The organism is Brotaphodocola sp. (assembly GCF_983179755.1).
On the sequence record NZ_CFAHBC010000014.1, the window covers coordinates 1 to 57,671 of the forward strand.

Sequence of the window (57,671 nt, forward strand, 5' to 3'; positions counted from 1 at the left end):
GGCGGATTCCGGACTTGCACCGGTTAGAAACGTGCGCCGCCGGGCGCACTCACAACAAAAAGCCCCCGCAAGCGGAATTTCCACCTGCGGGGTTCTTTTTGGGATTTCATCATCAAATTTTCAGTTCATTCTCAAGCAATCTTATGATAGACAAAGCATTTGTCCCATCACTCTCTAAATCTGCTTACTGCTCTACGCTCTTAGCGATTTCCTGGATCGTGTTGAAGATCTCTTCATCGTTCTTTTCAGAATCTGCTGCGTTTAAGTAGTACGGCATCATATCTACGTTTGCAACTGCTTCCTGTGCCTTCGGATCGTCAAGGATCTGCTGAACGAGGTTCTCATACCAGGTGATGATCTCATCGGAGGTATCCTTCGGGAAGTAGAAGGAGAAGTCACAGTCCGGATATACCAGATCGATACCCTGCTCTTTCAGAGTTGGAATGTCCTTGATCAGGTCATAACGCTCTTCGGTCGGAGCACCGATGCAGGTGAACTGTCCAGCGGTCAGATAATCCTTACAGTTGATGTATGCACCCGGCATCAGGTCTACCTGACCGGAAAGCATTGCAGCGATCTTATCGGAGTTAGAACCTACATCTACCAGATCCAGATCGATACCTGCCTCTTTCTCAAATGCAAGTAACTCATAGTAGGTGTATGCACCAACCTCGGTACAAGCCTTCATCTGTCCCGGTGCTGCCTTTGCTGCCTCAATGAACTCGTCCAGATTCTTGTACTTCTCAGAGTTTACATACAACTGCTGTGCCGGGTCCTTTGCGAAGGTCGGTCCCAGCTTAAATGCGGTGTAGTTGTAATCCGTTACACCTGCGATGTTTGCAACGTTTACAAGGTTATGACCATACAGGAAGGTCGTGCCATCCGGCTCTGCGGAAAGCACCTGGTTTGCTGCTACGGAACCTGCTGCACCGTTTGCGTTTACAACGATGAAATCAACACCGGTCAGCTCTTTTGCGTACTGAGCAAATACACGAGCGGAAAGGTCAGTGTTACCACCTGCACCTGCCGGTACAACGATGGATACGGTAGAAGCCGGCTTCCAATCGCTTGTAGCGGTGGATGCATCTGCCTTGCTCTCGCCACCTTCAGTCTTGGTCTCGGTTGCAGTATCAGCCTTCTGTTCTGCTGTCGTTGCAGTCGTGCTGTCAGCTCCGCCGCTACATCCTGCTAAACCCATTACCATTGCTCCTGCCAGTACCGTTGCCAAAAATCTCTTTTTCATAGTTGTATCTCCTTTTCCCTTTATTTTTTATATAGTTTTGTATTGCTGCTCTAAGTTTCTTAACCCGTTTTTACTTTTTACCTAATCACCTATTTTTTTAGCCCAATGCTTTTTTCTTTGCGTAGAAGGCCTTCAGCTCCTTAAATACAGACCAAACCAGAACTCCTACTGCTACAAAGAAGAATGCATCAAAAATCGGTCTTGTGAAGAATGCTCCAAAGGACTTGTACTGCATGATACCACGGCGCAGGTAAGTCTCAAGCATGCTACCGATCAGGAAGCACAGAACGAACGGAGTCGTCGGCAGTTTGAACTTGTGGAAGAGGTATCCAACCACACCGAAGATCAGGATCGACTGTACATCGAAGATACGGTTATTCGTTGCATAAGCACCTACGCAGCATAGAACCAGAATCAGCGGAAGCAGGATGTGCTTCGGAACTTTCAGTACCTGTACGAAGCCCTTGATACAGGTCCACTCTACAACCAGCATGATCAGTGTACAAATGATACATGCAGCGAAGATTCCGTATACGACATCACCGTTCTTTACGAACAGCAGAGGACCTGCGGACAGACCGTGAATCAGGAAACCACCAAGCATCATTGCGGTTACGCCATCACCCGGGATACCAAGTACCAGAAGCGGGATCATGGCTCCACCGATTGTTGCGTTGTTTGCAGACTCAGTTGCTACGATACCATCCGGGCATCCTTTTCCGAACTCTTCCGGATGCTTGGACATGTTCTTAGCAGTTACATAGGAGAGCATTCCGGAAGTAGAACCACCGATTCCAGGAAGGATACCGATTCCGGTTCCGATCAGTGCAGAACGAAGGAAGTTCGGAAGGTGATAAACAAACTCTTTCATGCTGAATCCAAATCCCTTTACCTTGTTGATCGGGATCGTCTCAAGTTTTCCGTTACCCATTGCCTCAGCGGTGATCAGGATATCGGAGATTGCAAAGATACCGATCAGAGTAGGAAGGGTATCAAAACCTGCCATCAGGTTTGGGTTTCCAAAGGTGAAACGTGCGGTTCCATCGATTGGAGCCATACCGATCAGGGTAAACATCAGACCGAGCATACCAGCTAAAAGACCGCGAATCATGTTTCCGGAAGAAAGGATTGCTACCATCGTCAGAGCGAAGAAGCAGATACCAAAGTTCTCAGCCGGAGTAAATTTCAGTGCCACATCTGCCAGAAGCGGTGCACAGAAGGTAAGTACCAGGAAGGAGAAAATGGAACCCAGTGCAGAGAACACAATTCCAAGTCCCAAAGCCTTCATTGCCTCACCCTTTTTCGCCATCGGATATCCATCAAATGTTGTTGCGATGGAAGATGCCGTACCAGGCATGTTCAGCAGAATTGCGGAAATCAGTCCACCGGAGATACCTCCGATGTACACAGCTACCAGAGTGTTCATACCGAGGGACGGTGTCATCGAGAAGGTCAACGGCAACATCAGTGCCACTGCCATCGAAGCGGACAGTCCCGGAATCGAACCAAATACAATACCGATTGCTACGCCGGCGATCATCAACAGAATGGATGCCGGGTGCATAATGCTCACAAACGCATTTCCCAAAAGTCCTAATGCCTGCATCTCTTTCGCCTCCTACAAATTAATTGAGAAAATTCCTGCCGGCAGAACGATCTTAAATCCATAACGGAACAGGAAGAATACCACAAGGGTAAACACCACATCGATCACTGCAAGTAGAATTGCCTGCTTCTTTCCTCTCTCGTCGTCCGGGGAAAGAACCATCATCTGGCAAAACAGGAATACCAGGGTGGAAAGAATGAAACCAACCGGCTTCATCACAAACACATAGACCAGCATCAGAATCACGCTCTCAAGCACACGCTTGTAATCGCAGTCCTCTATGTCATCTGCCTTGATCTCCGCGTTATGCATCTTAAAGTTCTTGATGCTTAAGAACGTGAGCGCTGCTGCAAGTGCAAAGGTGATTACTCCGATTACCATCGGCATAAATTCCGGTCCAACCTCCATAACCTTTGACTTCGGGAGCATCTGCGCCATCACCATCATGACTGCGGACAGTGCCATGAAAAAGATACCGACTACAATGTCTCCATACTTTTTGAAAAACATCTCTGTTCCTCCTTTCTCAGTGCCATCACTCGACTCCTCCTTTGTTAATGTCTTCATGATCTCTCTCTTTGTTTATGAATTATTTATATCAAATTCACAGAAAGATTTCCAATATTTATTCTTTATTCACAGAATAAGCAAAGCTAATTTCACAATAGACCTTTTTGTTTTCACTGGATATATGAGAGTTTTGTTGAAATGGATACAAAACGATTGGAATTGAGATTTAAAGATGATATAATGAGTGTTAACGAGGGGGAACCAGTTTACTTGTTCATCCCGAGTGGCGATCACGATAGCTGCGAAGTAGCGTCAAGTACCGAAGTACGAATCGTGATCTAATAACTATCAGCAAGCAAACCACCTGTATCAGCAGACAGGCGAGTGCGAGAGCGCGTGTTTGCAAGCCTACAAGCAAACAGTTAGAGGGAAAATACAAATCAACATTTCAGATACTTTTAAGTCCAGCCAAGGTACACGGTAACACTTCTTACGTGTCAAAAATAAAAAAGGTAGGTATAATACGGATATGGATGTGAAATATTTGAATTACATTCTGGCGATTGCCAAACACAAGAATATGACGATTGCTGCTGAAGAATTGTTCGTCTCTCAATCCTCTCTCAGCCAGTATCTTTCCAGACTGGAGCAGGAACTTGGTACTCCTCTTTTTTACCGGACGAAGACAGAGCTCGTTCCCACACCAGCAGGGGAGCTTTACATCGATTCTGCAAAAAAGGTTGTAGCCATTCAGAAAGAGCTTTACCATAATATCGCCGCGCTGAATCACCGCGGAAATATCCGAATTGGAGTGACTTCCAACTTTGGAATGCGTATGTTATCAGAACTGATTCCAGACTATAAGAAAACATATCCAGACGTGTCAATCGAGATCTCAGAGCTCGGACTTCCTGCGCTCAAAAAGATGATCATGGAGGAATCTCTCGATCTTGGAATCGCCGCCGTTCCGAATCTCGCACCGTTTGCCGATCAGGCAAAGGTACTCCGCAAAGAGCTGATTCTGTTCGCAGTTCCGTCCTCTCATCCCTATGCGAAGGAACATCCAAACGATACGTTGACTCCGCAAGAGTTAGCAAGGGCATTCTCGAACGAGAACTTTTTGAATTCCAAACGTGGTTCTTCCCTGCGAATCGTCGCAGATCAGATCCTGAGCGAAGCGAACTTCACGCCTCACGCCTTCTGCGAGACGAACAACATCGCCGCAACCCGCAATATGATCGCTCACGGGAATGGGGTCGCCTTTATCGCAGAATCCTGTGCAGTCGACCGCGACCGGATCACCTACTATTCGTTCAATCCGCCGCTTTTCCGGCTCAATGCACTCTTCAACCGCAAGAACTGGAAACCCAGCGAGGCAGAACAGGTATTTTATCAGCTTCTGCTCCACTATTTTGATTCCATCACAGAGTCTCCTTATCTCGCGGAGTCTCACACAGTATCAAACTAGAAATGTCAAACCCAAAATGAGCGGATCTGAAATCTGATTGTAAACGTTTTTTCAAAAAACAATTTAAGTTTGAGATTTCTTCGTATCCGAAAGAGAAAATTTCCGCAAAAATTTTCTCTTTCTTCAACGTTGTATAAAAATACATTTCCCCCTGAGCATTCTACAAACGGAACAAACCTGAAAAATCCGATTTGCGAACGCTCAATTTTCCCTCTTACTGTATCCTGTAAGATGTCTTTATTTTACCACTTCTCTGTCGCTTTCACAAGCGGGATACCGGTATTTCTTGCATAAAAATGCATACAAAACGGACATCTTCAGGCATTTTCGCTCAAATAAAATCTCCGCCACCCGTCTCCTCCAAAAAGCGCAGACAGTCCAGAATTCCCGCCATGTAAGTCCAGTTCAATTCACACTCATATGCTGACGTGATCTTCTCAATCATCTCATCGATGCAATGTCTCTGGTCAAGCTCCAATCTCAGTTGCGCATAGTGATCGCTCGCCTTAGCAGCCTCCTCCATCTCCTCTCTGAGTTTCGGCTGTAACAGAACAAACTCTGCCCTTGCCCGCTCCCGAAATCTCTGCATAACCGGATACATTCTCCTGCCTATTTCGCCACTGTGCTCTCTCTTCATCGCATATCCTCCTTTTCTTTCCATAAGAAGAGATGTCACATACAGAAAGTTATCTGTCTCTTCTCCTTGGAATTTCTACTTCCTGTATGCTATAACGCGGTGAGTTCCTCGTTTAAAATCTGTGAAATCTCGATCATTCCTGCATTTCTGCTCAAAGGATCTCTTCTTTTATAATCAAACAATCGATAAGTTCCATTGCTCAAACGCTCCAAATGTGCCATTCTTGCCATCTGTCTCGAATCATATCCCTCATAATGCTTCAAATAATGCGGACTTTGCTCTTCCTTTCGGAAAAATCTTCTCGTCTCCTCCTTCCACTCTCCAGGATCGGGAGCAAACGATGGACGACTCTTGATGTTCTCTCTCAGATAAAGATCACACATCAGGAGATCCCGAAATATCTCCCGCTTCTTCGGAAACAGCTCTGTCAACAATTCCCACAAAATCTCATAGCGCGCCATTCGGCTGTGGTTTACCTCAAACAGATGATTCTTCTCATAATAATCTGCGAGCACTTCAAACATCTCATACGGTGAATCATACGCTTTCTCGAGTTCTCCGAGTGTCAAACAGAACTGGCGACTGTTGTAGTAGACTTCGACCATCTCCTCAATCTGCTTTAACACAAGCACGTCTCTATACGGAAGCCAGCGTGTTGACAGAACCTCATACGGCGGAGCGGAGGCATACTGAAGACCACACTCCTGCGTCATCTTCTCCATACAGGAACCCTTCAGCACCTTCAGGAATCCAAGCTGAAGCTGTTCTGGCTCCATCCGGTAGACATCATCAAATGAATGACGGAAACTTTCCAAATTCTCCCACGGCAATCCCGCAATCAGATCAAGGTGCTGGTGAATCCGTCCCCAGCTGTTGATTCTCGCCGTCATCTCCCGAATCTGATCAATGTCCGTCTTTCTGTGAATCGCCTCAAGCGTTCTCTCGTTTGTCGACTGAACTCCGATCTCAAGCTGAACAAGTCCCGGGCGCATCGTTGACAAGAGCTCAAGTTCCTCATCATCGAGAAGATCCGCTGCTATCTCAAAATGAAAGTTCGTGATCCCATTGTCCTGATCCCGGATAAACCGCCAGATCTCCATCGCATGATCTTTCCGACAGTTGAACGTTCGATCCACAAACTTGACCTGTGGAACCTTTGCCTCAAGAAACCACGCCAGCTCCTTCTTCACAAGGTCAAGTCCGCGAAACCGCACTCTCTTGTCAATCGAAGACAAACAGTATGCACAGGAAAACGGGCAACCGCGACTGCTCTCATAATAAATGATGCGATGCTCCAACTCTTTTGTGTCCACACACTCATAGGGAAACGGAATCTGGCTCATATCCATATAAGGGCGGATTCCCGTCTCTATCACGCCTGTACCGTCCGGACTCCGGTATGCCAAACCGACAATCTCCTTCCAGTTTTTAGGATCTCCGCCCGCTCTCACACAGTTTTCAAGCAACTGTGCAAACGTCTCTTCCCCCTCTCCTTTCATCACGAGATCCACCACTGGATTCTCTTGTAGTGTCTTGCTCACATCATAGGAAACCTCCGGACCACCCATCCAGATCTGCACATCCGGGAGAACCTTCTTCACATCCGCCAAAAGTTCTCTCACATAGGCAATATTCCAGATATAGCAGGAAAATCCGATAATGTCTGGCTTTCTTCGGTAAAGATCCTGCAAAATCTGCCCGATCGGCTGGTTGATCGTGTATTCCGCCAGCTCAATCTGTACCATTCGATCTGAAAGCTCCTCACGATTTGAGTCACCAAACTGTTCCCTAAGAATCTTCTCCCCGTATGCTTTCAAACTGTAAATTCCAAGATTAGAATGAATGTATTTGGCATTGATCGCCGTCAAAAGAATTTTCATCGCTCGTTCTTCTCACTTTTCCCTATAAACTCTATTTTATCGTTATCGATCTTCACGAACATTTGTTCTGTTTTTATTATAATCGATTTTTCAGATTTATACAAGAGGAAGATCATCAAAATCATACAAATTTACCGTTCATGCATTATCCGAAGAGGTTACTGTTCACGCATTGCGCAAACAGCAACGGATTTTGTCGATGCTTCGCATTCCAAATCGGCAAAATCTGCTACCACCACTGTATCATACGGCATTTTCAGTTCAGAAAATGCCTACCCGTGTACAGTAACCCGAAGAGTCATTACAAATTTTCCCGCAAAATCTCTATCCTTGACAATCTGAATCTTCAGTGATAGAATAAATCTACCGCTGAGATACTGCGGACCAGTCAGGGCTTGTACTGGTTTCGACGGGGATCATGCAGCTGGTGAAGCTATCCGCATGCGATGCGTTAAATGGCAAAATTAAAATTAAACGCTGAAGATAATTTAGCATACGCAGCCTAAGTGCTGCTGTCAGCCTTAGTGCACTCACACATTAAGAATCTGGCATCGACTATGTGAGAAACGACATACATTAAGCTTTGCGTGTATGGGCGTATCATGAAGCTACTAAAGCCACAAGGGTGCCTGTTTTCGTGTGGCGGAGGGAATGTCAAATAACCGGCTATGATAGTAGAAGAACAGGGAATTGATTTTCGGACAGGGGTTCGATTCCCCTCAGGTCCATTTATCTTGGACAGAATGATTTTATGAAATAACGATACTGTATGTGAGTAACACAAGGTACAGTATCGTTATTTTTTTGAGAAACCATCAGTAAATTAACTCAAAGCAAGCGCTGGACAAGCTGATAAACGACACAAAAAACAAGTCAAAAAATCAGATGAAAACTCTCACGCAAACCATCCTTCCCCGCATTGCACTGTATCAGGTTCTCGCAAAAGAAGACCTATCAGAGGAGCATATATACAGCTATATGCGAACTTATATGCTTGAGATTGTCGCGAGACAAAAACATTCCATCATGATAAAAATGGAACTCATCCCCGGATTTTACTGGCTTTACAGCACGATTGCCCTGAAAATTATGCGAAAAAGTGATCTGCATGAAAGCAAATTGAATCACGGCAGAGATTTCTTTGATTTTACGATCACAAAATGCCTCTGGCACACGGCCTGCGTCGAAAACAGCTGTGCAAACCTGTGCCCTCTGTTCTGTGATGTCGACAACGTGACCTACGGCAATTTAAAAAAGCTGGGATTTTCGCGGACAAAAACCTTAGGCTATGGTGGAGATTGCTGTGATTTTCATTTTTTCCGGAAATAACTTTTCCTCGAAGTCGACAACCAAAAACAAAAAGAACAATTTCCTATAAAATAAAAAAGAATGTGCCCTGGCACATTCTCGCGCCGAGGCGCGGTTGCTTCGGCAACCATCTTCCCCTGCGCCGAGTGCGCATCCTCGCGGAGCGTTTTTGTATGATAGGACGCAATTTCCTATCATACAAAAACGCAGGCAGAAACCCATCTCGGATCTCTGCCTGCTCTTCTCTCTGAAACTTTTTGTGAAATTGTTTTTCCTCAAAATTCGTCTCACATCATCGTCTCAAATTAAATTCTGATTATTCTTACTGAATTTTGCGAATCCAGCCTTCCGGAGCTTCGATTCTACCCATCTGGATACCAGTCAGGGTGTCATACAGCTTCTGGATAACCGGTCCCATCTTCTCCATTCCACTCGGGAAGCAGATCTCCTCGCCGTGGTTCACGATCTTGCCAACCGGAGAGATCACTGCTGCGGTACCGCACAGACCACACTCTGCGAAGTCCTTCAGTTCCTCCAACTTAACCGGACGCTCAGTTGCCTTCAAACCAAGGTAGTGCTCTGCTACATAGAGCAGGGAACGTCTGGTGATAGACGGCAGAATGGAATTAGACTTCGGGGTGACAACCTCGCCATCCTTTGTTACAAACAGGAAGTTTGCACCACCGGTCTCCTCAACGTAGGTTCTGGTTGCCGGATCAAGGAACATGTTCTCATCGAATCCGTTTGCATGAGCAGTTACATTTGCATGCAGACTCATTGCGTAGTTCAGACCAGCCTTTACATGACCGGTTCCGCAAGGTGCAGCACGGTCGAAATCACTTACACACAGAGTTAACGGCTTTGCACCGCCCTTGAAGTACGGTCCAACCGGAGTTACCAGAATACGGAACTGATACTCGCTAGACGGCTTTACACCAATAACCGGGCCTGATGCGAACATGTATGGACGAACGTAAAGAGTCGCACCACTGCCATACGGCGGAACCCAATCTGCATTTGCCTTTACAACCTCATCAAGTGCCTCAAGGAAACGCTCCTTCGGGAATACCGGCATCTCCAGACGGCTTGCAGAATCCATCATACGCTCTGCGTTTAAGTCCGGGCGGAAAGTAACAATGCTTCCATCCTCGGTGGTGTAAGCCTTCAGACCCTCAAAACACTCTTGGCAATACTGAAGAATGCCTGCACACTCATTGATTACGACATTCGGATCGGAAGTCAGACCACCCTCGTCCCACTTTCCATCCTTATAATTTGCTACGTAACGTTTGTCGGTAACATGATATGCAAAACCGATATTACCCCAGTCAAGATCTTTCTTAGCCATAAATCTTTCCTCCATTCGGTATCCGCATCTTACCGAAAAATCTCTGAAAATACGAAACGATACCCAAAGCACGCTCCGCACCATTCCCCGGCAGACACACATTCTTTTTTCATAGCGGTTCAGTCAGTCTACAAGCTTACTGAACCGCTACCCTTTTCTTTTTTAATTCAGCCCAATTTTATTTTCTGTCTGAACGATAAAGTTATTATAGCCCCATTATCCGTCAAAATCAATGCCTCTTTTTCGTTTTTGACATATCTGTCTTCTATGTCAGATATAACCGCCATGATCGCATAACTCAAAGTGAATGTCCCCGCCTCTATATGATATATGGGTATCGCAAATTTTCTCAGTAGGGGAGACAATCCCCTTCTGAGTTATACGCTCCACAAAAATGCAAAGCGCCAGTGGCGCTTCCGTTGACTGAACCCGGAGTGCGAACGAGTTTGCAAAAATTCCTTAGCGCAACTTCTGCTTATAATCCCTCTCAACCTCTCGGCGCATATCCTTCTTTGCCATATCATCGCGCTTGTCATAGAGTTTCTTTCCTCGCGCAAGACCGATCTCGACTTTTACCAAACTTCCCTTAAAGTAAACCTGGAGCGGGACGAGCGTATATCCCTTCTCCTTGATCTTGGACTCGAGTTTCAAGATTTCCTTGCGGTGCATCAGAAGTTTTCTCGCGCGGAGCGGGTCTTTATTGAAAATATTTCCCTTCTCATACGGATTGACATGCATGCCGTAGACATAGACCTCGCCGTGGTTGTCGATGCGGACAAACGCCTCCTTAATGCTACATTTTCCCATGCGAATCGACTTGACCTCCGTGCCAAACAGCTCGATTCCGCACTCATATTTCTCATCGATAAAATAATCGTGATATGCTTTTTTGTTATTCGCAATCAGTTTAAATGCCTCTTTGCTACCCATTTTTTCTCACTCCTCCTCGCTTATTTTTCTTCCATGCTCATTTCCATACAACTTATTTCCGCATACCCATATTCGGAATCGTTCCGAATCTCTGCTTACTATTCCTCGCTCACTATCTCAACCAAACTATTCTGTCTACATTTCTGTCTATCTCTTGTCTACTCTTCTGTCTGTTTACTCAAAATATGGCAGAAAATCCACAGTTCTCGTCAGTTTATCCGTTCCAGATACCGTGACCTTAACCTTCTGTCCAAGGCGATAGATCCGTCCGCTCCGCTCTCCGCGAAGCTCCATCTTCTCCTCACTGAACAGATAGTAATCCCCATAGAGATCGCTGACGCGCACAAGTCCCTCGACTGTATTCGGAAGCTCCACATAGAATCCCCAGTTCGTCACACCGGAAATCACGCCCTCGTAAATCTGTCCGACCCGCTTCGACATATACTCGCACTTCTTCATCTTCACGACCTCGCGCTCCGCCTCATCCGCACGGCGCTCCGTCTGAGAACACTGGATCGACACCTCGGTCAGAATGCTGTCATAATGGCTGATCCGCTTGCCGGTCAAATTTCCGTGAAGATTCTCTTTGATAATCCGGTGAATCTGGAGATCCGGGTAACGGCGAATCGGGGACGTAAAGTGCGTATAGTAGCGCGCTGCAAGTCCAAAATGACCACCGCAGATCGGCATATACTTTGCCTGCTTCATCGAGCGCAGTGTCAGACGGCTGATCAGAGCCTCCTCCTCGGTTCCTTCGATTTTTGTCAGAAGTTTCTGGATCTCCTTCGGGTGAACCTCCCCGTTCTGCAAATGCAAAGAATAACCGAAATTGTTGATGAAAATACCAAGTCGCTTCATCTTCTCCGGATCTGGATTGTCATGGGTACGATACAAAAACGGAATTTCCTGCCAGTAGTAATCCTCCGCAATCGTCTCATTCGCCATCAACATGAAATCCTCAATAATCTTTGTTGCAGAATTGCGCTCATACGGTTTGATCTCCGTCGGGTGTCCTTTTTCATCGAGCAGAATCTTCGTCTCCGGGAAATCAAAATCGATCGATCCGCGCTGGGAACGCTTGTCGCGCAGAATGTCCGCGAGCTCCTTCATGCAGTCAAACATCTCCACAAAACCGTCGTACTCCGCCATCACAGCCGGATCGCGGTCGGTGATAATCGCATTGACCGCGGTGTAAGTCATTCGTCTGTCGACACGGATCAGCGTCTCTGCAACCTCATGGCTGAGTACTTTTCCGTGCGGATCAATATCCATGATACAACTCAGCGCAAGACGATCGACTCCCTGATTCAGCGAGCAGATTCCATTGGAGAGCTTGTGCGGAAGCATCGGCACAACACGATCCACGAGGTAGACACTCGTTCCGCGCTTCAATGCCTCACGGTCAAGCGGGCTTCCCTCTCTGACATAGTGGCTGACATCCGCAATGTGAACACCAAGACGATATCCGAAGTCCTCTCTGCTGATCGTGATCGCGTCATCGAGATCTTTTGCGTCCTCGCCGTCGATCGTGACAGTCTGCCAGTCTCGGATGTCTTTTCTTCCGACTTTCTCCGCCTCCTGCACCTCATCCGGGATGTGCTCAATCTGCTCCATAACTTCCTGCGGGTACTCATCCGGAATTCCGTATGCCTTGACGATTGAGAGAATGTCAGTGCCCGGATCATTTACATGACCGATAATCTCAACGATCTCTCCCTCCGGCTTCTTTCTCTCTCCGCCGTAATCAGTGAGCTTGACAATGACCTTGTGACCGGTCACTGCTCCCATATCCTTTCCCTGCGGGATAAAGACATCCTCCCCGATCTTCTGGTTATCCGGAATCACAAATCCAAAATTCTTGCTCTTCTGATAATATCCCACAAGTGTCTGATTTGCGCGCTCAAGCACCTTCACAACCGTCCCCTCGGCCCTGCGTCCTCCGCGCGCCGGCTCTGCAACAATCTGAACCCGGTCGCCATGCATCGCGTCTTTTACCTTGTCATACGGGATGTAAATATCATCCGGGCGACCCTCAACTGTGACAAAACCGAAGCCTTTCGCGGTTCCGGAAAACGTACCAGTAAGGAATTCTGCTGACGGAATCTTATATTTTCCGCGCTTTGTCAAAATGACCTTTCCGTCCTGCTCAAGCGATTCCATGACCTCGCGCAGTTCGTCTCTCTGATCCCTCGAAAGATTCAGAAGCATCGCAAGTTCCTTGAGCTTCATGGGCACATACGTCGGATCATTTAACAGTGCCAGCATCGTCTCTTTTCTCTGATTCAATAATTCTTCTGTCATAAATTCCAGTTTATTTCCTTTCTCCAAAAATTTTTGAAAAACGTTATTTGAAAAAAGCACCCTTGTTTCCACAAGAGTGCTTCACCTGTCACAGTTCCTGCGTTGCACAAACTGTAACGGATTTTGCCGATGCTTCGCATTCCAAATCGGCAAAATCTGCTTCCAACATTGTATCATACGGAATTTTCAGTTCAGAAAATTCCTAGCATATACAATAATCTTCATTTCTTATAAAATATTCAGGACAAGGGATAACAGCATAAACAGAACTGCGGCAGCTGTTGTCGCTTTCTCCAGGTTTCCTTCCATGGAACGGCCCTTGTTACGGCCCCAGTAGGTATCTGCCATACCACCGATTGCTCCAAGACCCTGGCTCTTTCCCTCCTGCATCAGAACGACTACGGTCAGAAACAGGCATATAAGAACGAAAATTACGCACAAAATTGTCTTCAGCATCCAAAAACACCTCCTAATTCCCAAACTAATAAAGAATCTCTCTTGCGGGATTCTTGTATTTTCCCATAAAACAAAGATATTTTATCACAGGTCTGCCTAAAACACAAGGGAAATCGATGTTGATACAACATGCGAACAGCAACGAATTGCAATCACGCATTACGCCATTGTGCGGTACTCCTGCTTCCAGCGCTTGATTAACTTCATTTCGCCCTTCTCTCTCTGCGCCTGCTCCTGTGCAAAGAGCGTGTCGAGCTGTCTGACCTGAACCGAATTCTCTGCACGTTTTCTTGCGCTCTCCATCTCCCGCTCCCAGCCATTTTTCAGCTCCGGCGTCGCCAAAGCCTTAAATCTCTCACCGAGTCTCAAATCCGGGTCGAGCCTTGTCAGATAGTAAATCTTGCGCAAAATCTCCGGATTGCCATCAGCTGAATATGCGCGCTTATACGCCTCAAATGCCTTGTCATAGCGAAACATTCTCGCATAGCAGGAGCCAATGTTATTTCCGACACGTGAACGGAAGGATTCATTGACAACCTCGTCCGCCGGGAGTTCCAAAAGTTCCTGATAAATCTTGACCGCACGCCCGTACTGGCGCATCGAAAACAGCTCATCTGCCTTCATTCTGCGGTATTCTGCCGGATGTTTTCCGCGCAAATCCGTGATCTGCTGACGGTAATGCGCGACTTCCTGTGCCGTGTAATAATCGCTCTCCTGAAGAATCATCGGCAGAATCTCATCCGGATTCTCCCCACTCTTCATCCACTGGTCAATCTTGAGCGCGAGAAAGCCCTGTCCGAGTTCCTCCCGCATGAAATCAAGCAGGGATTCCCTGACAAAACCGTCGAGCACAAGCAGTGGATAATGGTAAATCACATAGGCCAGCTCCTGAGTGGAGGAGAGGCGCAGTCCCAGTTCCTCGGCATAGTAAGGATGGGTGACATGTTCCTGTCTACATAACAATAAACTCATATCATAACCTCTTGTCTGATCTGTACCCCGGAGGACGGGAAAAGTTCTCCGAGTCCCTGATCCTTTAAGATGACTTCCATCGTCTGTTCATCCGGAAACGAAATCTGCACCCGCACCTTCGTCGTCCGTTCTTCCCGCTTCGGAAATCCTTCCAGAAAAATCGAGACAGTCTTCCGGTTCGTCACATCCTGCGGAGTCACCACAAGATCAACGGTATTCTGATGGTCCGGAATCACATCCACGCTCGCGATACGGCTGTGCCAGCGGTCTCCGGCTGACGCAAGCACGACCGAAGTTTCCTGTCCCTTGCGGATGACATTCATCGAGATCGTCGTCTTCAAGCGTCCCTCACAGATCATCGTGTACGGGAACAATGTTTTCTCCTGATTCATGTCCTTTGCACAGTAGGATGCTCCTCTCGCAAACAGAGCCGTCTCCATATAGACTCTGCGTTTCATGCAGACCATATTCATGAATTCCGGCGCCCAATCGCGCTTTAAAAATCCCTTTCCTGCAAGAAAGATTGCAGAATACGCTTTTTTCTGCATCATCCGCTCTCCGCACGAGCAGACAATCTTGTCCGCCAGACGCTTTCCTGAGGCAGTCGCGAGAATATCAAGACGAAAACTCTCCTCGAGCTCCTCGTAATCTGCCATGACAATCGTCTGATTCGTCGTCTTCTGCACTTTCATCTCATAATAGCGGAATCCCTCATCGGAGAGGTCAAACATTCCTGTCGTCCCCATCCAGATCTCGCGCTTCTGGCTGACCATGTAGTACAGAAAACTCTCGGCATGGCTGATCATGTCGATCCGCTCTGCGGGAATTCCAAGCCGGTCTGCACACGATTCGAGAATCTCAAGCATCTTGGAATCGTATCGGCGCACAGCAACGACAATGCGGTCAACCGTCTCCTTCTTCGTCTCCGCCCGGATCATTTTCAAAATCTCCTCGAGAAAATGTCCGAGAATTTCTTTTCCCGTATAACGGACATCTCCGACTGTCGAAGACTCTCCCTTTAATGCACGGCTCACGAGCTTGTCGAGAATCACGCCGTCGCCATTTAAGGTGTGCGTATAGGCATCTTCTCCGACATACCAGCTATCCGCCGTTCTGTTCTTGCAGATCACGGACGGAAGCGACCAGATCTTTTCCTCATCCGCACAGCTGACCTGCGTATATTCATCGCATAAATCGATGCCAACAATCAGTCCGTCCATACAACCCTTATCCTTTCTCTCACTTTTACAGTCACAGTTCGCAGTCGCCTGTTTTTCTATTGCGCCCATTACATCAGCCCAAACAACTCTTCCATGACTGCACTATCCGTGAGATATTTTTTCATCTTATCTTTCAGTGTGCCCTCTTCCTTCAGAGACAGGCAAAGTCCCATCTCATTGAGGGAGGCAAAACGATTTCCCGCTGAACTTGTCATCTCAATGTCGCAGGAAATGCTTCCCTCGTCCACGAGAACACGCTTTCCATCTTTCCGGTCGTAAACCTGATACTCCAAAAGCTCTCCCTCAAACAGAACTTTCTGGTGCACATAGATTCCCGGATATACCTTTCGCAGCTCCTCCGGCGCATACTGTTCCTCATCCGGAAGCACTCTCGCCATCAGCTCCGGTCGGCTGTCCCGATCGCCGTGATACTCGACAATCACTTTGTCCATAATTCCATCCGGCATCGGCATCAGGCGTCCGAGATCATGGAACCATGCAAAGACTCTTCCCTCTGAAATCAAAAGATCGACAATTTTTCTCGCAAGCTCCTTCTGCTCCTCACTCAGGGTCTTCATGCTCGCATAGTGACGACAGAGCGCCAGCAGGTAGATTGTCGGAACCCGGCTCTTATCCTCCGCCTTGTTCATCACGCGCTCAAGATAGTCAAAAACACGTCCCGAACCAATCTTCTCGTGCAGGAAATAGTCCACCGACTTCGTCGTAAAGTAGGCGCGCACGACAAGCTCACTCGTTGCCTTGCCATCCACATACCAGTCGAAGACCTGATCGAGACGGTCAGTTTCCCCGCTGAACATCATCTGGGCGAGCAGACGCTCCGGCAGATCGTAGAGTGCAATATGGTCGCGGACGCTCTGGCTGAGCACCTTAAACATCTGCTTCGTCGAGCCGTTAAAGTACTCACAGAGATAGTCGAGAACGGCATCGTCGTAACGTCCCTCTGAGAACAGCTTGCAAGCGAGCAATACCAGACGGTCATCGCGTCCCGAGATCTCCTTCAAAATCATGCCGGAACAGAGCTTTAAGAGTCGCGCACTGCGAACACTCTCCCAACCGTAAGTGCACATGATGTCAAATGCATCCCGGTAATAACCCTGCCACGTCAGAATCTCACAGATCTGTCCGCGCTCCGCATTGTTCATTTTCGTCAAATCAAGGCGGGCGAGATACTCCACATCATCCGGAAGCTCCCCGGCATCGCTCTCGATCATGCGCTGATCGTACTCGAGAATTCTTGAGAGCACTCTGCGACGAAACAGCAGGTTAAATCTCATCTCCTCGGATGCCTCTCTGAGACGGATCAGCTGTCCGTCATCGAAAATGCCATTCTCAACGATCAACCTGCACTCCTGAAGGCGAAGCATCGGATGCTCCGGGAATACCTCATAACAGCGGGCTTCGAGCTCCCTCTCCTCCTTGTGCGCCATCGCCGGAAGTTTCTTGAACGGAAGGTTTGCATAGCGATTTCCGTACTCATCCTGAAACAGCAGAACCGGATTCTCGGAAAACAGCGGAACATACGCTGTCCCATCTTTGATTGGAAATGCATCCTGTCCCTCGGTCTCGCCACTGCACACAACAACGTAGCGGATCGACGGATTATTAATCTGAATCCGATAAGAGCGAAGGACAGACGGAAGCACTCTTGCGACCTTCTCGTCGATCATCTCCTTGTAGAGCATGTGCTCGTACAAAACGGCAATCCGGCTGTTGATCCGCGACTTGAGAAGCTGATCCATCGCGAACTTTTCCATATCGCGCTCATACTTTTTGTAAAGCTCGGATTCCGGATTCATGTAACGCAAAATATTCACATACAGCGAAGCTCTGCTGTCCTCATCTAAACTCTTCTCGTAAGAGAAATAGAGAAGCACCTCTCTCGGAAGCAGGTAGGCGTAATCCTCCGGAAGCGAATAGAGGTAATACTCATAAAGCCTGGTCAGGCTGACTCCCTCCTTGAGTGCTCTCTGATACCATGAAAAATAGCGCTTATCCCGACAGTCACTGCGAATCAGGACTCCACAGAGCGCGGAGAGCAGCTCCTTATTCTCATATTTCTCATAAAGCGCCCTGAGCATCCGGTAGTGAAGAACACGGTGCGGTCTCACAGTCACGGAGAGCTGAGCAATCCGCTTTGCAAGCTCCTCACTGATCAGCCCACGCCTTGCTCCAAAGCTCATCACCTGCATCTCAAACTCATCGAGACGGCGAAGCAATTTCACATCCTCCTCAAAAATTTTGAGTGCCTGCACATACATCCACGGGCTTGTACATCCCTGCGCAAACAGTGTGTGCATCTCATCGAGAGTTCCCGCCGGGTTCATTGCCTGATCCGGATCAATCAGGAGCTGAATCAGGTAGAGGTATCCTCTCGCCATCGCCTTCTTCTCGATCGATTCATTCTGTCTGACAAGACGAAGCAGTCCCTCTCTCTGTCCCGGTTTCTGCTGAATCCGGTAGAGCAGGTACTGAAAATACGAATACATCACCCGATCGTCCATGCGCTGACTGTTGACCTGTGCACGGCAGGACTCGAGAAGTGCCATCGCATGCTCTCTCTCCCCGCTCACCACATAGAGTTCTGCAAGACAGAGTGCATTTCTCGCATTCTCCCCTTCGGTCTCTCTCTGAACTTCGAGTTCCTGTTTCAGCTTCCCGGCAAGTGCCTGACGACGTTTTCCGGAGACTGTCTCATACTCCAGTCTCATCTTCAGATAACGAGAGATCGATTTCTTACGCCCTTTTTGTCTCGGTTCTGCGCTCTCGTCCTCTCCGACTGCCTCGATCGGAACATCGAACTGCTGGCGGATTGTTCGCACATGGATCACACCGAGATTCTTCCCGCGGTGAAGTCGTCCCGGATTGATTGCAAACGAGACCATACAGCTCTGATCCTTGAAATCCTTTCGCTCAAAGCTCTTTCTCGGAAGCTCTAAAAAATCTCCCTCCGCCATGACCTCGATCGAGACAGCACCCCAGGTACCTGCCTTAATCTCAAGAAGATCCATACGGATGTCGGAAAGTCCCTCATAGCGTCTCGCCCTCGTGTCCACACTCAGGCTGACCGGCTTTTTTGCGCCCTGAACAACAAGGAACTCCTCAAGCTGATTCTGACGGTTTGGTCGCCCCTTAAGACCGTCATAGAGCGCACGCACACGCAGATCCTGCATAAATGGTGCCTCTGCAAAATCCTGGTACTCAAACAGTCTCAGTGCAAGCTCCTGATCCCGGTGAACGAGCTCCGCCAAATCCCCTGCCGTCTGAAGCCCGTCAAGAACTTTTCCCGACACACCGATATCTACGGAGAAAGAAAAAGGCACCTTTCTCTCTCCCCCATTGGTTACAAGATAAAAAGCACCCGAAATCACATCATCCTTTGACAGGTTTCTTCCATCAATCTCATAAGTGATGTGATTGCGATTGCCTCCAAATGCTTCCTTATGAATCCGGACGCGGGGATTGGAAGAATATACCAGTCCCTTGATAAAACGTCCCTGAAGATCCGTCACATACAGTTCTTTTTTCGTCAGCTCTCCAGCCTGTATCGCTTCTTCCACGGACTCCGGAACAACATTCACCTGTAATACATCTGTATCTACAATTCCCCGCGCCAGACGGTTAATTTTCTCTCTCATCGTATCTCCCGCAAACTCCGGAGTTTTATGCCGTCTCCTGACTTTTCTCTTTTAAGTCTTCCAAAATCTTTTAAAGATCTTTCAGGGATATTTCAGAAATTTCGACAAACTCCTACATTAATCTTCCCTATATTATCATATTTTTACTTGATTTAAAAGGATTAAATTGTTATGATTAAGAAATTAAGAAAAAAGAAAAAATCTAGGCAGGCATACAAATACTGCTTTACGGAAAGAGGCTAATCATGATGTTATCGGAACCGATGACTTTATACAAACTTATGAATCTCTACATGCTCCGGCAGGTCAGCTTTCCACTGACAAACGCACAGCTGACTGACTTTTTTTTACAGCATGAATACACCAGTTATTTTACGCTCCAGCAGGCACTCAAGGAGCTTCAGGAGTCCGGACTTGTTCGCACAGAGTCCACGCACAACACGACCCGCTACATGATCACGAAAGAGGGCGAGGAGACGTTAAGTTTTTTTGGAAAGAACATTTCCCCGGCGATCGTCGAGGATATGGATCACTACCTGAAAGAGAACCGTCTGCGCATGAGAAATGAGGTCGGCGTTGTCTCCGACTACTTTAAGTCCACGAGTCAGGACTACACCGTCCACTGCGAAGTGCGTGAGGGCAAAAGCACGCTGATTGATTTAAGCATCTCTGTGCCGGACCGCGAGCAGGCGGAGGATATGTGTGCGCGATGGAAGGACAAGAGCCAGACGATCTACGCCTATATCATGAAAACGCTGATGGGAAGCGGAGAAGACTCGGAAAATTAAGATACGATTGATTTTTCAAAATTCAGGGGACAGCCATCTTAACTGTCCCCTGTTTCTGTTTCTTGCAGTTTCTTTTTTTATTTTGCTTCGGTTCAGATTTCCTATTCTTATCTCTTACTCTTCGTAACCGTTCGGGTTGTTCTTCTGCCAACGCCAGGAATCCTCGCACATCTCCTTGATTCCGTTCTTTGCCTTCCAGCCAAGCTCACGCTCTGCCTTGCTCGGATCACAGTAGCATGCCGGAACATCTCCTGCACGGCGATCCTTGAAGACATAGTTGACTTTGAGGTTGTTTGCTTCCTCAAATGCATGAATCACATCGAGTACGCTGTATCCAACGCCGGTTCCGAGGTTGTAAATCCAGACACCGCCCTGCTCCTTGCTCATCTTGTCGAGAGCCTTCACATGACCGTCTGCAAGGTCTACAACATGGATGTAGTCACGAACACAGGTGCCATCCGGGGTGTTGTAATCGTTTCCGAATACGCCGAGGCACTCGAGCTTTCCTACTGCAACCTGGGTTACATATGGAAGCAGGTTGTTCGGGATTCCCTTCGGATTCTCGCCGATACGTCCGGACTTGTGTGCTCCGATCGGGTTGAAGTAACGAAGAAGCATAACCTTCCACTCCGGATCTGCGGTGTGAAGATCGGTCAAAATCTGCTCAAGCATACCCTTCGTGCGTCCGTAAGGATTCGTAATCTCACCCTTCGGGCACTCCTCGGTGATCGGGATGAATGCCGGATCTCCGTATACGGTTGCGGAAGAACTGAACACGATATTCTTCACTCCGTGACGGCGCATCACATCACACAGGATCAGGGTTCCGGTGATATTGTTGTGATAATACTCCAATGGCTTGTATACAGACTCACCAACTGCCTTCAGACCTGCAAAATGAATGACTGCATCAATCTTCTCATTCTGGAAGATGTGCTCAAGTGCCGGCTCGTCCAGAAGATCTGCCTCATAGAATGTTACCGGCTTTCCGGTAATCTCCTCCACACGCTTTAATGACTCCTTGCAGGAATTGCACAGGTTGTCAACCACTACCACCTCGTAGCCCGCATTCAACAGTTCCACACAGGTATGACTTCCAATATATCCGGCTCCGCCTGTTACCAAAATAGTAGCCATAATGTCCTCCTCTTTGCTGTTCTCAAAAATACTGAGATTTCATGAGATTAATAATAACTCTGTTTTTTATTATAAATGGAGAATCCAAGAAAAACAATGATATTTTCTTCTGAATTCGTTCAACTTTTATCGAAGTTTTTCTATTTCTTCTTTCTTCACGTTTTCTGCGCAAAATTTGAGGAGGAATTCCTTCCCCCTCGATTTACAAATCAATCTAATTTTACCTGTTCTCATCTGATTTTATCTGGCAGAAATTTTTTCTGCGCACAGAAAAGCCCGCATTTTCAGCACCGCCTTCTTCTCGATTCTCGATACATAGGAGCGAGAAATTCCCAAGTGCTTTGCAATCTCCCTCTGCGTCCACGCCCGTTTTCCCAAGAGACCATATCGCATACTGATGACCGTCTTCTCCTGCTCGCTCAAGCAGGTCTCAAATGCTTCATAAAGCTCCCTGACGTCCTGATCAAGAATGATCTCTTCCAGGAAATCCTTGTTTTCCGCCTGCACCACGTCCACAAGCGAGATTGCCTCCCCATCTTTATCAAGACCAATCGGCTCGAACAGCGAGACCTCCCGGCTGTACTTCTTTCCCGCGCGCAAGAGCATAAGGATCTCGTTCTCAATGCACTTTGCCGAGTATGTCGCCAGTTTCGAACCCCGCTCCGGATGAAACGTATTCACCGCCTTGATCAGACCGATCGTCCCCACCGACAGAAGATCCTCCGTCTCATAGTCTGTACTCTGATATTTTTTAACCACATGAGCCACAAGTCTCAAATTTCGTTCAATCAGGATATTGCGTGCCTCCCGATCTCCCTCTCTCAAGCGTTTCAGGCAGGCACGTTCTTCTTCAGGTGTCAAAGGCTTTGGAAATGTCTGCACAGAAAAAGCCACCCTGAAGCTTACTCATGATAATGTATGCTTCGGTGGCTTTTCCAGTGCATCTTCGGCTTTTCCGAATTTGCGGTTTACTTTTATATTTTTATGTTTTTTCCAATCTTATATTCGAGTCTATAAAAGACAACCGACAACAGTGAACTACCCCGGCTTAAATCGAATATTCCCTGAGAACCAGCTCTGTAATTCCAGGGTTCTCCCCCTAGGTCACTCCGTTTTTCCTGATGGGAATGAGAATGTGCTATGCACCAAAGCACGTTCTCATTCTCTTTGCTCATTTTCTACGATTCCACATCCGTCTTCACAGGAAATCTCTTCCGTAGAAAACTGGATTCTTCCTCCGTCCTTGTTGTATTTGACTGCATTTCCTGCGACATTCTGCAAGATCTGCTTGAGATGGAGCGGACTTCCGATCAGGTGATTTTCCGATGTCAAGTAAAGGCTTTCGAACTTGATTATTGAACTTGATTATTCATTGACTGCACGGCAGATTGCAGAAAGCAGTTCGTCATATGTCTCATATGCCGGAAGCTCCGGATGATCCTTCTTGATCTGCTCGGTGCTCCGGAATAAAAATCCTGCCTTGCTCGCCTCGATCATGCCGAGATCGTTGTAGCTGTCTCCACTTGCAATCGTCTCAAAACCGATCGACTGGAGTGCCTTCACGGTCGAATACTTGGAATTTTCAATTCTCATCTTAAATCCGGTGATCTCTCCATTCTCTGCGACTTCGAGAGAGTTGCAGAAAATCGTCGGCCAGCCGAGCTTCTTCATCAGCGGTTTTGCAAACTGTGTGAACGTGTCACTGATGATGATCACCTGTCCCATCTCGCGCAGTTCATCGAGGAACTCTCTTGCACCCGGCATCGGGTCAATCTTCGCGATCGTCTCTTGAATCTCCTTAAGTCCAAGACCATGCTCTTTGAGGATTCCCAGTCTCCACTTCATCAGTTTGTCGTAATCCGGCTCATCTCTCGTGGTGCGCTTCAACTCCGGAATTCCGCTCGCCTCTGCAAATGCTACCCAGATCTCCGGTACCAGAACTCCCTCTAAATCCAAACAAGTAATGTACATGATTTTTCTCTCCTCCCGGCAAACGCCTGACAAAATGCCTGTATCTTATTTTTAATGATCTTAGCACAGGAGGCTGAATTTTTCCACCCTGTTTTTCCTCATTTTTCCGTGATTTCTTGTATTTTCTTATGTTTTCTTGTGTTTTTTTCACTTCTGTTACCTGTCAGGCGTTTCTTTATGTATTTTACAAACAGGAATGTAATTTTCTCTTTTTGTGCCGATAAAATGGGATTGATGGTTTTGCAAATTCGTTCTAAAATAGTAAGAAAAAAATTTTAAATAAATGATTGGAGATTTTTCGTATGAAAGAAGAACAGTTCCTGGACGACGGGCGAATCATCCGCACCGCCTCGATTGATGATTTGAATGCTGTCTCTGCAGTGGAGGCTGAATGTTTCCCTCCTGCCGAGGCAGCCTCAAAAGCAGATTTTGAACGCCGGATTCGCGCTTACGGCAACCATTTCTGGCTGATGTTTGAGAATGGACAACTCGTCTCTTTTGTGGATGGGATGGTCACAAATCAGGCAGATCTGACCGATGACCTCTATGAACACGCAGAACTCCACGATGAATCCGGCGACTGGCAGATGATCTTTGGTGTCAACACGATCCCTTCCTGCCGGAAAAAAGGATACGCCGGAGAATTGCTTCGTCAGGCAATCTCCGACGCAAAGGAACAGGGACGCAAAGGACTTGTGCTCACCTGCAAAGATAAATTGATTCCTTACTATTCCTCATTTGGATTTGAAAATGAGGGAATCTCGATGTCCGTACACGGCAATGTCGTGTGGTACCAGATGCGGTTGAAGTTTTAAATCAACTCTAATGTCTTTAATAAATATAACCAGAACGTCAACGAAAACGCACTTCCGCAGGTCGTCAATGCGACAATGCTTGAGGTGAGAATTCCGGCGTGTCCCATATTGCGCGCCATGACATAACTGCTGACCGTCGTACTTGAGCCAAGCATGACGAGAATCGCAATCAATTTTGCCTCCCGGAAGCCGAAGAAGACTGCCACGGGAAGAAAGATCGCGCAGAGTCCAAATAGTTTCATAAAACTGCCAAGGAATGCCGATCCCATTCCACGTTTTGCCTGTTTCCAGTCAAATCCGGCTCCCATCGCCATAAGTCCGAGCGGAGTTGCCATTCCGCCAAGAGTATTGACTGTCTTTAGCATGATTGCTGGCATCGGGATCTTGAGTACTGACCACAGGGCTCCGAAAAAAATTCCCAGAATAATCGGGTTTGTCGCAATTCCGCGAAGAGTCTTTTTAAGCAGGGTCGGATCACTCATCCCACTCTGTCCCGGACGCATAAAGGAGAGAACCACCACCGCCATCACATTGTAGAGCGGGACACTTCCGACAATCATCAGCGGTGCCATTCCCGATGTGCCATAAATATTTTTGATAAACGCAATTCCAAGAATCGCTGCGCTGCTTCGATATGATCCCTGCACAAATTCTCCTCGAATCGAGGAATCCTTGAGTGTCAGCGAGATCAGATAAACAATTGTGATGCTTAAAAGTGTTGTGCCAAAACAGAACACGACAAAGCGTGTATCCCAGACAGAGGTAAAATCTTCCACTGCGAGGTCGCCAAACAGCAAAACGGGCAATGCTGCCTTAAACACAAACTGGTTGAGACCGCCGATCAGCTCCCCCTTGATCAGCCCAACGCGACGAAAAAAAACGCCCAAAACCATCAATAAAAAGATGGGAATTGTGGCGTTCAAACTAAAAATCAGATTTTCCATTTTTTCTCCTTCCGAGTACTCCCCAAAGCTACCCTGAACATTTGAGTTTTCACTCACAAAATCATTATCAGGGGTTCTTTTTATTCATACGGTTACGTCTTTTTATTTTGCCACCATTCACTCTCATTGTCAAATAAAATGGCATCCGAAAACTCTTTTCCAGTGTATTCAAATTGATTTTCCTTCTCTCTTGTGGTACACTAATTCTCATGCACAAAAGGTTAGGATTACTCATAAGTTCATCTATATCATGGAATTCAGGTACTCCGCCTTTTCTTGTGCTACATCCAGGTTATTTTTATAAATACAGAAGGGGTTATTATTATGCACAAACACAAGAGAAGTACCTTCTCCGGAAAGCTCGGCTTTGTCCTGTCTGCCGCCGGCGCTTCTGTGGGACTGGGAAACATATGGAGATTTCCATATCTGGCAGCAAAATATGGAGGCGGAATCTTTCTGCTCGTCTATATCATCCTTGCACTGACCTTCGGTTACTCCATCATCATCGCAGAGACCTCACTCGGACGCATGACAAAGAAAAGTCCGGTAGGTGCATTTCAGAGTTTTGGAAAATCAAAAGCTCGATCATTTGGCGGATGGATCAATGCAATCATTCCGATTCTGATTGTGCCGTACTATTCCGTCATTGGCGGATGGGTTATCAAATACCTGTTTGAGTATCTGAGAGGAAATGCGCAGACACTCGCTTCTGACGGATATTTCTCCAGCTTTATTTCCAACGGACTTTCCACGGAGATCTGTTTCATCGTATTTACGTTTTTTACCCTCGGCATCATCTATGCCGGTGTCCGAAACGGAATTGAGCGCGTTTCCAAATTCATGATGCCGATCCTGGTTGTACTGTCCGTCATCATTGCGATCTATTCCACGACGAGACCGGGTGCGCTTGATGGTGTGAAATACTTCCTCATCCCAAATGTCGCACATTTTTCGTGGATGACGGTTGTATCTGCGATGGGACAGATGTTCTACTCGCTCTCGATTGCAATGGGAATCCTGATTACCTTCGGTTCCTACATGAAAAAGGAGACTTCGATCGAGGATTCCACCCAGCACGTTGAGATTTTCGACACCGCAATCGCAATCATGGCTGGTCTGATGATCATTCCGGCAGTCTTTGCGTTCTCCGGTGGAGATCCTGACACGCTTCAGGCCGGACCGGCACTGATGTTCATCACAATTCCTAAGGTCTTTGCAAACATGGGATTTGGAACCGGAGTCGGTATCCTGTTCTTCCTGCTCGTCCTGTTTGCCGCAGTGACAAGTTCGATTGCACTGACGGAGAGTGCTGTCTCCACGTTTGAGGACGAACTTCACTGGAGTCGAAAGAAATCAACCGTATTTATGGGAATTATCATGATTCTTCTCGGCACACTCTCCTGCCTTGGATACGGACCGCTCGCAAATGTAACAATCATCGGCATGCAGTTTCTGGACTTTTTTGATTTCCTGACAAATTCGGTCATGATGCCGATCGCAGCGATTGCGACCTGCCTGTTCGTGTCAAGAGTCGTAGGTGTCGAAAAAATTGAGGAAGAGGTTACCTTGAATGGACAGCCCTTCCGCCGTAAAAAGATTTTCCTTTTCATGATCCGTTATCTGTGCCCGCTGTTTGCAGGAATCATTCTGATCAGCTCTGTGGCAAATGCATTTGGATGGATCTCGATGTAATAAAAACGGGGATACGACACAACGCTGTGTCGTATCCCCGTTTTTATATATGTGTAAGTATCTCAGCACATCACATCCTACACTTCGTCGATTGCATGTCCGATATCGTGGCGCATGTACTTGTTCTCAAACTCCACCCACTCTGTTGCCTGATAAGCATTCGCGCGAGCTTCTTTGAGGTCTTTGCCGAGTGCGGTCACGCCGAGCACTCGTCCTCCATTTGTCACAATGCGTCCGTTCTCATCGAACTTTGTACCGGAATGGAACGCATAGTAGCCCTCTGCATCCTTGAATTTCTCAAGACCGCTGATCGGGTAGCCCTTCTCGTAGTGCTCCGGATAACCGTCGGATGCAAGCATCACGCAAACCGCCGCATTATCCTCAAACTCCAGCTCCACCTGATCGAGAGTTCCATCGATGCATGCCTCAAACACTTCAAACAGATCGTTCTTCATGCGCGGAAGCACAACCTGGGTCTCCGGATCACCGAAACGTGCATTGTACTCGAGCACCTTTGGACCCTCCGCGGTCAGCATCAGTCCAAAGAAAATGATTCCCTTGAACTCTCTGCCCTCTGCTCTCATCGCATCAACCGTCGGCTGATAGATGTGTTCCCGACAGAATGCATCGACTTCCTCGGTGTAGAATGGGCTCGGAGAGAAGGTTCCCATACCACCGGTATTGAGTCCCTGATCGCCATCCTTCGCGCGCTTGTGATCCTGAGCGGAAGTCATGATGCGGATCGTCTTTCCATCCACAAAGGACAGAACCGAGACCTCGCGTCCGGTCATAAACTCCTCAACAACGATGCGGTTTCCGGCAGAACCGAACTGCTTGTCAAGCATCAGCGTCTTCACACCTGCCTTTGCCTCCTCGCGGTTCATGCAGATCAGCACACCTTTTCCGAGTGCAAGACCATCTGCCTTGAGTACGATCGGCATCTTAGCCGTCTCCAAATACTCGAGTGCGGACTCCGGCGTGTCGAAAGTCTCGTAAGTTGCCGTCGGAATGCCGTATTTCTTCATCAGATCTTTCGAGAATGCCTTCGATCCCTCGAGAATCGCTGCGTTTGCTCTCGGTCCGAATGCGCGCAGTCCGGCTTTCTCAAGCACATCGATCGCGCCACCTGCAAGCGGATCATCCGGTGCGACAACTGTCAGATCCACCTCATGCTCCTTTGCAAACTCTGCGAGCTTGTCAAACTCCATCACACCGATATTTACGCACTCTGCAAGCTCTGCAATTCCTGCATTGCCCGGTGCACAGTAAATCTTATCTACTTTCGGGCTCTCTGCCAGTTTCCACACAATTGCGTGCTCTCTGCCACCGCCACCAACAACCAGAACTTTCATTCTGTGTCCTCCCGTCTGTATGTTCTACCTATTATATATTTTACCTGTATGTTCTTTTTATATATTCGATCTATACGTTTGATTTTGATCTATACGCTCGATCTGTATATCCTATTTCACTTTTCCGTTTGCTATCAGATCAATCGCCTTCGGCAGAATCACCCACTCTGCCTGCTCCATGACTCTGCGCTGTAAAATCTCAGGCGTATCGCCCTCTTCTACCTCGACCGCCTTCTGCAAAATAATCGGGCCGGTGTCCATTCCACCATCCACAAAGTGAACCGTCGCTCCGGTCACCTTGACTCCGCGCGCAAGAGCCGCTTCATGCACTTTCAGTCCATAATAGCCGACTCCGCAGAAGGACGGAATCAGGGACGGATGAATGTTGATGATCCGATGCTGGTACTTCTCGACCATCTTCTCCGGAATCTTCACGAGAAAACCGGCAAGAACAATCAGGTCAAGGTTGCATGCATCGACCTGCTCAAGCAGAGCTTCGTTGAATGCCTCGCGCGTCTCAAACTGCTTCGGGGAGATGCAGATTGCAGGTATTCCATGTTTCTTTGCACGCTCTAAGGCATAGGCATTCGGATTGTTGCTGATTACGGTCACAACCTCAGCATTCGTGACTTTTCCGCTGTCCACCGCATCCAGAATTGCCTGGAGGTTCGTTCCACCTCCGGAAACCATTACTCCGACTCTCAGCATAAGGTCACTCCCTTTTCGCCATCCTCGATCGAACCGATCACATACGGGGTATCTCCGGTCTCACGGATTGCGCTCATCGCCTTGTCTACTTCTGCCGGATCTACTGCAACGATCATTCCGATACCCATATTGAAGGTGTTGTACATCATCTCTTCTGCGACATCGCCCTTCTTTGCAAGCATTCCAAAGATCGGCGGAACCGGATAGCTGTCCTTCTTGATCACTGCACGGGTACCTTCCTTGAGCATACGCGGTACATTCTCATAGAAACCGCCACCTGTGATATGACTGCAAGCCTTGACTTTCACACCAGCCTTCTTCACGCTCTTGAGTGCCTTCACATAGATTCTTGTCGGTGCAAGCAGAGCCTCACCGAGGGTCTTGCCAAGCTCGTCGTAGTAAGTGTCAAGACCTTCCTTCGTCATCTCGTTCTCAAATACCTTACGAACCAGAGAGAAACCATTGGAGTGAACACCGGTGGAAGCCATACCGATCAGCACATCGCCAGCCTTCAACTGCTCGCCGGTAATCATCTCTTTCTTATCGCAGACACCAACTGCAAAACCAGCCAGATCGTAGTCCTCCTCCGGCATCAGACCCGGATGCTCCGCAGTCTCACCACCGATCAGAGCTGCCTCAGACTGGAGACATCCCTCTGCCACACCTTTTACGATGTCTGCAATCTTCTCTGGATAGTTCTTGCCACATGCGATGTAGTCGAGGAAGAACAGAGGCTCACCGCCTGCACATGCGATATCGTTCACGCACATTGCTACGGCATCGATACCGATCGTATCATGCTTGTCCATGATGATTGCAAGTTTTACCTTCGTACCACATCCATCCGTTCCGGACAGCAGAACCGGCTCTTCCATCTCCTTGATCTTTGCGAGGGAAAATGCTCCGGAAAATCCGCCGAGACCGCCTAATACTTCCTCACGCATGGTTTTCTTTACATGCTCTTTCATCAGCTCTACTGACTTGTAACCTGCTTCGATATCCACTCCGGCTTTCTTATAATCCATCTTTTTCTCCGTTCTGTCGCCCGATCCGCGACTGTGTTTTCTACATGTTTTTTAGAATAAATGTGACTGTTCAGTACCTTCACACTCACGAATTTCTTACATCTGTGCCAGATATTCCTTGTAACCGATGTTCTCGAGCTTCTCTGCCTTCTTCACAACATCGTTCTTTAAGTTCTCTGCATATGCCTTTACTTTCTCGAGGAGAGCCTCATCAGACATTGCAAGCATCTTCGCTGCAAGAATTCCTGCATTTGCACCGCCGTTGATTGCCACGGTTGCAACCGGAATTCCGGACGGCATCTGCACGATCGAATAGAGAGAATCCACTCCGCCAAGATCGGAAGTCTTCATCGGAATTCCGATAACCGGAAGGGAGAAGAGTGCTGCGCACATACCCGGAAGATGAGCTGCCTTTCCGGCACCTGCGATAATCACCTTGATTCCTTTTCCCTCTGCGGACTTTGCCCAGTCAAAAAATACATCCGGCTCACGGTGTGCAGAAATAATCGTCATCTCATAATCAATTCCAAACTTGTCCAGAATCTCTGCTGCCTTTGCCATAATCGGCATATCAGAGTCGCTTCCCATCACAATTCCTACTTTTGCCATTGTAAGCTCTCCTTTATTATTATATTAGTAATTCTTATAATTAGTGCTTGTAAATGAATTATTACTTATCAATATCATAACTGATTTTTTTTACAACGTCAATAGGGAATGGGACGAAGTTTCCTATGAAAGAACAAAAAATGGAGTGAGCAGAACGAAAATTCTGTCTCACTCCCTCAAAAATTCTTCCTATCAGAATCTCTGAATTACTTCAAACTCACTATCACTGCGCATCCACTCTGAATTATACGATATCTGCAAGCGGGCAGATTTCGATACCCTCGCGCGCAAACGACTCGCGGATCTTTGCGACAAATGCAAGTGCACTTGCTCCATCTCCATGTACGCAGATCGAATCTGCCTTCAGGGAGATGTCCCTTCCGGTGATTGCCTGAACCTTCTGCTCCTTGACCATGCGGATCACGCGTGCAATCGCCTCATTCTCATCGGTGATCATTGCGCCCTCTTTCGTTCTTGCCACGAGCGTTCCGTCCTCCTCATAGGCACGGTCTGCAAAAACCTCAGATGCGGTGCGCAGTCCGCAGTCCTGTCCTGCACGGATCATCTCACTTCCTGCAAGTGCCATCAGAATCAGCTTCGGGTTGTACTCTGCAATTGCCTCACAGATTCCCTTTGCGAGCTTGTAATCCTTTGCTGCCATGTTATAGAAAGCGCCATGCGGTTTTACATGTTGCATCTCCACACCGGATGCCTTACAGAATGCATCCAGAGCGCCAATCTGGTAAAGGGTGTAGGCCTTCGCCTCCGCCGGAGAGACATTCATGTTTCGACGGCCGAATCCCATCAGATCCGGATATCCCGGATGTGCTCCGACACGGATGCCTGCCTCCTTTGCCATCTCAATCGTCTTCTTCATCACAACCGGATCGGATGCATGAAATCCACATGCCACGTTTGCAGATGTGATTAACGGAATCACCTTGTCATCCATTCCGAGTGTATAACGTCCAAAGCTCTCTCCAAGATCGCTGTTCAAATCTACACGATACATTGTCTTCTCCTCCCGTCTTCCCTGGCCTATATCTATACATATCATACCAGCGCCATCTTTATTTGATATGCATGGCATTCTCGATAAATCCGGTATCTGCCTTTCCTTCTGCAAAAATCGGATGTCTCATAATCTGATACTGGAAATCCAGATTCGTCTCCACACCGATCACAAGCATCTCATTGAGTGCAGAGCGCATCTTCATCAGCGCCGCCTCTCTCGTCGGAGCATGCACGATCACCTTTGCGATCATCGAGTCGTACTCGGACGGAATCCGGTATCCGGTGTAAAGTCCGGTATCAACGCGAACTCCATTTCCTGCCGGAAGATGAAGGTGTCTGACAACACCCGGGCTCGGCATAAAGTTCTTCTCCGGGATCTCCGCATTGATTCTGCACTCGATCGCATGACCTCTCGGGCGCACATCCTCCTGCGTAAAGCTCAGTGGTTCTCCCATTGCCACACGGATCTGCTCGATAATCAGATCAGTTCCGGTCACCATCTCCGTAACACCGTGCTCAACCTGGATTCTCGTATTCATCTCCATGAAATAGAAGTGCCCCTTCGGATCAACGATGAATTCGATTGTTCCGGCATTCGTGTAGCCAACCGTCTTTGCTGCAAGAATCGCATACTTGTTCATCTCTGCACGCATCTCATCGCTTACTGCCGGGGACGGGGATTCCTCAATCAGCTTCTGGTGATTTCTCTGCACGGAACAGTCTCTGTCTCCGAGAGCAACCACATTTCCGAACGAATCTGCCATGATCTGAATCTCAACATGGCGCGGATTCTGTATATAACGTTCAATGTACATCGTATCGTCACCGAATGCATTTGCAGACTCTCTCTGTGCCATTCCAAACTGGAACTCAAACTCGTCCTCATTCTCAGCGACACGCATGCCCTTTCCGCCACCACCGGAGGAAGCCTTGATCATCACCGGATAACCGATCTCTTTCGCCAGCTTCTTTCCGACCTCAGCGTCATAGACCGGCTCTCTCGTTCCCGGAACAACCGGAACACCTGCATCCATCATTGTCTTTCTCGCATGGGACTTGTTTCCCATACGATCGATGACATCTGCCTCCGGACCGATGAACGCAATGCCATTTTCCTTGCATCGGCGCACAAATTCACTGTTCTCTGACAGGAATCCATAGCCCGGATGAATCGCATCCGCACCCATGTTTTTTGCTGCCATAATAATCTGATCCATGTTCAGATAGTTGTTTTTCGCAGGTCCCTCACCGATACAGATTCTCTGATCCGCGAGCTGGACATGAAGACTGTCCTGATCTTCCTTTGAATACACCGCAACACTGCGGATTCCCATATTTCTGCACGCCCGGATGATGCGGACCGCAATCTCGCCTCGATTGGCAATCAGTATTTTTTCAAACATCGTCCGCTCCTCCCCGCTCTTATAATTTCCTTACACGGAACAGTGGCTGACCGTATTCTACTTTCTGCTCGTTGCTCACAAGAACAGCCTCGATCTCGCAGTCATAGTCGCACTGGATCTCATTCATCAGTTTCATTGCCTCAAGAATACATACCGTCTGACCATTCTTCACGCGATCTCCGACTTTTACAAATGCCGGAACGTCCGGCGCAGATGCTGAGTAAAACGTACCGACGATCGGAGCGAGGATCAGCTCGATGTCATCTGCCTCCTCTTCCTTTGTCTCTGCGGTCGGCTGTGCAGTTGCCGGAACCGGAGTCGGCGCAATTCCGGTCGTCACTACCGGCGGATGAGTCAGCTTGCTCATCGTAATCTTTGTATCGCCATCCTTGATCGAAAACTCCGTCAGGGAAGAATTCTCAATAATTTTTACCAGTCCTTCAATCTTCTCTAAATCCATATGAACAATCTCCTTATCCCTATTTTTCATCGATGTTCTGAAATCGCAAAATGACTTAAATAAATTCCCATCTTTAAATCTTTAATCAGCAAAGAGTCTTCTCAGGCGCTTTGCAACCTGTCTGCACTCGAGAACTTCCTTACACGGCTTGTGGATCTGCATGCGCATAGCGGCAAGCTCTTTCTCTTCCTCCTGATACAGATGCTGTGCTTCCTCAACCGAAACCTCCTGAAAACGAATCTTGTGATCCGTTTTTCTCTGTACCAGCTTCGGGATATCCACGCTGATCACGGTCGCAATCTTTGCATATCCGCCTGTCGTCTGGCGGTCTGCGAGCAGAATAATCGGCTTGCCGTGTGACGGAACCTGAATCGAACCGAGGGCAATTCCCTCTGAGATGATGTCGGATGTCGTCTTCGGCGCGATGAACGGTCCCTCGAGTCGGCAACCCATTCGGTCAAAATCACTCGTCACCGTGAACTCCTCGTTCAGGAAATTGCGGATTCCCTGCTTGCTGAACATATCGTTCTGCGGTCCCATGACCACGCGAAGAGTCACACTCTCCTGATCGAACTCATTGAGATTGAGCTTTCTTGAGAGGAAAAAAGGAAGGTAGTTTCTCTTGATTCGGAAACTGATGTAATCTCCCTCCATCAGCTTTCTTCCCTTGAAACCACCGATCTTACTCTTTAAGCTCGTGCATCGGCTTCCCATGACTACCGGGATTTTTAAATAACCGGAAAAGGCGATGTAACCACGGCTTCCGGTTCTTGCACTTCCAAATTTCAGGATGTCTCCCTTATTCATATAGAGGGCGGTGTACATCGGCACCGGCTCTCCGTTTACTTCCGGATGGAAATCTCCTCCTGTGATCGCGATGATCGAAGCAGAGGTGAATTCCAGGGTCGGACCGATCAGAGTGAACTCCAAAACGGCCTCATTCTCCGGATTATCAATCAGAAGATTTGCTATTTTAAATGACCGGACATCCATAACGCCCGAAACGCCGAATCCCTGGCTCTGGTATCCCGTTCTTCCGAGATCCTGAACGGTTGTGAGCAGTCCGGCTTTTAAGATACGGATTCCCATATTACACCTCACCTTCGCGAACGGTACACTCATATTCTCCCCGCTCGACCAGTTCCTTTATTCGCAGATATTCTTCCTCGTCCACCGGAACGAATCGAATGTAATCACCAGCTTCCACAAGAATCGGAACTTCGCGCTCCGGATCGTAGGTCTTCACCGGAGTCATTCCCATCAACTGCCAGCCACCCGGTGAATCCATCGGATAAATACCGGTCTGAGAACCACCGATTCCGACGCTTCCCGCGTCAATCTTGATTCTCGGGGTTGCCAGTCGCGGAGTGTGAAGGCGTTCATCGAGTCCGCCGAGGTAACAGAATCCCGGAAGAAATCCGAGCATATAGATCAGATAATCCTTCGAGCTGTGCAGGGCGATGACTTCCTCCTCCGTCATTCCCGCATGCTCTGCGATGTATGCCAGATCCGGACCATACTTTCCGCCATAACAAACCGGAATCTCGAAGACTTTCTTCTTTTCATCTCCTGCCTTCGTCTCCACTTTCAGAAGTTTTCTCATTCGCTTTGTGATCTCGCTGTAAGAGATTACACGCGGATCGTAGTTGATCAACAGAGAGCAGAATGCCGGAATCACATCGAGAACACCCTCAATGTGCTGTTCTCTCATCAGCTGAACCGTCGCCTTGATTCTCTGGTTGATCTCTGGGCTGATCTCATTTCCAAACTGAATCAACAGGGAACTGTCACCTGCTGTCAGAATACTGATTTCACTCATGCCAAGAATCTCCTTCTTTCATTTAAAAAGGTCTTTTGAATAATCAATTTTTAGATGAATTGTTTTTAATGAATCGGAAAATGGACACAGCCACAAAACTGCGCCCATTTCCATCAATTTCTCAAATTAGAACAGACCGCCCATCTTCGTCACGAAGGTCGGAATTCCCATGTATGCGGATAAGATTACCACGATAATTCCAAGAACCAGAAGGATCGTCGGATGATGATAATCTTCTCCCATGATCGACTTCATCTGGGAAGCGATCAGGCAGATACCAAGGGTGATCGGAAGGATCAGTCCGTTGAATGCACCTGCGACAACCAGAAGAGTTGCCGGATTTCCAAGAACAACCATGATTGCTGTGGAAACCACGATGAACGCGATGATGACTGCATTCTCATTCTTCTCAATCGATTTGCTGAAGGTCTTTAAGAAGGAAACAGAGGTGTAAGCTGCACCGATGATCGAGGTAACTGCTGCACACAGAAGAACCAGTCCTGCGAAACGGTAACCGAGCTCACCTGCACCCTGACGGAATGCACTTGCTGCCGGGTTGGAAGCATCAAGCTCTGCGCCCTTTGCAACAACACCGAGAACTGCGAGGAAAAGGAAGATACGAACAACGGTTGCAATCAGCATACCCATTACAGAACTTCTGTTTACCTCGTTCAGATTTTCTTTACCGGTGATACCGGCATCGATCAGTCTGTGTGCTCCTGCGAATGTTATGTAACCGCCGACGGTTCCGCCCATCAGGGTCAGGATTGCCGGGAACAACGGCTGAATACCGGTTGACGGTGCAAATGTATTTGTCACTGCCTCTCCTACCGGAGGCTTAACTACAATAATTACAATAAAGATAACCACAATCATGACTGCGCCGAGAACCTTGGTCAGCGTATCCATCGCTGCCTTTGCGTTCTTAAACAGGAATACCGCAATTGCGATTGCTCCTGCGATGATGTATCCAACCGTTGTCGGAACACCGAGCAGAGTGTTCAGTCCAAGTGCTCCACCACCGACGTTACCGATGTTGAAGACGAGACCACCGAGAACAACCATGAAGGCTACAAAATAACCCAGTCCCGGGAGAACCTTGTTTGCCACTTCCTGACCGCGCAGAGCCGTGATACAGAGAACACGCCAGATATTAATCTGTGCGATTGCCGCCAGAATAACCGATACCAAGATGACGAAGCCGAAACTTCCATGGTACTGACCCGTAAATGTGGATGTCTGAGTAAGGAAACCTGGTCCGATTGCAGATGTTGCCATCAAGAATGCTGCACCTAAAAGTGCGCCACCGCCTTTTTTCTTTTCACTCATATAAAGCCCTCCTGTCGGATAAAATTTTCATACAGGAAACGCATTCCCGCACGTTTTCTCTGTATGTGGAACTTTTCTTCCGCTAGAAATTTTCCTGGGATTTCCCGCGAAAGCCTTCATTTCACAGAGGATGCCACTCCTTTGGATCTATGAAATAAAAAATGGGCAGACGAATTACGCTTTCAAAGCATCTTCGCCTTCCCATTGGAACATAGTATACCCTACATTTCTGAAAATTGCAACCCAAATGTTTATTTTTTTCAAAAAGACCCCCTCTTTTTGCACTTTTTCACATAGTAAATGGGGCATTTCCTATTTGAAACTTATTTTTTCAAAGTCAATGCCCCGTTTTTTTTCATTTTTTTCCGGCTTTACAAAAGGTTTTTAATGAGTTTCCGTCATTCCGACAGATCCGACAAGATTTTGCATTTTACTCCTCTGCTTTCAGAATGATATCCTTAAGCTTTCTCTTCGGAACGTAGTGAACATCGTTCTCATCCCGGTAATAAGCAATGCTCTCACCCTCATCGATCTCCTTGAGTACAATCGTCTCCTTCGGCTCTCCGATTGCGACAACCAGCATCGGAACCAGATACTCCGGCAGTTTCAGTTCTTCCCTGATTCCTCCGGCATTAAAACTGCCGATCATGCATCCACCAAGTCCCTTCTCTGTCGCAGAGAGCAACATGGTCTGTGCGACAATTCCGACATCCTTCTGGTACGTATTCAGATTTGCGCCCAGACGAGTATCCTGACAGATCACAATAAATGCTGTCGGACACATCCCCGGATGCGGAAGTGTGAGATCCTTTAAAGCTCTCGCCCACTTCGTCTGCGCCTGAATCCGATCCACCTCTTCCTTCTTCCATGCAAGATAATAGCGAAACGGCTGTCCATTGATCGATGACGGGCAAAGTCTTGCACAGTCCACAAGGTCAGTCAGCTCCTCCTCCGTCACCTGTCTCTCCTCGTTGTAGCCACGGTAACTGCGGTTCTTTTTCAAAAGGTCCTTTAACATTGCGCTCTCTTCCTTTCTTTTCTCCAAGTGTTCCTCAACACTTTCTGTATACGATCCTACATCTTGGAGTCTCTGATTACTCCTCTTTATTCTAGCGCTTTTCCTATCACCTTGTCATCTCTTTTATATATAAAAAATATCGAACCCAAACAAAAATTGTTACTGTTCACGCATTGCGCAAACAGCAACGGATTTTGCCGATGCTTCGCATTCCAAATCGGCAAAATCTGCTACCACCACTGTATCATACGGCATTTTCAGTTCAGAAAATGCCTACCCGTGTACAGTAACCAAAAACTCCCTCCCGGCATTCATCAAATGCCAGAGAGGGAGTCTCTTTGTAAAGTTTGCAACACGTAAACTTCGCAATATAAAATTAAACTCAAATTCTTCTTACTCGTCCCAGTTGTGGTAAACAGCCTGAACGTCGTCGTCTGCATCCAGAAGATCCAGGATACGGTTCATGCGCTTGATATCATCCTCAGCGCTCAGCTCAACCCAGGTCTGCGGGATCATCGTGACATCAGCCTCCATCATCGGGATGCCCTCTTTCTCAAGAGCCTCGCGAACTGCACTGAAGTCCTCCGGAGCAGTGATCACCTCGAAGCTGTCCTCCTCCTCGGAGAAGTCCTCTGCGCCAGCATCCAGAGCCAGCATCATCAGCTCATCCGGATCCATCTCGCACTCTTCCTTATCAATCACGATCTGACCCTTCTTGTCGAACATGAAGGATACGCTTCCCTGTGCGCCTACATTTCCGCCACCCTTGGTAAATGCGCTTCTCACATTTGCTGCGGTACGGTTCTTGTTGTCGGTCAGGGTATCTACGATGATTGCAACACCGTTCGGGCCGTAACCTTCGTAGGTCAGTACCTCATAGTTTACAGAGTTTGCATCGCCGGCAGCTTTCTTGATTCCGCGGTCGATGGTATCGTTGGGCATGTTGTTTGCCTTTGCCTTCGCAATTACATCACGCAGTTTGCTGTTGTTAGCCGGGTCTGGACCGCCCTCTTTTACAGCTACAGCGATCTCACGTCCGATTACGGTAAATACTTTACCCTTAGCAGCGTCGTTTCTCTCTTTTTTGTGCTTGATATTGGCAAATTTAGAATGTCCTGACATAAAATAACAGCTCCTTATCTATCTTTCTCTTCTCGTCCTCATCCGCACTACTCTGCGGAAACTGTCGTGATCTCACGACAAAACATCTTTATCATTCTAACACCAAAAAGACATAAGATCAATACTCCTGCTGAAATTTTGTCGGCGATTTTGATGTATATTTCTTAAATACCGCGCAGAAATGCTTGTAATCCGAGAATCCCGTCGCCTCCGAGATCTCCGAGATCCGGTATCTTCCCGTCTCCAAAAGTGCTGTCGCCTGCTGGACCCGGTAGCGATTTAAGAAGTCCAAAAATGTCTGTCCCGTCGCTTCCTTGAACTTTCGGCTCAAGTAGCTCGCACTGACTCCAAGCTCCATTGCGATCTGCTCCACACTCAGACGCTTCTGGTAATCCTTCTGAATCCGGCGAATACAATCTGCGACGTAGCCATTCTCCATCACACGGACATTCTTCGTCGCCGTCTCGACACTCTCCTCCTCCGTTTTCCGAAGAGCGCGCTCTGCCCGCCTCTCTAAATCGATCTCCTTTTGAATCTGCACAATCACACGCGCCAGCTCCTCCTCATCAACGGGTTTCAGGAGATAGGCACTGACCTTTGCCTCAATCGCCCGCTTCGCAAACTCAAAATCCTCATAGCTCGTCAGAAGAATGCTCTTAAACCGCAAAGTCCCCTCTGCCTGACGGATCATCTCAATCCCGTCAAGACAGGGCATACAAATATCCGCAATCACGACATCCGGACGACTCTCAAGAATCTTTTCGAGTCCCTCCTGACCATCCGAGGCCTCCGCCACGACAACGCAGTCCATCGAAAGCCAGTCGGTCGTACAGACGAGCCCCCTTCGGATCACATCTTCATCCTCTGCGATCAGAATCCGTAGCATCTTTCTCTTCCCCCTCGTGCACCGGAATCGTCACGACAAGAGTGGTTCCCTCTCCCTCCAAGCTCCGAATCTTCACTCCATACGGACGCCCGTAGAGCAGACCAATTCTCCGGTGAATGTTATAAAGACCGGAATGACGGCTGGTATTCTCCCTCTGTTCGAGAAGATCTGCCAGATTCTTGAGTGCACTCTGGCTCATTCCCATGCCATCATCCCTGCAAAGTAAAAACAATGTTCCCTCATGACAGTAAGCCTTCAAATTGACATGAATCTCTTTTTTCTTTCCGCCAAATCCATACTTGACCGCATTCTCGATCATCGGCTGAAGCACAAGTTTCGGAATCCAACATGAGAGCGCCTGCTCGCTGATCTCGGTTGTAAACTGAAACCGCTCCCCAAACCTGCATTTCAAGATCGCAAGATAACGAGACAGATGATCAAGATCTTCCGAGAGAATCACTTCTCCCCCACTGTTTTCCAGACTGTAGCGCATCAGCCCGGACAGATCTCGAACCATCTGCTCTGCGGACGAAGGATCGAGACGACACATGTAGCGGATGTTCTCAAGCGTGTTATAGAGGAAATGCGGATTGAACTGGGACTCAAGCTGTTTGTTCTGCGCTGCCGCCACAAGCTCTGCCATCTGGCGCGCAGACTCGCGCTCTCGGCGCAGGCTCTCAATCATCTCATTGCAGGCATCTGCAATTTCGGCAAGATTCGGATCAGAATCAACCCGGATCTCCGTCTCAAGATTTCCGCTCTGAACCTGCCTAAGCCCCCTCAAAATCCGTTCACAATCTTCCCGTCTCTGCACTTCCCTCTTTCTTCCAAACCATGACCACATGACGCCTCATTCCTCTCTGACTTTTTCAAGTCGACTCTGCGTCGACGCGATATTCGGCATCCGTATTTTAGCCGATATTCCGGTCGACGCCATATCGATATCATCCTCTCGATGTTATAAAATATAAACACCTCTCGGGTCAAAGTCAAGGAAAGCTCTCTCGCCTGTCTCATAAATCCGGCGATTGACCGGATTGTAATCGGTGATCTGGATCTCCATCCCCCCCACACTCAACTGATAATACTGGTAAGAACCCATGAACGTCGAGAGCGTCACGGTTCCCTCAATCACACCACTCTCAGAAAGGCTGACTGCCTCCGGTCGAAGAACAAGCTCACTCTTGTCTCCGGCTTTGGCATGGGCAAAATTGTTGACCTCAAGCGTCTCACCTGCGACGAGAATCTTTGCCTTTTCCTCTCCCGCCTCGAGAACCTGTGCATCGAGGAAGTTTGCCTCACCGATGAAGTCTGCGACAAAACGGGAATTGGGATGATAGTAGATCTCTCTCGGTGTTCCGATCTGCTCGACTTTTCCCTTGCTCATGATGATGATCTTATCGGAAATACTCATCGCCTCCGACTGGTCATGGGTAACATAGATTGCGGTGATTCCGACCTTCTGCTGAATCTTCCGGATCTCGGTACGCATCGTCACACGAAGTTTTGCATCAAGGTTTGAAAGCGGTTCATCAAACAGGAGCACGCCCGGTTCAAGCACAAGAGCACGCGCAAGCGCAACTCGCTGTTGCTGACCTCCGGAAAGCTGGTTTGTCATTCGGGACTCCATTCCCTCCATCTCCACGAGTTTAAGGATGTTGAGCACCTTCTCGCGTATTTCATCTTTCGGAACCTTTCGTATTTTCAGACCGTAAGCCACGTTGTCGAAGACGTTGTAATGCGGAAGAAGTGCATAGCTCTGGAATACCATTGCGGTATCTCTCTTGTTCGGTGTCAGACCGTTGATCGGCTGATTGTCAAGGTAGATCTCCCCCTCATCCGGGCTCTCAAATCCGGCAATCATTCTGAGGATTGTCGTCTTTCCGCATCCGGACGGTCCAAGCAGAGTCACGAAGGTTCCCGGCTCAATATTTAAGTCTGCGTCATGAACGGCATAGAATTCTTTTCCTGTTTTCGGGTCATTATAAATTTTAGAAATATGTTCCAGACGGACACCTTTTTTCTTTTTTTCCATCCTGTTTTCCTCCTGCCTGATTCTATTTTCCACATTTCATTCGAGTTTCTCTGACAGTCTTACTCCTCTTTCATCTTCCGGCTGACTCCAAAGAACTTCATCATCAGATTCATCAGAAGAACCGCTCCGTAGGTAATCGCGATCAGCACGGTTGCATACGCACATGCGACACCGTAGTTTCCTTTCTCTGCCTGCTCATTGATCTGACAGGTGATCAGCAGGAAATCCGGAGTCACGAGAAGAATGATTGCGGAGATTGCAGTGATGCTTCGCACAAATGCAGTTACAAGTCCACTGAAGAACGAATCCTTGATCAGTGGAAGCGTCACAGTCATAAAAACTCGCGCGGAGTTTGCACCCATATCATAGGCAGACTCCTCAATCGACTTATCAATCTGGCGAAGAGCGGAAATTCCGCTTCGTGTTCCGGTCGGAAGGCTTCGCACAACGAAAACGATGACGAGGATCACTCCGGTTCCGTAGAGACTGCTTAAAACTCCACTCCGGAACAGTCCGTTTGCATAACCGCGAATATATCCAATACCGAGAACGGTTCCCGGAACTGCCATCGCAAGCATCGAGACAAACTCAATGAAACTGCGTCCGCGGAAGCGTTTCTTTACCACGAGATAGGAAATCACCATCGACAAAAAGGCGGTGATCGGTGCGGAGATCAGGGAGAGCACGAAGGAATCCTTAAACGCCTTGAGTCCGCTCGTCTTAAACATATACTGGAACCACTTGAGGCTCAGTGTATAATCACGTCCCCACAACGTAAACAGAGCACCGAACGGAACCATGATGTACATCAAAAGAACGAAGGCTGCCACGATTCCACAGAAGATTGTCAGCGGAGTCGTCACACTCTTGTCCTCGATCAGCATACGCATTCTCGATGCCTTTCCGGTCAGGGTTGCCGCAGTCTTCTTCTCGAGGTAATACTTCTGAATCAGGAAAAGAATCACGGTCAGGGACAGAAGAACAACGGACATCGCCGCTGCACCCGTCGAGTCGTAAGCTCCGGTTACCTGCAGGTAGATCGTTGTCGCAAGCGTATCATACGAACCACCGATCAGCATCGGGTTTGCAAAGTCTGCAACCGACTCGATAAACGTTACGAGAAACGCATTTCCAAGTCCCGGAAGAAGAAGCGGAAATGTTACACTCGTAAATACCTTCCATCTCGTCGCACCCATATCACGGGTTGCCTCCTCAAGAGAAGGATCAATGTTCTTTAAAAGTCCCTTGAGCATCAGATAGCAGACCGGGAAGAACGTCAGCGTCTGCACGATCGCGATTCCCTTTAAGCCGTACACGTTGGAATCATAGATGTGAAGCATGGATCGCGTGATGATACCGCTTCGTCCAAAAAGCATGATCATCGACAGTGAGAGCACAAACGGCGGGGAAACAACCGGAAGCATCGACACAAGACCAAAGAGCTTTTCAAGGATCTTCGTCTTGAGCTTTACATAGACTTCCACATAGGCGAACAGAAGTCCGATCGCCGTCGAAGCTAAACCGGTGATCACGCCGAGCACCAGGGTGTTGCGAAATGCATTCCGAAACCGCTCGAGGCTCAATACACGCTTAAATACATCCAATGTAAGATGTCCCTCTGCATAAAAGCTGTCCACCAGAAGCATCAGAAGCGGATACAGAATAAACAGGGACAAAAAGATCAACAATACCACAATCATACTGATCAAAATCGGATCTGAGAAAAATTTTTTACGCTCAAGGTCAGCGCTTTGTCTTCTGGCCACAGCCAGTCCCCCTTTCTAACAAGAAACACACCTGATTGTTATCCTTACGGTCATCTCTCACAAGCATCAGACGGACGCAAAAACCGCGCGGAACCGCTTTCGCAGTACCGCGCGGCAGACATTCCGTCACACTTTCCAATCAGAAAAACCGATCGGACTCTCTATGACTGACGATTACCGATGATTGCTGACCGGCCGTTCCATGAACGAGAACCTTACTCAGTCAGGAATCTGCTCGAATCTGCACTGTCAGCAGAGCTTCCAAGTGCATTGAAGAAATCTTCTACATATTTCGCACTGTTTGCCTTTGCATCTGCGAAATCATAATCGATTGTGTTGTTCATATCCAGACCGAACTCTTCTGCTTCCTTCGGCTGTTCTGCATTGCTCAGAACGAGGAACTGATAGGAACCATTGTCCTTCGCCATGTCTACACAATCCGGAGACAGTGCATACTCAATCCACAACTTCGCTGCGTTCGGATGGGTGCATCCCTCGAAGATTGCGGTTGCACCAACTTCGTAGGAAGTTCCATCTTCCGGAACGATGAGCTGAATATTGTCATAGCCCTGAAGAATCTGATAGATACCATCATGCAGGAATCCGATTGCGATGACACACTCGCCAGGTCCTACCATCTTGGACGGACCGGAACCAGACTTCGTGTACTGAGCGATGTTCTTATCGAGTGCCTTGAAGTACTCCATCGCCTCGTCATGACCCTTCATCTGAACCATCGTGTTGATCACGAGTTTTGCAGTACCTGCGGTATTCGGGTTCGACATCATGATCAGACCCTTATACTCTTCCTTCGTCAGATCATCCCAGGTCTTCGGTGCATCCAGTTTCAGACGCTCAATCTCCTCGGTGTTTACCATGAATCCGAGAATGCCCTTGTAGATTCCGTACCAGCAGTTTGTCGGGTCCTTGTACTGATCGCTGATGAGGTTCTTCGCATTGATCGCCTCATACGGCATCAGCAGGTTTGCTGCAACTGCCTCGTTGTAAGGATCTGTCGTACCGCCGAACCATACGTCCGCTGACGGTTTTCCTGCCTCCTCGGAGACCTTGGTGTAAACTTCGGAGGTGGACAGACGCTGGAATTTCGTCTTGATTCCGTAGAGTTTCTCGAAGTTCTGGCAGGCAGCGGAGAGATACTCCTCCTCACAGGAGCCATACACGGTCAGTTCTCCTTCTGCCTTTGCTGCCTCGATCAGAGCATCGAGATCTCCACTCTCGCCTGTCTCTGCGGAGGCTTCGGAAGATTCTGCAACGGTCGTCTCTTCCGTCTTCGGTGCCTCAGTCGGAGCTGTGGTTGAACCGGTACTGCTGTTTCCGCATCCGGTCAGTCCAAACAACATCGAACATGCCAGCAACAATGCCAATTTTTTCCTCATAATAAAACCCCTCCTTTTTTCTGATAGCTTGATTCTATCACAAAAGAGAAGGGGCGAAAACCCTTTTTTCAGTATGATTGTCTGATTTTCTGAACTCTTTTTATCGTTTTTTGTATATATTAACAGGTTTTATTTTGTTTTTTTATAAATTGTGCAGGAAAGATGTCGAAATTTTATCCCATTTTTCCGCATTCTTACATGTGATCTGACTGTTTTTAGGTATGATCTTCCAGTTCTGCCTCACTCTGTGAATCTGTCGCAATCCTCGTCACGCGGACAGAGTGAAGGATTCTTCCCTCCACCTTCAAAACCGAGAACAGGAAACCGAGATACGGGATCTCTGGATGCTCGTCCTCTTTCGGAATCCGGTCAAGGCGGGAAATCAACAGTCCGTTGAGCGTGTCGTAATTGTTGCGATCCTCCTCCGTGAAGGAGATCCCAAGCTCCTCCTCCGCATCCTCGAGCGGGGTCATTCCACTCATAATCAGGGCATCGCCCTCTCCGCGGACAATATACTGCTCATCCACATCATACTCATCCATAATATTTCCGACAATCTCCTCGAGAATATCCTCAATCGTCACAAGACCGGCAGTCTGTCCGTACTCATCCACCACAATCTCCATGTGAATCTTCTGCGACTGCATGTCCTTAAACAGAGAAGATATATTGCGCGTCTCCGGGATAAAATGAGCAGTTCGCATCACTCCCGGCACATTCGCAACCGCCATCCTCGCCTCATGAGGATTCTGCACATGCACCATCACATCGCGCAGATGCACGGTTCCGAGAATGTCATCGAGATCCTGTCCATAAACAGGAAAGCGACTGTTGCTGCACTCCTTGAGCATGAAATCCGCAGCCTCTTTCAACGTCTGGGAACCATCGATCGCCACAATGTTCTTGCGGTTCGTCATGATGTCCCATGCCTGCTTATCACTCATCTCAAAAATATTGGAGATCATCTCTGCCTCTCCGCTCTCTAACACTCCCTGCTCCTGTCCTTCGCTCACCATCGTCCGAATATCTTCTTCTGTCACATTTTCACGTCTGTGGTTCCGGTAGATACGAATTGCCAGAATTGTCACTCCCGCCAGAATCGCGACAAACGCCACGACAACCAGGATTGGCAACGACAAACTGCCTTCGTCCATAAGACTCTAAACTCCCTTTCTTTTACAGAGATGTCGCAAAACACAAAAAGCAGGAACCCCTGTCTTTTTCTGCTCTGCGACATCTCTTTTTGCCGTAATTGTACCTGATTTCTCCTGATTCGTCAATGGCGAAGCGACGCGAACCGCCTCCCTCCTGAGAAGAGTTGTGATACCCCCACCTAAAGAGGAGGGGGACATCCACTCTGAGTTATAAGTTTGCGCTGACAGACATTCACCTTCTCTTTCTTTATGTAGAAAGAAAAAATCTTATTGCAAATGCTCCCCCTCAATCGGCAGTTCCAGACTCACCATCAGCGCCCGGTTGACCTTTCCAAGAAGTTCCTCATCTATATGACAGATTCTCTCACGAAGTCTCTGTTTGTCAATCGTCCGCAGTTGTTCTAAGAGAATCACGGAATCGCGAACCATATCACAGCGTCGCGTGGACAATTCCACATGGGTCGGAAGTTTCGCCTTGTTCATCTTTGAGGTAATCGCCGCGCAGATCACGGTCGGGCTGTGCCGGTTTCCCACATCGTTCTGGATGATGAGAACCGGTCGGACTCCGCCCTGCTCCGATCCGATCACCGGGCGCAGATCTGCATAATAAATGTCTCCTCGTCTGATAATCACTGATTTCACTCCATCTCTGTCCCGCTTCTCTCTTTTCTCTCTTCCACCCGTTTTCTTATGTATTTTTTACATGTTTCCAAAAGAAAACATATAAAACAAACGACTCAGAGAAAAATCAAAAGAAAAGAATATGGACAGCTGTTTTAGAGCTATTATTGCCTTTCTGTGATTATTTTATGCAGGAAAACCGTGTCTCGTCACATTGTAAAGCCCTCATAGTGATCATCAAAATAGTCCTTCGTTCCGATCACTTTTCCATCTTTTAAGTAGACACGCGGAATGCGCTTTCCGAGGTCACAGCTGATCTCATAGTGGAAGCCTCCGCACCAGTCTGCAACCTCCTCCATCGAGATCCGATCATTTCCGTCCTCTCCGATCAGAGTCACCTCGGTATCCACCTTCGCCTCCGGAATCTCACTCACATCGACCATAAATTGATCCATGCAAATACGTCCGAGAATCGGAACACGCTTTCCCGCGATCAGCACCATTCCTTTTCCGGTCAGAGATCTCGGATAGCCATCGCCGTAACCGACCGGAACCGTCGCAACGCGCATCGGCTTTGTGACCTTGTAAAGTCCGCCATAGCTGATCTCCTGTCCCGGAACCATCTCCTTGACATAAGTAATCCGGCTCTTCAAGCTCATTACCGGACGCAGAGGAACGGCATCCTTGTTCACCTCATCCGACGGATACATGCCATAGATCGAGATACCCGCGCGCACAAGTCCCATATGCATCTCCTTAAAGTCAATGATCGCCGCACTGTTCGAGCAGTGTCGAAGTGGAATCTCGACTCCCCGCTCCTTAAGCAGATCACAGAAATGCTGATAGCGCTCATACTGGCGGATGGTCGCTTCCCGGTCTGCCTCATCGGCGCGCGCAAAATGCGTAAACAAGCCCTCTGTCTCGATTCCCGGAAGATCCGCAATCGCTTTTGCAAGGTCTGCCCCCTTTTCATCCGGCGTCATTCCGATGCGTCCCATTCCGGTGTCTAACGCGAAATGGATCGGTGCCTTGACGCCGAGGCGCTGTGCCGTCTCAGAGAACGGTTTTGCCTGTTCCATCGTAAAGATCGACGGGCGAACCTGCTGGCGAATCATCTCCTCATACTGGCTCTCATGGGAGACTCCGAGAACGAGAATCCACTTTGCAACCCCGTGACGGCGAAGTACATAGGCCTCCTCCGGAGTTGCAACTGCATATCCTGCTACAAACGGATCAATCACCTTTGCGATCGGAACGGCACCGTGACCATATCCATCCGTCTTCACGACACCGACCATCTCTGTGCCGGGATTCAGATTTTTCTTCATAGATTCCATATTATAAACAACCGCATCCAGATCAATCGGTGCCCAGACCCGTGTATACATCTTCATTTTTCTGTATATTCTCCTTTTGTTTCCTGTATCTGTTATCTTTTTTCTTTCTTTTATATTTAATATATCGAAATGGTCTTTTTGTCAAATTTTTCTTTTCATCAAATTTCTCTTCTCTGCTTGCAATTTTGGCGCTTATCGCAAAATTTACGCAAGCTTTGCAATCTCATCCGCAAGATTGCTCGCAAGCACACCATTTTCTCCAAATTTCGCCGATCCACTCTCACCGGCAAGACCGTGAAGGTAAACGCCAAATGCCGATGCGCGGTCGCAGTCCATGCCACGTGCAAGCAGACCGGCAATAATTCCCGTCAGTACATCTCCGGAACCGCCCTTCGCCATCGCACTGCATCCGCTCGTGTTCAACCAGACCGTTCCATCCTTATCCGCAATCAGCGTCGAGGCATCTTTCATCACACAGGTCACCCCATAGCGACTGCTGTACGCCTTGACCGCCTGAACCGGATCTTCCTTGAGTTCCGAGATCGGACAGGAACAGAGTCTTGCCATCTCGCCCATATGGGGAGTCAGAATGATATTTTCCGTGAAATACCGCGTCAGATACGGGTGGGATGCCACGGTGTTGAGTCCGTCGGCATCTAAGACCATCGGCACATACGCGTGCTCGAGAACTGCCTCGACAAGGTACTCCACATACGGCTCCTGCCCAAGTCCGGGGCCGAGCACAATCACATCTGCCCAGTCACACGCCTCCCTCAGAAAATCCGTCGAGTGCTCCTCCGCCGTGATCTGATCCGGATCATAGACGGAGACAACCGCCTCCGGAAGTTGCGTCTGAATCACTGCCCGGTTTTCGGAAACCGTCAGGACTTTCACCAGCCCTGCACCCGTCCGGTATGCGGAAAGCGCGCTGAAATACGCCGCCCCGCTCATTCCCCGGCTTCCTGCGATCACGAGAACTTTGCCAAACGTTCCCTTATTTCCGTCCGACTGGCGCACCGGCAGATCAGCAAGATCAGACTCCTCCAGCGACTTGCAGTCCCAGCCGACTCTCTCCAGGCTGACATCGGAAAATCCGACGTCCGCGACACGCACCTTGCCGGCATAGTTTCGCCCCGGATAGAGGAAAAGTCCCGTCTTTCCGTAGCCAAATGTCACAGTGAGATCAGCCCTCAGTGCTGTTCCCATCACATGACCGGTCTGGGAATGAATTCCCGACGGCGTGTCCGTGGCAACCACCTTGGCGCCGTCGCGCTTTGCAATCTCGGCGAGCTGTTCCAGAATATTCTTCCACTCCCCGGTGATCTCCCGCGCAAGTCCGATGCCAAACACCGCATCCACAATCACATCCCAGTTACCGGACAGATCTTCCGTTTTCCGCATCATCGTCACGCCAAGTGTCTCGGCAATCTTTTGCTGTCTGCGGTGCTCCTCCGTCTCGTGTTCCGGATTTCCGCCAAGAAATACCACTGCCTCATATCCTCGCCCGTGAAGGATTCTTCCGACAACAATGCCATCGGCTCCATTGTTTCCCGTTCCGCAGGCAATCAAAATCCGTACATTCTTTTTATTTTTATCTCGGGCAGAGAAGTCCGGATGACCGGAAGTTATGATCTCTTCCACTGCATCCGCAACAGCTAACCCTGCCCTCTCCATCAGGACAAGTGACGGAATCCCAATCCGCTCTATCGTGTCCTGATCAATCTGTTTCATCTGTTTACCGGTCACAAAGTACCTCATCCGTCCGCCTCCTGTCCTCGATCATACAAGCAAAACCGGCAGGCGAAATGAGACATGCTCTTTCTCCTGCCGGTATCCGCCACATCATGTGCAAAACAATTCCGGGGATATTCCCGAATCGTCTCTCTTTATGTCTTTATTTCCTTTCCTTCTCTTTCTTCTCCTTAGCGCGTCTCTCCTGCTCCTCTTTCTGATCCTGAAGACGGCACACACGATAAGAAAGTCGCATCAGACTCTCAGACAGATGCACATTTTCTACCACAACATCATCCGGCACATTCAAGTCCACATGCGCAAAGTTCCAGATTGCCTTGATTCCCGCACTTACCAGACGGTCTGCAATCTCCGGAGCCTTTGTCTTAGGAATCGTGAGTGCTGCCATCTGCACGTTGTTGTCACGGATAAACTGCTCAAGATCATCCACTCCGCGAATCTCAATGCCACGAACAACAAGTCCAATCAGACGCGGATTGATATCAAACATTCCCTTGATAATAAATCCACGTTTTTCGAAATTGGCATAGTTCGCAATCGCCTGTCCCAGATTACCGGCACCAATGATAATCAGGTTGTGTTTCCGGTCAATTCCAAGAATTTTTCCGATCTCGTTATATAGATATTTTACATTATATCCATATCCCTGCTGACCAAATCCACCGAAATTATTCAAATCCTGACGGATCTGTGATGCCGTCACTTTCATCCGGGAACTCAGCTCATTGGAGGAAATTCTCTCCACTCCAAGTTCCATTAATTCTCCCAGATAACGGTAATACCTGGGCAGACGGGTAATCACCGCCTTTGAAATTTCTCTGCCTTCCATGCTTCACTGCCACCTCTCTACTGTCTGTCAACTATTTTCTATTATAACCGTTTGCCATTTTTATGTCAAACTGTTTATATGCCTCTATTGACGCGTTACACGAACCGTAACGGATTTTATTGAAAATTTGAAGGATTTATACTATACTTTTCATAGTATGCCTAAATCTCCATTTAAATGGCAGGCAAACCATAACATCAAAGAAAACAGCAACAAGAGCGTTTTAAGAAACAAGAATTACGAAATTGAGAAACAAGAAATGAGGTTTTATTTATGATATTATCCTGCAACCATATCAGCAAGGCATTCGGAACAGACCAGATCTTGTCGGATGTCTCTTTTCATGTAGAGGATCAGGAGAAGGCTGCGATTGTCGGAATCAACGGTGCCGGCAAATCCACCCTTCTAAAAATTATTGTCGGAGAGCTCTCCCCGGATACCGGAGAATCCGTTCTCTCCCGCGGAAAGACGCTCGGCTATCTCGCTCAGCATCAGGATCTCGAGAGCGGGCGCACAATCTATGAAGAACTGAAAGAAGTCAAACGCCCGATTATTGAGATGGAGGAACAGATCCGCAGTCTCGAACTTCAGATGCGCGATGCCGTTGGGGAAGAGCTTGAGCAGATGCTCTCCACTTACAGCCGTTTGAACCACACTTTTGAGCTTGAAAACGGATATGCGTGGAAGAGCGAGATCGTCGGTGTTCTAAAAGGTCTCGGATTCAATGAGGATGAGTTTGACAAGCAGGTCTCCACGCTCTCCGGTGGTCAGAAGACCCGTGTCTCCCTCGGTCGTCTTCTTCTCTCGAAGCCGGATGTGATCCTTCTTGACGAGCCGACAAACCATCTCGACATGGAGTCGATCTCCTGGCTTGAGAACTATCTGCGCGGATACAACGGTGCCGTTATCATCGTTGCCCATGACCGCTATTTCTTAAACCGCGTCGTGACTAAGATCGTGGAGCTTGAGAACGGGCGCAGTACGACTTATCTCGGAAATTACACGGATTACAGCGAAAAGAAAGCGATGATCCGCTCCGCCCAGATGAAGGCATATTTGAACCAGCAACAGGAAATCCGCCATCAGGAGGAGGTTATCGCAAAACTTAAATCCTTCAACCGCGAGAAATCCATCAAACGCGCCGAGAGCCGTGAAAAGATGCTCTCGAAGATCGAGATTCTCGACAAACCTGCCGAGATCAGCGATGAGATGCGCATCAAACTTGAGCCGAATATCGTCAGTGGAAGTGATGTCCTGACGATCCGCGATTTAAGCAAATCCTTCGGTTCCCAGACTCTGTTTTCCCATGCCGACATCGATGTCAAGCGCGGGGAGCGCGTCGCTGTCATCGGAAACAACGGAACCGGAAAAACAACCCTCTTAAAACTCATCAACGGCATGCTCCCGTCCGACGGTGGCACGATCACGCTCGGTTCGAAGGTTCACATCGGTTACTACGATCAGGAGCACCACGTTCTTCACATGGAGAAAACTGTGTTTGAGGAGGTTCAGGATGCCTACCCGAATTTAAGCAACACGCAGGTGAGAAACATTTTGGCAGCCTTTCTGTTCACCGGGGACGATGTGTTCAAGCGTATCTCGGACTTGAGCGGTGGCGAGCGTGGGCGTGTCTCCCTCGCAAAGTTGATGCTCTCCGAGGCGAACTTCCTGATCCTCGATGAGCCGACAAACCACCTCGACATCACCTCCAAGGAGATCCTCGAGGAAGCGCTCAAGAACTACACCGGAACTGTGCTCTACGTCTCCCACGACCGTTATTTCATCAACCAGACGGCGACGCGAATTCTTGAACTGACCGGACAGACCTTCATCAACTACATCGGAAATTACGATTATTATCTCGAGAAGAAAGAGCTGATGACCGATCTCTACGCCCCGGGCGCAAATGCGCAGAACTCTGCCCAGCAGATCCCGGGAGTCGGAAAGAGCGTCTGGACCTCCGCTTCCTCAACAGCAGGAAACGGCGCAGATACCGCTTCCGACACCAAGCAGGACTGGAAAGCCCAGAAAGAGGAACAGGCGAGAATCCGTAAACGTCAGAATGATTTGAAAAAGATCGAAACAGAGATCGAAAAACTCGAGACCCGGGATGCCGAGATCGATGAACTCCTGACTCAGGAGGAAATCTATACCGATGTCTCCCGCCTTGTCGAACTCAACAAAGAAAAAGAAGCGCTCCAGACGAATCTGGAAACGCTCTATGCACAGTGGGAGGAGCTGGCTGAATAAGCCAGCTCTTTTTCTAATTTTTCTCTTCTGCCTGCACCTCCCCGGTCTCCTGGTTGATGCCCGGTCCACCTTCCGCTCTCACGCGCTCCTGATAGGCTTCCGCCTCCTGTCTCGCAAGTTCCGCCCGCTGTCTGCAATATTCCTTTTCTTCCTCACTGTCATTCTCGTGAAGAATCTCCTCAATTACCTCACCGACTTCGGGGGCAATCCGTTGGATCTCCTCCGTCTTCTCTCCCTCCAGATACGTCGAGACAAGTTTTCCAAAATAAAACTTGCTGTCACTCGCATAGTAATCCGGAATCTCCAGAATTCCCTGAAGCACCGGGTAGGCATTCCACAGCGCCTCCATTCGCGCATCGCCCCTCTTATAGCAGCCGGACGCATATCCCACATACTCGCACATTGCCTCAAGAAGAGATTCCGGCTTTGTCGTCTTCACCTTCTCATACTCGGAATCCATGCTGTGATAGACATAATAGATTCCAAGATCCGTCGACGGTGCGGAGAAATACTTCTTTTTCGTGTAAAACATAATCTGCCAGCCATCTCTCACAAAACGCTCCAACCACCCGCGGGGGACAAGATAGAGCGCATCGGTGATCAGATCCTTCTGTTCGGTCGTGACATCCGCATTTCCGATTGTCCGGATATCCCCATCGCTCTGGTGCTGTCCGTCATCACCGAAAAATTCCAGTCCGAGATACTGATTTCTCGCCATATGTCCGTTGATAAAGAAATAGTAAGTCACGCCGTTGATCGCCAGACTTCCTCCGTCCGCCATCTCTCCATTTTCCGAAAACCAGTACCACTCTCCACCATATTTCAGCCATCCGGTGTGATTGCTTCCATCCGAATCTCGATAATACCAGTGGTAATTCTTGTAAATCCAGTCACTACTCCCATCCCCCGGTGCCTCCATCGCCCAGCTCTCACCCGCAGACAACACAATAAACATTGTGCTGAGTAACAGGCTTAAAATTCGCCGGAATCCGGATTGCCACACATATGCACATCGGTATTTTGCCACTGAAAGCCGTCCTTTCTAAATGTTTCTCTTTTCTTTCTTCGTTCTTCTGTCTTGTCCTGATCTTATCTGAATTTTATTTAATCTTTATTTTCTTATACAAAAAGCTCCCCGCGGTGCGGAGAGCTCTAAAATCTTTTCCTATTTCCGGTGCGCCCATTCACGCACTCTTTTTGAATGAGCAGGACGATAAGCCGGGTTATGTCGTTGGATGGTCATCTATCTAGACCAGATGTCGCCATCTGGTTCAAGCGACCTACCCGAAAGCAGACGGGCCGCCTTATGCTTTCTGTTCGGTCTTGCTTCGAGTGGGGTTTACATGTGCCCTGCCTGTTACCAGCCAGGCGGTAGTCTCTTACACTGCCTTTCCACCCTTACCGGCGCAAGCCGGCGGTATATTTCTGTTGCACTGTCCCTAGAGTCACCTCCGCCAGACGTTATCTGGCACCCTGCCCTGTGAAGCCCGGACTTTCCTCTCCCACAACCTTTCGGTCTTGTGGCAGCGACCATCTGTCCTGCTCAAACGTGTCTATTCTACCATTGCTTTTTAAAACTGTCAAGTAAGTGTTCGTGTTCCCATCGACACCTGCAAAGCCTTGGCGCATGATTTCGAGCTACACGCGGAAACAGCTTCCACCGACAAACTCGCGAAGAATCGAGTTTTGCGGAATGTTCTCACAGCCAACTCCGAGGAAGTAATCTAGGAATTTGAGCAAGCGTTTTGCCTCCACATATTCTGCGCTGTCGCGCGGAACACTGAAAAGCGCCGGCTCTGCAAACTGCTTGAGCACTGCGAGCTCATAGACGAGAGCGGAGTTGAACATCACATCTGCTTCCTCCTGATACGGGAAAATATTTTCCTCCTCCCCGCGTCTTACCGACGGCCACATCCGAATCGTATCCTGAGCGGAAGCGCCTCTCGTTCTCGCGTCACGGACAATTCGTCGGATCAGACGCCCATCCGTCGTCGGAATTCGGTTGTGCTCATCGATTCCAATCTGGGTGAGCGCGCTGATATAGATCTTAAATTTATTTTCTCTCGGGAGACTGTAAGAGAGTCTCTCATTCAGGCAATGGATTCCCTCGATAACCAGAATATCGTTCTCGCCGAGCGTCAGCCAGTCTCCCTGATACTCCCGCTCCCCGGTCACAAAATTGTAAACCGGAAGCTGAACCGTCTTACCCTCTAAAAGGTCTGTCATGTCCTGATTAAATTTCTCGACATCAAGGCACTCAAGCACCTCATAATTGTAGCTTCCATCCGGATTCTTCGGGCTGTTCACACGATTGACAAAATAGTTGTCGACCGAGATCGGATGCGGGACAAGACCATTTGCGCGAAGCTGAATCGAAAGTCGGTGAGAGAACGTCGTCTTTCCGGAGGAGGACGGACCTGCAATCATAACAAATTTCTTGTCCGGCTGATTCTTGATCATCTCGGCAATATCGCCCATCTTCTTTTCCATCCGCGCTTCCTGAATCAGAATCAGATCATTGAGCTTTCCCTTTGTAATCTGCTCATTTAACGATCCGACCGTCGGAATCTTCAGGCTTCTTCCCCAGTCCTTCGCCTCTTTCAGGACAGAGAAGAGCTTCTCCTGTGGCTGAAATTCTGGAATCTTGGTCGGATTGGAGGAATCCGGAAGTAAAAGCACAAGCCCCTGCCGGTATGCAATCACATCGAAATACTGAATATATCCGGTGTTCTGCACCATATATCCATAGTTGTAGTCCTCAAACTTTCCAATACTGTAAATGTTCACGCGGGACACCCTTCTGTAATGGAACAGTCTCTCCTTGTCGTACATCTTATGCTGATGAAAGAGTTCCACCGCCTCATCCGTATTCATGCTCCGCTTCATAATCGGAATCGATGCATTCACATAGGCGCGCATCTGATCCCGGATCTTTTCCGCCATCTCCGTTGTCACCTCAAACTCTCCAATCGGCTCCATAAAAAGCCCATTTCCGATCGAGAAATCCACAGCAACTTTTTTCAGGCGATCCTTGCCGATCACCTCATAGATTGCTTTTAAGAGAATCAAAACCGCACTTCTCTGGTATGTCATGATACCCGGTCTGTCCTTCGCAGTCAGAAACGTAATCTCCGTCCCATCCTTGACGCGTTTATGCAGTTCCTGAAGTTTTCCGTTCACTCTTGCGAGAAGAATGTCATATTCAAATTTTCTCTGATAAAGTGCTGCCACATCCATAAGGAGGGTCTCTTCCTCAAACTCCCTCGCTTCGCCTTCTACTGTCACATGAATCATTTGCCCATCCTCCTGTTGTCCATCCATTGCTTGACTCACACTGCACGCTACACACTATATACTACATAATATTACAAATGCTGATTCCTTCGCCTCCTTTTCACTCGCAAGAAACACAAATGTCTACTTCGCAGTCGCTTGTGTTTCTTTTGCCCTTATTACATAATTACCGCCGGGAATGCCGGATCTGCCTGGATCACACTGATCTGATCGGAAAATGTCTTTTTTAAGTACGCTTCCACAAACGGAATAAAAATATGTTCCAGACCGTAATGACCCGCATCGATGATTGCCATTCCACACGCCACCGCATCAATTCCATCGTGATGTCCGATGTCCCCGGTAATCAAAACTTCTGCACCCTGAGCAATCGCGATCTGCACCATGCTTCCGCCCGCTCCCGGTGAGATTGCCACACGCTGAATATCTCCGGTAATCTTCTGACTTCCGTACACTGTCACAAACGGCAGATCAAATGCAGTCTTTACCTGCTGTGCGATCTGCTCGAGCGTCATCGCCCTGGGAAGCTCACCGATCTTTCCGATTCCACAGGCTCCATGCTCATTCTGCACCGTTATCTCAAGCGGTGCCTCCGCATTTAAACCAATTTTCTCGGACGCCAGATCTGCCATACATCCCGGCGCAATATCAAAATTCGTGTGCATCGCAAAATAGCTGATGTCTGCCTGAATCATTCTCACAATCCGTCTGCTGATAAACTGCTCGTCATTGACCTGCTTGAGTGCCCGGAAAATCAACGGATGATGAGTCACAATCATATCTGCATGAATTCGGAGCGCCTGATCGATCACCTCATCCGTCGCATCGAGAGCAACCAGAATCGTCTTCACTTCCTTATCTGCCCGTCCTGCCAGAAATCCCGGATTATCCCAGTCACAGGCATAAGCCCGCGGAGCAAGCTCATCCAAAGCCTTTATGATCTCTCTGCACTGCATAATTTCTGTTTTGCCTCCTCAATTTGCTGTAAAAGCACGGAAATCTCCTCCAATCGAGCTTTCGCGCCCTCTCTCTCCTGTTTATTCAAATGGTCTGCAATCTCCCGATACTGTCGCTCTTCCTTCTCAAGAAGCTCTCTCAGAACCGGAACGGAATCTTCCGTCAGACACATGCCATAACGATATTCTGCCTCAGAATCAGCATGCATTTTTCCGTGTTCCACGCGCATGATTGTGTAGTACTTTCCGTCCTCCTCAAGCATCCTCTCCTCGCGGATCGCAAGTCCGAGGTCTTCCAGACCATGACGGAAAATTGCAAGTTCCGACTGCGGGGACAGAAGAAATGTCCGAATCCCGGCAATGACTGCCGGATCTGCCGATTTCAGAATACGAAGCATCAACTCTCCGCCCATTCCGGCAATCACAACGGTGTCCGCCTCTCCTGCCTGCAGCTTCTGCATGCCATCACTGAGTCTCGTCTCAATCCGATCCTGCATCCCACATGTAAGAACATGCTCCTGCGCGCGCTGAAGCGGTCCCTTTCTCACATCCATCGCAAGTGCCCGTCCCGCTTTCTCAAGCTCCATCAGACGGATCGGCACAAAGCCGTGATCCGTTCCGATGTCTGCCACACAGCTGTCATCTCCGGTCAC

Annotated in this window: 49 protein-coding genes and 2 other RNA genes (1 of these 51 running past the window's edge); 7 read left to right on the forward strand and 44 right to left on the reverse strand. The window is 48.4% G+C overall.

Annotated elements, in window-relative coordinates:
• Positions 1-184 precede the first annotated feature (184 nt).
• The 3 genes from AC4EVX_RS06880 to AC4EVX_RS06890 form a co-directional block, all read right to left on the reverse strand.
• Complete coding sequence (locus AC4EVX_RS06880) at positions 185-1,243, reverse strand: tripartite tricarboxylate transporter substrate-binding protein (protein WP_177977407.1); 1,059 nt, start codon at positions 1,241-1,243, stop codon at positions 185-187.
• A gap of 97 nt (positions 1,244-1,340) precedes the next feature.
• The gene (locus tag AC4EVX_RS06885; protein ID WP_177977406.1) at positions 1,341-2,849 is read right to left on the reverse strand and encodes a tripartite tricarboxylate transporter permease; all 1,509 of its coding nucleotides are present in this window, start codon (positions 2,847-2,849) and stop codon (positions 1,341-1,343) included.
• Between the two features lie 12 nt (positions 2,850-2,861).
• Positions 2,862-3,416, reverse strand: coding sequence for a tripartite tricarboxylate transporter TctB family protein (locus AC4EVX_RS06890; protein WP_490159855.1), 555 nt, complete (start codon positions 3,414-3,416; stop codon positions 2,862-2,864).
• A 478-nt stretch (positions 3,417-3,894) separates the two neighbouring features.
• Here AC4EVX_RS06890 and AC4EVX_RS06895 point away from each other — a divergent pair, with 478 nt between their 5' ends.
• Positions 3,895-4,827, forward strand: coding sequence for a LysR family transcriptional regulator (locus tag AC4EVX_RS06895; protein ID WP_490159867.1), 933 nt, complete (start codon positions 3,895-3,897; stop codon positions 4,825-4,827).
• Between the two features lie 331 nt (positions 4,828-5,158).
• Here the strand turns inward: AC4EVX_RS06895 and AC4EVX_RS06900 are convergent, their stop codons facing one another.
• Together AC4EVX_RS06900 and AC4EVX_RS06905 are read right to left on the reverse strand one after the other, a co-directional pair.
• Positions 5,159-5,464 carry a hypothetical protein gene (locus AC4EVX_RS06900; RefSeq protein WP_490159856.1) on the reverse strand — a complete coding sequence of 102 codons (306 nt, stop codon included), beginning with the start codon at positions 5,462-5,464 and terminating at the stop codon, positions 5,159-5,161.
• 89 nt (positions 5,465-5,553) lie between these two features.
• Positions 5,554-7,344, reverse strand: coding sequence for a B12-binding domain-containing radical SAM protein (locus AC4EVX_RS06905; RefSeq protein ID WP_490159857.1), 1,791 nt, complete (start codon positions 7,342-7,344; stop codon positions 5,554-5,556).
• Positions 7,345-7,735: 391 nt separating this feature from the next.
• Between AC4EVX_RS06905 and ssrA the strand changes: the two genes are divergently transcribed.
• Positions 7,736-8,075: a transfer-messenger RNA gene (gene ssrA / locus AC4EVX_RS06910) on the forward strand.
• A gap of 154 nt (positions 8,076-8,229) precedes the next feature.
• Positions 8,230-8,673 carry an L-2-amino-thiazoline-4-carboxylic acid hydrolase gene (locus tag AC4EVX_RS06915; RefSeq protein WP_177977402.1) on the forward strand — a complete coding sequence of 148 codons (444 nt, stop codon included), beginning with the start codon at positions 8,230-8,232 and terminating at the stop codon, positions 8,671-8,673.
• Positions 8,674-8,974: 301 nt separating this feature from the next.
• Here the strand turns inward: AC4EVX_RS06915 and AC4EVX_RS06920 are convergent, their stop codons facing one another.
• From AC4EVX_RS06920 to AC4EVX_RS06950, 7 genes are all read right to left on the reverse strand, one after another.
• Positions 8,975-10,000, reverse strand: a complete 1,026-nt coding sequence (locus AC4EVX_RS06920; protein ID WP_177977401.1) for a branched-chain amino acid aminotransferase — start codon at positions 9,998-10,000, stop codon at positions 8,975-8,977.
• A 459-nt stretch (positions 10,001-10,459) separates the two neighbouring features.
• Positions 10,460-10,930, reverse strand: coding sequence for an SsrA-binding protein SmpB (gene smpB, locus AC4EVX_RS06925; RefSeq protein WP_177977400.1), 471 nt, complete (start codon positions 10,928-10,930; stop codon positions 10,460-10,462).
• A gap of 174 nt (positions 10,931-11,104) precedes the next feature.
• Positions 11,105-13,231 (reverse strand): ribonuclease R, encoded by a 2,127-nt coding sequence (gene rnr, locus AC4EVX_RS06930; protein ID WP_177977399.1) that lies wholly within the window; start codon positions 13,229-13,231, stop codon positions 11,105-11,107.
• Between the two features lie 228 nt (positions 13,232-13,459).
• Entirely contained in the window at positions 13,460-13,687 is a 228-nt protein-coding gene (gene secG / locus AC4EVX_RS06935) for a preprotein translocase subunit SecG (protein WP_177976883.1), read from the reverse strand.
• A gap of 159 nt (positions 13,688-13,846) precedes the next feature.
• Positions 13,847-14,659 carry a hypothetical protein gene (locus tag AC4EVX_RS06940; RefSeq protein WP_490159858.1) on the reverse strand — a complete coding sequence of 271 codons (813 nt, stop codon included), beginning with the start codon at positions 14,657-14,659 and terminating at the stop codon, positions 13,847-13,849.
• Positions 14,656-15,879 (reverse strand): DUF5716 family protein, encoded by a 1,224-nt coding sequence (locus AC4EVX_RS06945; protein WP_177976881.1) that lies wholly within the window; start codon positions 15,877-15,879, stop codon positions 14,656-14,658. Before AC4EVX_RS06945 ends, AC4EVX_RS06940 begins: the two co-directional genes overlap by 4 nt.
• Before the next feature lie 68 nt (positions 15,880-15,947).
• Positions 15,948-19,535: a DUF5717 family protein gene (locus tag AC4EVX_RS06950; protein WP_490159859.1), complete on the reverse strand. Its 3,588-nt coding sequence runs from the start codon at positions 19,533-19,535 to the stop codon at positions 15,948-15,950.
• A gap of 248 nt (positions 19,536-19,783) precedes the next feature.
• On the opposite strand from AC4EVX_RS06950, the gene AC4EVX_RS06955 reads away from it, so the two are divergent.
• The gene (locus AC4EVX_RS06955; RefSeq protein WP_177976884.1) at positions 19,784-20,323 is read left to right on the forward strand and encodes a DUF4364 family protein; all 540 of its coding nucleotides are present in this window, start codon (positions 19,784-19,786) and stop codon (positions 20,321-20,323) included.
• A gap of 114 nt (positions 20,324-20,437) precedes the next feature.
• Here AC4EVX_RS06955 and galE read toward each other — a convergent pair whose 3' ends face one another.
• The 4 genes from galE to thrH all read right to left on the reverse strand — a co-directional run bounded on the left by galE (position 20,438) and on the right by thrH (position 23,431).
• Complete coding sequence (gene galE / locus AC4EVX_RS06960) at positions 20,438-21,460, reverse strand: UDP-glucose 4-epimerase GalE (protein ID WP_308451054.1); 1,023 nt, start codon at positions 21,458-21,460, stop codon at positions 20,438-20,440.
• A 240-nt stretch (positions 21,461-21,700) separates the two neighbouring features.
• Positions 21,701-22,342 (reverse strand): RNA polymerase sporulation sigma factor SigK, encoded by a 642-nt coding sequence (sigK, locus tag AC4EVX_RS06965; RefSeq protein ID WP_308451053.1) that lies wholly within the window; start codon positions 22,340-22,342, stop codon positions 21,701-21,703.
• 276 nt (positions 22,343-22,618) lie between these two features.
• Positions 22,619-22,792, reverse strand: coding sequence for a hypothetical protein (locus AC4EVX_RS06970; RefSeq protein ID WP_490159860.1), 174 nt, complete (start codon positions 22,790-22,792; stop codon positions 22,619-22,621).
• A 33-nt stretch (positions 22,793-22,825) separates the two neighbouring features.
• A complete protein-coding gene (thrH, locus tag AC4EVX_RS06975) occupies positions 22,826-23,431 on the reverse strand; it encodes a bifunctional phosphoserine phosphatase/homoserine phosphotransferase ThrH (RefSeq protein ID WP_177978467.1) in 606 nt (201 codons plus the stop codon).
• Positions 23,432-23,733: 302 nt separating this feature from the next.
• Here thrH and AC4EVX_RS06980 point away from each other — a divergent pair, with 302 nt between their 5' ends.
• Positions 23,734-24,246, forward strand: a complete 513-nt coding sequence (locus AC4EVX_RS06980) for a GNAT family N-acetyltransferase (protein WP_177978465.1) — start codon at positions 23,734-23,736, stop codon at positions 24,244-24,246.
• On the opposite strand, the gene AC4EVX_RS06985 is transcribed toward AC4EVX_RS06980, so the two are convergent.
• Positions 24,243-25,190: an AEC family transporter gene (locus AC4EVX_RS06985; RefSeq protein WP_490159861.1), complete on the reverse strand. Its 948-nt coding sequence runs from the start codon at positions 25,188-25,190 to the stop codon at positions 24,243-24,245. The genes AC4EVX_RS06980 and AC4EVX_RS06985 overlap by 4 nt on opposite strands.
• 324 nt (positions 25,191-25,514) lie before the next feature.
• On the opposite strand from AC4EVX_RS06985, the gene AC4EVX_RS06990 reads away from it, so the two are divergent.
• Positions 25,515-26,882, forward strand: a complete 1,368-nt coding sequence (locus AC4EVX_RS06990; protein ID WP_490159862.1) for a sodium-dependent transporter — start codon at positions 25,515-25,517, stop codon at positions 26,880-26,882.
• A 77-nt stretch (positions 26,883-26,959) separates the two neighbouring features.
• On the opposite strand, the gene purD is transcribed toward AC4EVX_RS06990, so the two are convergent.
• From purD to AC4EVX_RS07100, 22 genes are all read right to left on the reverse strand, one after another.
• The gene (gene purD, locus AC4EVX_RS06995; protein ID WP_490159863.1) at positions 26,960-28,234 is read right to left on the reverse strand and encodes a phosphoribosylamine--glycine ligase; all 1,275 of its coding nucleotides are present in this window, start codon (positions 28,232-28,234) and stop codon (positions 26,960-26,962) included.
• Positions 28,235-28,345: 111 nt separating this feature from the next.
• Positions 28,346-28,942 carry a phosphoribosylglycinamide formyltransferase gene (purN, locus tag AC4EVX_RS07000; RefSeq protein WP_177977139.1) on the reverse strand — a complete coding sequence of 199 codons (597 nt, stop codon included), beginning with the start codon at positions 28,940-28,942 and terminating at the stop codon, positions 28,346-28,348.
• On the reverse strand, positions 28,936-29,967 hold the full coding sequence (gene purM / locus AC4EVX_RS07005; protein ID WP_177977140.1) for a phosphoribosylformylglycinamidine cyclo-ligase: 1,032 nt from the start codon (positions 29,965-29,967) through the stop codon (positions 28,936-28,938). The genes purN and purM overlap by 7 nt, the downstream gene beginning before the upstream one ends.
• Positions 29,968-30,063: 96 nt before the next feature.
• Positions 30,064-30,576, reverse strand: coding sequence for a 5-(carboxyamino)imidazole ribonucleotide mutase (gene purE / locus AC4EVX_RS07010; RefSeq protein ID WP_308451046.1), 513 nt, complete (start codon positions 30,574-30,576; stop codon positions 30,064-30,066).
• A 244-nt stretch (positions 30,577-30,820) separates the two neighbouring features.
• Positions 30,821-31,588, reverse strand: a complete 768-nt coding sequence (locus tag AC4EVX_RS07015) for a LamB/YcsF family protein (protein ID WP_308451045.1) — start codon at positions 31,586-31,588, stop codon at positions 30,821-30,823.
• Positions 31,589-31,646: 58 nt separating this feature from the next.
• A complete protein-coding gene (gene accC / locus AC4EVX_RS07020) occupies positions 31,647-32,993 on the reverse strand; it encodes an acetyl-CoA carboxylase biotin carboxylase subunit (protein WP_177976786.1) in 1,347 nt (448 codons plus the stop codon).
• A 19-nt stretch (positions 32,994-33,012) separates the two neighbouring features.
• Positions 33,013-33,453 (reverse strand): acetyl-CoA carboxylase biotin carboxyl carrier protein, encoded by a 441-nt coding sequence (accB, locus tag AC4EVX_RS07025; protein WP_177976785.1) that lies wholly within the window; start codon positions 33,451-33,453, stop codon positions 33,013-33,015.
• An 81-nt stretch (positions 33,454-33,534) separates the two neighbouring features.
• Positions 33,535-34,542, reverse strand: a complete 1,008-nt coding sequence (locus AC4EVX_RS07030) for a 5-oxoprolinase subunit C family protein (RefSeq protein ID WP_308451087.1) — start codon at positions 34,540-34,542, stop codon at positions 33,535-33,537.
• 1 nt (position 34,543) lies between these two features.
• Positions 34,544-35,272: a 5-oxoprolinase subunit PxpB gene (gene pxpB, locus AC4EVX_RS07035; RefSeq protein WP_177976784.1), complete on the reverse strand. Its 729-nt coding sequence runs from the start codon at positions 35,270-35,272 to the stop codon at positions 34,544-34,546.
• 126 nt (positions 35,273-35,398) lie between these two features.
• On the reverse strand, positions 35,399-36,601 hold the full coding sequence (locus AC4EVX_RS07040; RefSeq protein ID WP_490159864.1) for an NRAMP family divalent metal transporter: 1,203 nt from the start codon (positions 36,599-36,601) through the stop codon (positions 35,399-35,401).
• Positions 36,602-37,031: 430 nt separating this feature from the next.
• The gene (locus AC4EVX_RS07045) at positions 37,032-37,619 is read right to left on the reverse strand and encodes a nitroreductase family protein (RefSeq protein ID WP_177976782.1); all 588 of its coding nucleotides are present in this window, start codon (positions 37,617-37,619) and stop codon (positions 37,032-37,034) included.
• A gap of 393 nt (positions 37,620-38,012) precedes the next feature.
• Positions 38,013-38,741, reverse strand: coding sequence for a YebC/PmpR family DNA-binding transcriptional regulator (locus tag AC4EVX_RS07050; RefSeq protein ID WP_177977006.1), 729 nt, complete (start codon positions 38,739-38,741; stop codon positions 38,013-38,015).
• A 118-nt stretch (positions 38,742-38,859) separates the two neighbouring features.
• Positions 38,860-39,627 (reverse strand): response regulator, encoded by a 768-nt coding sequence (locus AC4EVX_RS07055; RefSeq protein WP_177977005.1) that lies wholly within the window; start codon positions 39,625-39,627, stop codon positions 38,860-38,862.
• Entirely contained in the window at positions 39,599-40,471 is an 873-nt protein-coding gene (locus tag AC4EVX_RS07060) for a histidine kinase (RefSeq protein WP_177977004.1), read from the reverse strand. The genes AC4EVX_RS07055 and AC4EVX_RS07060 overlap by 29 nt, the downstream gene beginning before the upstream one ends.
• 114 nt (positions 40,472-40,585) lie before the next feature.
• Positions 40,586-41,662 carry an ABC transporter ATP-binding protein gene (locus tag AC4EVX_RS07065; protein WP_177977003.1) on the reverse strand — a complete coding sequence of 359 codons (1,077 nt, stop codon included), beginning with the start codon at positions 41,660-41,662 and terminating at the stop codon, positions 40,586-40,588.
• A gap of 59 nt (positions 41,663-41,721) precedes the next feature.
• A complete protein-coding gene (locus AC4EVX_RS07070) occupies positions 41,722-43,428 on the reverse strand; it encodes an ABC transporter permease (RefSeq protein ID WP_177977002.1) in 1,707 nt (568 codons plus the stop codon).
• 215 nt (positions 43,429-43,643) lie between these two features.
• Positions 43,644-44,825: an extracellular solute-binding protein gene (locus tag AC4EVX_RS07075; protein ID WP_177977001.1), complete on the reverse strand. Its 1,182-nt coding sequence runs from the start codon at positions 44,823-44,825 to the stop codon at positions 43,644-43,646.
• A gap of 215 nt (positions 44,826-45,040) precedes the next feature.
• On the reverse strand, positions 45,041-45,979 hold the full coding sequence (locus AC4EVX_RS07080; protein ID WP_177977000.1) for a transporter associated domain-containing protein: 939 nt from the start codon (positions 45,977-45,979) through the stop codon (positions 45,041-45,043).
• Positions 45,980-46,246: 267 nt separating this feature from the next.
• A complete protein-coding gene (locus AC4EVX_RS07085) occupies positions 46,247-46,612 on the reverse strand; it encodes a type II toxin-antitoxin system PemK/MazF family toxin (RefSeq protein ID WP_177976999.1) in 366 nt (121 codons plus the stop codon).
• Positions 46,613-46,809: 197 nt separating this feature from the next.
• Positions 46,810-47,994: an alanine racemase gene (gene alr, locus AC4EVX_RS07090; RefSeq protein ID WP_177976998.1), complete on the reverse strand. Its 1,185-nt coding sequence runs from the start codon at positions 47,992-47,994 to the stop codon at positions 46,810-46,812.
• 147 nt (positions 47,995-48,141) lie between these two features.
• Positions 48,142-49,695 (reverse strand): NAD(P)H-hydrate dehydratase, encoded by a 1,554-nt coding sequence (locus AC4EVX_RS07095; RefSeq protein ID WP_177976997.1) that lies wholly within the window; start codon positions 49,693-49,695, stop codon positions 48,142-48,144.
• Positions 49,696-49,831: 136 nt separating this feature from the next.
• Positions 49,832-50,518, reverse strand: a complete 687-nt coding sequence (locus AC4EVX_RS07100; protein WP_177976996.1) for a redox-sensing transcriptional repressor Rex — start codon at positions 50,516-50,518, stop codon at positions 49,832-49,834.
• Between the two features lie 273 nt (positions 50,519-50,791).
• Between AC4EVX_RS07100 and AC4EVX_RS07105 the strand changes: the two genes are divergently transcribed.
• Entirely contained in the window at positions 50,792-52,768 is a 1,977-nt protein-coding gene (locus tag AC4EVX_RS07105) for an ABC-F family ATP-binding cassette domain-containing protein (protein ID WP_177976995.1), read from the forward strand.
• Between the two features lie 13 nt (positions 52,769-52,781).
• Here AC4EVX_RS07105 and AC4EVX_RS07110 read toward each other — a convergent pair whose 3' ends face one another.
• The 5 genes from AC4EVX_RS07110 to AC4EVX_RS07130 form a co-directional block, all read right to left on the reverse strand.
• A complete protein-coding gene (locus AC4EVX_RS07110; protein WP_177976994.1) occupies positions 52,782-53,795 on the reverse strand; it encodes a hypothetical protein in 1,014 nt (337 codons plus the stop codon).
• Positions 53,796-53,966: 171 nt separating this feature from the next.
• Positions 53,967-54,314, reverse strand: an RNA gene (gene rnpB / locus AC4EVX_RS07115) — RNase P RNA component class A.
• Between the two features lie 92 nt (positions 54,315-54,406).
• Positions 54,407-56,062, reverse strand: a complete 1,656-nt coding sequence (locus AC4EVX_RS07120) for a nucleoside kinase (protein WP_177976993.1) — start codon at positions 56,060-56,062, stop codon at positions 54,407-54,409.
• A 158-nt stretch (positions 56,063-56,220) separates the two neighbouring features.
• Positions 56,221-57,018: a Nif3-like dinuclear metal center hexameric protein gene (locus AC4EVX_RS07125; RefSeq protein ID WP_177976992.1), complete on the reverse strand. Its 798-nt coding sequence runs from the start codon at positions 57,016-57,018 to the stop codon at positions 56,221-56,223.
• Positions 56,997-57,671, reverse strand: partial view of a tRNA (adenine(22)-N(1))-methyltransferase gene (locus tag AC4EVX_RS07130; RefSeq protein WP_490159865.1) — the 3' portion only. Its footprint extends 51 nt past the window's final position; the window shows 675 of its 726 coding nt (coding positions 52-726); its start codon lies beyond the right edge, outside the window; the stop codon is at positions 56,997-56,999. Before AC4EVX_RS07130 ends, AC4EVX_RS07125 begins: the two co-directional genes overlap by 22 nt.

Coding starts and splice junctions, on each gene's coding strand:
- AC4EVX_RS06880 (WP_177977407.1), bottom strand. CDS start 1,243: ATGAAAAAGAGATTTTTGGCAACGGTACTGGCAGGAGCAATGGTAATG.
- AC4EVX_RS06885 (WP_177977406.1), bottom strand. CDS start 2,849: ATGCAGGCATTAGGACTTTTGGGAAATGCGTTTGTGAGCATTATGCAC.
- AC4EVX_RS06890 (WP_490159855.1), bottom strand. CDS start 3,416: ATGAAGACATTAACAAAGGAGGAGTCGAGTGATGGCACTGAGAAAGGA.
- AC4EVX_RS06900 (WP_490159856.1), bottom strand. CDS start 5,464: ATGAAGAGAGAGCACAGTGGCGAAATAGGCAGGAGAATGTATCCGGTT.
- AC4EVX_RS06905 (WP_490159857.1), bottom strand. CDS start 7,344: ATGAAAATTCTTTTGACGGCGATCAATGCCAAATACATTCATTCTAAT.
- AC4EVX_RS06915 (WP_177977402.1), top strand. CDS start 8,230: ATGAAAACTCTCACGCAAACCATCCTTCCCCGCATTGCACTGTATCAG.
- AC4EVX_RS06920 (WP_177977401.1), bottom strand. CDS start 10,000: ATGGCTAAGAAAGATCTTGACTGGGGTAATATCGGTTTTGCATATCAT.
- smpB (WP_177977400.1), bottom strand. CDS start 10,930: ATGGGTAGCAAAGAGGCATTTAAACTGATTGCGAATAACAAAAAAGCA.
- rnr (WP_177977399.1), bottom strand. CDS start 13,231: ATGACAGAAGAATTATTGAATCAGAGAAAAGAGACGATGCTGGCACTG.
- secG (WP_177976883.1), bottom strand. CDS start 13,687: ATGCTGAAGACAATTTTGTGCGTAATTTTCGTTCTTATATGCCTGTTT.
- AC4EVX_RS06940 (WP_490159858.1), bottom strand. CDS start 14,659: ATGAGTTTATTGTTATGTAGACAGGAACATGTCACCCATCCTTACTAT.
- AC4EVX_RS06945 (WP_177976881.1), bottom strand. CDS start 15,879: ATGGACGGACTGATTGTTGGCATCGATTTATGCGATGAATATACGCAG.
- AC4EVX_RS06950 (WP_490159859.1), bottom strand. CDS start 19,535: ATGAGAGAGAAAATTAACCGTCTGGCGCGGGGAATTGTAGATACAGAT.
- AC4EVX_RS06955 (WP_177976884.1), top strand. CDS start 19,784: ATGTTATCGGAACCGATGACTTTATACAAACTTATGAATCTCTACATG.
- galE (WP_308451054.1), bottom strand. CDS start 21,460: ATGGCTACTATTTTGGTAACAGGCGGAGCCGGATATATTGGAAGTCAT.
- thrH (WP_177978467.1), bottom strand. CDS start 23,431: ATGTACATTACTTGTTTGGATTTAGAGGGAGTTCTGGTACCGGAGATC.
- AC4EVX_RS06980 (WP_177978465.1), top strand. CDS start 23,734: ATGAAAGAAGAACAGTTCCTGGACGACGGGCGAATCATCCGCACCGCC.
- AC4EVX_RS06985 (WP_490159861.1), bottom strand. CDS start 25,190: ATGGAAAATCTGATTTTTAGTTTGAACGCCACAATTCCCATCTTTTTA.
- AC4EVX_RS06990 (WP_490159862.1), top strand. CDS start 25,515: ATGCACAAACACAAGAGAAGTACCTTCTCCGGAAAGCTCGGCTTTGTC.
- purD (WP_490159863.1), bottom strand. CDS start 28,234: ATGAAAGTTCTGGTTGTTGGTGGCGGTGGCAGAGAGCACGCAATTGTG.
- purN (WP_177977139.1), bottom strand. CDS start 28,942: ATGCTGAGAGTCGGAGTAATGGTTTCCGGAGGTGGAACGAACCTCCAG.
- purM (WP_177977140.1), bottom strand. CDS start 29,967: ATGGATTATAAGAAAGCCGGAGTGGATATCGAAGCAGGTTACAAGTCA.
- purE (WP_308451046.1), bottom strand. CDS start 30,576: ATGGCAAAAGTAGGAATTGTGATGGGAAGCGACTCTGATATGCCGATT.
- AC4EVX_RS07015 (WP_308451045.1), bottom strand. CDS start 31,588: ATGTATCGTGTAGATTTGAACAGCGATCTTGGAGAGAGCTTTGGACGT.
- accC (WP_177976786.1), bottom strand. CDS start 32,993: ATGTTTGAAAAAATACTGATTGCCAATCGAGGCGAGATTGCGGTCCGC.
- accB (WP_177976785.1), bottom strand. CDS start 33,453: ATGGATTTAGAGAAGATTGAAGGACTGGTAAAAATTATTGAGAATTCT.
- AC4EVX_RS07030 (WP_308451087.1), bottom strand. CDS start 34,542: ATGGGAATCCGTATCTTAAAAGCCGGACTGCTCACAACCGTTCAGGAT.
- pxpB (WP_177976784.1), bottom strand. CDS start 35,272: ATGAGTGAAATCAGTATTCTGACAGCAGGTGACAGTTCCCTGTTGATT.
- AC4EVX_RS07040 (WP_490159864.1), bottom strand. CDS start 36,601: ATGAGTGAAAAGAAAAAAGGCGGTGGCGCACTTTTAGGTGCAGCATTC.
- AC4EVX_RS07045 (WP_177976782.1), bottom strand. CDS start 37,619: ATGTTAAAGGACCTTTTGAAAAAGAACCGCAGTTACCGTGGCTACAAC.
- AC4EVX_RS07050 (WP_177977006.1), bottom strand. CDS start 38,741: ATGTCAGGACATTCTAAATTTGCCAATATCAAGCACAAAAAAGAGAGA.
- AC4EVX_RS07055 (WP_177977005.1), bottom strand. CDS start 39,627: ATGCTACGGATTCTGATCGCAGAGGATGAAGATGTGATCCGAAGGGGG.
- AC4EVX_RS07060 (WP_177977004.1), bottom strand. CDS start 40,471: ATGTGGTCATGGTTTGGAAGAAAGAGGGAAGTGCAGAGACGGGAAGAT.
- AC4EVX_RS07065 (WP_177977003.1), bottom strand. CDS start 41,662: ATGGAAAAAAAGAAAAAAGGTGTCCGTCTGGAACATATTTCTAAAATT.
- AC4EVX_RS07075 (WP_177977001.1), bottom strand. CDS start 44,825: ATGAGGAAAAAATTGGCATTGTTGCTGGCATGTTCGATGTTGTTTGGA.
- AC4EVX_RS07080 (WP_177977000.1), bottom strand. CDS start 45,979: ATGGACGAAGGCAGTTTGTCGTTGCCAATCCTGGTTGTCGTGGCGTTT.
- alr (WP_177976998.1), bottom strand. CDS start 47,994: ATGAAGATGTATACACGGGTCTGGGCACCGATTGATCTGGATGCGGTT.
- AC4EVX_RS07095 (WP_177976997.1), bottom strand. CDS start 49,695: ATGAGGTACTTTGTGACCGGTAAACAGATGAAACAGATTGATCAGGAC.
- AC4EVX_RS07100 (WP_177976996.1), bottom strand. CDS start 50,518: ATGGAAGGCAGAGAAATTTCAAAGGCGGTGATTACCCGTCTGCCCAGG.
- AC4EVX_RS07105 (WP_177976995.1), top strand. CDS start 50,792: ATGATATTATCCTGCAACCATATCAGCAAGGCATTCGGAACAGACCAG.
- AC4EVX_RS07120 (WP_177976993.1), bottom strand. CDS start 56,062: ATGATTCATGTGACAGTAGAAGGCGAAGCGAGGGAGTTTGAGGAAGAG.
- AC4EVX_RS07125 (WP_177976992.1), bottom strand. CDS start 57,018: ATGCAGTGCAGAGAGATCATAAAGGCTTTGGATGAGCTTGCTCCGCGG.